Below are 57,192 nucleotides of genomic sequence, written 5' to 3' on the forward strand. Positions count from 1 at the left end.
GGCGAGCCGCCGGCCGAGCGCGGCCCGCGGAAGAAGAGCTGAGGTTTGAGCCATGCCCCGGGTCTACGTCTCCACCGTCGTCAATGCGCGCAACGACCGCGTCTGGGCGCGGGTGCGCGACTTCAACGGCCTGCCGAACTGGCATCCGGCGATCGCCGAGAGCCGCATCGAGGGCGGCGAGCCCTCCGACAAGATCGGCTGCGTCAGGGATTTTCGCCTGCGCAACGGCGACCGCATCCGCGAGAAGCTTTTGGGCCTCTCCGACTACGACATGTTCTGCACCTATTCGATCCTGGAATCGCCGATGGGCGTCGAGAACTACGTCGCGACCCTGCGGCTCACGCCCGTCACCGACGGCGACCAGACGTTTATGGAATGGACCGCCGAGTTCGACTGCGCACCCGAGCGGGAGACGGAGCTCGTCGGCAATATCGGCGGTGGCGTGTTCCAGGGCGGCTTCGATGCCCTGAAGCGCGTGTTCGGAGGCTGATGGCGGTGCCGCATATCGTCAAGAGCACCATCCTCGACGCGCCGACCGATGCGGCGTGGTCGGTGCTGCGCGATTTCAACGGGCACGACCGCTGGTACCCGGCGGTCGCGACCTCCTCGATCGAGCGCGCGCATTCCTCGGACAAGATCGGCTGCATCAGGCGGTTCAAGCTGAAGGACGGCGCCGAGCTGCGCGAGCAATTGCTGGCGCTGTCCGATCTTGAACAGAGTTTCAGCTACTGCCTGCTCGATACGCCGATCCCGATGTTCAACTACATCGCCCATGTCCGCCTGCTGCCGGTCACCGACGGCGACCGCACCTTCTGGCACTGGGAGTCGCGTTTCACGACCAGGCCTGAGGACAGGGACCGCATCACCCACATGGTCGCCGAAGACATTTACCAGGCCGGCTTCGAGGCGATCCGCCGGCATTTGAAGGAGGCCGCATAGATGGCCGTGACAGTGAAGACCTTTGCCAGCGCCAGCGAGGCGGCCGGGGCGCTGTCCTCGGACCGCAGCGCGCGCTATCTCGGCGGCGGCACGCTGGTGATGCGCGCGCTGAACGAGGGTGATGTTGCGATCTCGACCGTCGTCCGCGCCCAGGACCAGGCGCTGACCCGGATCGAAGCAGCCGGCCCGCGCGTGACGCTGGGCGCGGGCGTGACCTTCGCGCGCGTGCTCGCCGAGCGCGACCTTGGATTCCTCCATGCCCCGGCCCGCTCGATCGGCGGCCCCGCCGTGCGCAACATGGGAACTGTGGGCGGCAATCTCTTTGCAACAAACCCCTACGGCGACTTCACCGTCGCGCTGCTGGCGCTCGATGCCACCATCGCCGTGCAAGGCGGCTTCGGTTCGCGCGACATCCCGATTGAAGAGTTCTTGCAGGCGCGCGAGCGTCAGGCCGGGACGCTGGTGCTGTCGGTGTCCTGCACCCGGCCGGTGAGCACCGAGGCCTTCCGCTATCGCAAGATCGCGCGCATCAAGCCGAAGGGCGGCTCGGTGATCACGCTGGCTGCGCATCTGCCGATCAGCGGTGGCCGGATCGCGGGTGCCCGCATCGCACTGGGCTCGATGGCCCCGACGCAAATCCGCGCCCGCGCCGCGGAGCGCGCGCTGGAAGGCCGCTCACTCGATGCCGCGACCATCGCGGCCGCGGCATCCGCCGCGACCGAAGGAACATCGCCATCCGACAACGCGCTCGGCAGCGCCTGGTACCGCCGCGAGATCGTCGGCGTGCATCTGCGCCGTTTGCTGTCGGGACAGGAATAGAGCCCCATGTCCAAAATCCCCCTGCAATTTCGTCACAACGGCCGCGACGTCGCGATCTTCGTCGATGGCGGCACCAATCTGCTGGCCGCGCTGCGCGAGCTGATCGGCGACATGACGCCGAAATTCGGCTGTGGCCAGGGCGGCTGCGGCACCTGCAGCGTGCTGATCGATGGCGAGCTTCATCTGTCCTGCCTGACGCTGGCGGAAACCGTCGCGGGCCGTTCGATCGAGACGCTCGACGGCATGAAGCAGGGTCCGAACCTGCATCCGCTCCAGCGTGCCTTCGCCGACAATTTTGCCGCCCAGTGCGGCTATTGCACGCCGGGCATGCTGATGGCCGCAAAGGCGCTGCTCGACCGCAATCCTTCGCCGAGCCGCGACGAGGTGATCGAGGCCATTTCCGGCAACATCTGCCGCTGCACCGGCTACGAGCCGATCATCAACGCCATCCTCGCCGCCGCCGGCGGCCGGGTCAGCGCGTAAGGGAACGCGATCATGCTGGAACTGCGCAAGGACATTTTCGCCGACGAGCGCGACGATAACCTCAAGGAAATCGGCAAGGGCACCCAGCGGCAGGACATGCTCGGCCATGTCACGGGCACGTCCAGCTACTTCAATGACCACAAGCTGCAAGGCATGCTGCATCTGAAGGTGGTCCGCTCGACCCAAGCCCATGCCAGGCTACGCCGCATCGACACCACCGAGGCCGAGCGATCGGCCGGCGTGCGCCGGATCATTCGCGGCGCTGACGTGCCGGTCAATCTCAACACCCTTCTGAGCCTGATCAATTTCGGCAAGGACGACGAGCCGTCGCTGGCGGTCGACAAGGTGCGCTACAAGGGCGAGCCGATCGTCGCCATCGTCGCCGATAGCGAGCGCGAGGCCTTTGAGGCGATCGCAAAGGTCAAGGTCGACTACGAGCCGTTGCCGGCCGTGTTCGACGTCGAGGATGCGCTGAAGCCCGGCGCACCCGTCGTCAACGAGACCTATCCGAAAAACACGTTCACCTATCACGATGTCTACGACCACCAGAAGCTGCGCTTCGGCGATGCCGACGCGGCGCTCGCAACGGCAGACCACGTGCTGGAGCAGCGCTACCAGATGTCGCCGATCGAGCACGCGCCGACCGAGACCAACGGTGCGATTGCCGCTCCCGACACCAACGGCCGCTATGTCGTCTATACCTCCACGCAGGCGCTGTTCTTCTCGGTCGACACCTGCGCCAAGATTCTGGACGTTCCGTCCAACACCTTCCACTTCATCGGCGGCACGGTCGGCGGCGGCTTTGGCGGCAAGGTCGACACGCTGACCGAGCCGCTTGCCATTCTCGGCGCGATGCTGACCGGGCGGCCCGTGCGCTACGTGTTCGGACGCGAGGAGGAGATGCAATACGGCCCGCCGCGCGGCGCCGAGCGCATCTACATCAAGGACGGCGTGATGCGCGACGGCCGTGTCGTCGCGCGCAAGATCCGCGCCTATTTCGACAGCGGCGCCTATACGCGGCTCTCCAGCTACGCCGCCGTGAAATGCGCCGCGCATCTGCCCGGGCCCTACACCATCCCCAACGTCTATGGCGACGTCTATTGCGTCTTCACCAACCGCACGCCCGCCACCGCCATGCGCGGCTTCGGCGTCACCGCGATGGATTTCGCCATCGAGTGCCAGATGGACAAGCTGGCTCACCTCGTAAACATGGACCCGATGGAGTTCCGGATTCTGAACGCCTATCGCGACGGCGACATGAAGGCACACCGGCGCGAGGCCAAGAACACTGCACTGATTGAATGCGTTCAGGTCGCGGCCGAAAAAGCAAAATGGCCGCTCCGCGAGGAGTTCAAGCGGGCCGCCTCGCGCAAGGACGGCGGCGGCAGCCGCGCCGTGATTCCACCGACGCCTACGGACTCTTCGCGCGCCAGGTCAACAGCGCCGGTCCAGCAGCGCACCAGCTATGACCGGCTTCCGCCCACCGTCACCCGCGAGCCGCCGCGCGATCCGCCACCACCGGCACCGCCGCCGCCCCCACCACGGCCGGCCGCGCCCTCGCATGGCGCGACCCGCTTCTCCTCCGTCTTCGGCACCAGGAGGCGTTAGATGACCCGGCATCGTGGACGCGGCATCGCGTCGATCAACTATCCCATCGGCATGAACCTCGGCGGCGATCCCAGCCAGGCGCTGGTACATTCCAACCCGAGCGGCAAGTTCACCGTGGCGCTGTCGTCGATCGACCTCGGTCAGGGCATGAAATCGGTGACGCGCCAGATCTGCGCGGAGACGCTGGGTGTGCCGGTCGAGGACGTCTATGTCGACACGGCGGATTCCGACACCGGCCCGCATTGCATGGGCTCGTTCGCCTCGCGCGGCACCCACCGCGTCGGCAACGCCGTGATGGCCGCGGCCCGCGAGGCGCGCGGCGTCATGATGGAGGCGGCCGCCGAGGAACTGGAGGTCAATGCCGCCGATCTCGAAACTGACGGGCGCGGCAACATCCACGTCAAGGGCGCGCCGCACCGCTCGATCTCGACCAAGGATGTCGCGATCGCTGCGCAATTCAAGCAGGGCAAGACCATTTCCGGCCGCGGCATCTTCCTGGTGCCGCTCTCCGCCGTCGACCCCGAAACCGGCGAGATGTCGCCAGCGACCTGCTACGCTCATGCCTGCCTCGTCGCCGAGGTCGATGTCGATGACGAGACCGGCGAAGTCGCGATGGTGCGGATGGACTCCGCCTATGAGCTCGGCCGCGCGCTCAATCCGCGCCTCGTCGAGCAGCAGCTCGTCGGCGGCGCCTGGATGGGCGTCAGTCACGCGCTCTACGAAACGCCAGAGCCTTATTATCCCGAACCTGTTCACGGCCCGCGCGACTTCGTCGAATATCTGATGCCCGGCCCCGGCGACATCTGCCCGCACGATATCGCCGTGCTCGAGCGTCCTGCCCCCGACGGTCCGTTCGGCGCCAAGGGCCCCGGCGAGATGTGCGCCAATCCGGTCCTGCCTGCAGTCGCCAATGCGATCTTCAACGCCGTCGGCGTCCGCATCGACGATCTGCCGATTACGCCTGAAAAAGTGCTGCGCGCGATCAAGGCCCAGGGCGGCGCGCGGCCGCAGGCCCGGCACTAAGGGATTTCGTCCATGGCGGTCCGCAGCAACATCGTCGGCATCGATAGCCCGGAGGCGCTGGAGAAGGCGCTGCGCGCGGCCTATTACCTCGCCGACGAGGGCCTTGCGACCGCCGCCTATCTCGGCCTTGCGCTGGGCAAGCCGCTGCTGCTCGAGGGCGCCCCGGGTGTCGGCAAGACGGAGGCCGCAAAGGCCATCGCCGCCGTGCTCGGCCGCAGGCTGATCCGGCTGCAATGCTACGAGGGCATCGACGCCTCCGCCGCGCTCTACGAATGGAACTATCCGCGCCAGATGCTCGCGATCCGCCAGGCCGGCGACGAGAGCATCGACATCTATGGCGAGACGTTCCTGATCGAACGTCCCATGCTCGCCACGCTGCGCGCGCCCGACTCCACCGTGCTGCTGATCGACGAAATCGACCGTGCCGACCAGGAGTTCGAGGCCTTCCTGCTCGAATTCCTCTCCGACTTCCAGATCTCGATTCCCGAGCGCGGCACCGTGCGCGCCGCCGAGCGGCCTGTCGTCGTGCTGACCTCGAACCGGACGCGCGATTTGCACGAGGCGCTGCGCCGCCGCTGCGTCTATCACTGGATCGACTATCCGACCGAGGAGCGCGAAGCACGGATCGTGATGCTGCGGGCCTCCAGCGTCGCCGAGGCGACCGCGCGGGCCGTCGTCGCCGCCGTCGGCAAGCTCCGCCGCGAGCCGCTCAGCAAGGCGCCCGGCATCGCCGAAGCCGTCGATTGGGCCGAGGCCGCGACGCTGCTCAACAAGGGCGGCGCGCGCTGGCCCGACGCCTTCAAGCGCTCGATCGGCGTGGCGCTGAAGGACGAGGAAGACCTGCACTTCATCTCGCCCCGCCTCGACGCCATGCTCGCGGAGGCGACGGCATGAGCACTGAGCTGCAACTGCCGCGAGCAGCGCGCGTGTTCGTCTCCTTCGTCGCGCTGCTGCGCGCCAACAACTTCGCCGTCGCGCCCGAACAGACCACCGCGTTCCTCACCGCGATCGAGCTGCTCGGGCCGCGCGACCTCCGGGATATCAGGCAGGCGGCGCTGGCCACCCTCGCCCCGCCGCCCGAACGCCGCACAACCTTCGACCGGCTTTTCGATCTGCACTTCCGCGGCAGCGAGGCGATCGAGCACGCCGACGACGGCGAGGACGACGAGACCGTCAGGCTTCAGGAAGAAGGTCACGGCGACGAGGAGCCGCTGCTCTCCGACGAGGCCAACGAGTCCGGCCTGACCGCGACACGCACCGAGGCGCTGGTCGAACGTCGCTTCGCCCAGCTCTCCACGACCGAGGCCCTCCGCCGCATGGCGCGCGAGGCGCCGCGACGCCTGCCGCGGCGGCGCGGACACCGGCGCATGCGCGCCCGCCGCGGGCCCTTCGCCGATCTCCGCCGCACCTTGCGCGACTCTGTCCGCAGCGACGGCGAGATCCTGCGGCTCGGCCACATGAAACGGCGCCAGCGCCCGCGAAAGTTTCTGCTGCTGATCGACGTCTCCGGCTCGATGAAGAGCCGCACCGAGGAGAACATCAAGCTCGCCCATGCGCTCGTGCAGGCCGCGCCCAATGTCGAGGTCTTCACCTTCGGCACGCGGCTGACCCGCGTCACCCGCGCGCTGCGGCTGAAGCGCCGCGAGCAAGCGCTGAGTGCAGCCGCGCATCTCGTCAGCGACTGGGACGGCGGCACCCGCATCGGCGATGCGCTGCAGGCCTTCCTCGCGGTGCCCCGCTTCGGAGGCTATGCGCGCGGAGCGGCCGTCGTGGTCGTCTCGGACGGGCTGGAGCGCGGCGATGTCGATGCGCTGCGCGACGCGGTGGCAAAGCTGTCGCGCCGGGCCTGGCGCGTGAGCTGGCTGACGCCGCTCGCGACAGGACCGGGATTCCAGCCGCAGACCGAAGCCCTCATGGCGATCGCGCGTTATGTCGATGACCTCGTCGACGGCGGATCGAGCGCGTCGATCGTCGCGCATGTACTGGCACTGGGACGAAGGAGAGTTGCGTGACCGAGATTGTCGACGGGCATCACCACATCTGGCGGCAGGCCGACCTGCCCTGGCTGACCGGCCCCATGCAGCCCCGCATCTTCGGACCCTACGAGCCGATCCGGCGCGACTATCCGATTGAGGAATATCTCGACGACCTCAAGGGCACCGGCGTCACCCGCTCGGTCTACGTCCAGACCAACTGGGCCAACGACCGTTTCGAGGACGAGACGGCCTGGGTACAACAGACCGCCGAGGAACATGGCTGGCCGCATGCGATCGTCGCCTACGCCAATTTTGCCGTGGACGACGTGCGCCCGCAGCTCGACCGCCTCAAGCGCTATCCGCTGGTGCGCGGCGTACGGATGCAGCTGCATTGGCACGAGAATCCGCTCTATCGCTTCGCGGCCAAGCCCGATCTCTGCGTCGATCCCGTGATCCGTCGCAACGTCGCGTACCTCGCCGACTACGGCTGGAGCTTCGATCTGCAGGTGTTCACGCCGCAGATGACGGACGCGGCGCAGCTCGCGGAGTCCTGCCCGAAGGTCACCTTCATCCTCCAGCATGCCGGCATGCTCGAAGACCTTTCGCCGGCGGGGCGCGCGGCCTGGCGCGCCGGTATGGCGAGGCTCGCGGCCTGCCCGAACGTCGTCTCGAAGCTCTCGGGGCTCGGCACCTTCATTCACCGCAATGAGCCCACCCACATCGCTGCCGTGGTCATGGATACCGTCGCAATCTTCGGCGCCGAACGCTGCCTGTTCGGCTCCAATTTCCCGATCGAGAAATTGTGGACCAGCTACCGCGAGCTGGTCGCTGCGTTTCGCACGGCTGCTGCGCCACTGAGCAGCGAGCAGCAAGACGCGATCTTCAGGACGACGGCCACGCACGTCTATCGGCTTTGACAGATAAAAGCAAAACAGGGAGGGCAACGAATGGCGCTGGAGATCAAGATCCTGGACTACGGCGATATCGAGCTTGAATCGAGCTTTCTGGTCCTCGGCCGCGATTGCGGCCGCACCCGCCGCGTCCTCACGCTCGGCTTTTTGATCCTCGGCGGCAAATATCCGGTCGTGGTCGACACCGGTTATCGCTCCAACCAGATCATGGAGACGCTGGGTATGCGCGGGTTGCAGTACCACGAGCACATGATCGAGAACCAGCTTGCGCGCCACGGCGTGCGCATGGGGGACGTCCGCTTCGTCTGCCACACCCACCTGCACATCGACCACGCCGGCAAGGACGATCTGTTCCCGATGAACACCACTGTGGTCGTCAACCGCAAGGAGCTCGAATATTCCGTGTCCGGCCTGATGCATCCGCAATACCCGGCGTCCGACATCAAGCATCTGATCGACCGCCTGCACACCAAGAGCGCGCTGCGTTTCCTCGACCTCGAGATCACCGGCCCGATCGAGCTGATGCCCGGGGTCTATTGCGACGCCGCCAACGCCCATACCGAGGGCTCGATGAACGTCATCGTCGAGACCGCAGACGGCATCGCCACCATCTGCGGCGATGTCATCTACGACTTCAACGACCAGATCGTGACGCCATTCAACGAGATCCACGACTGGGAGCCGCGCACCACCGGCAACCACGGCACCAGCAAGCGCGCGGAGAAGGCCTCGATCAAGAAGCTGCTGAGCAATTCGCGCTATCTGCTGCCGGTGCACGACCGTCCCGCCAAGATCGAAGGCGGCACGGTCGTGGGGCGGCTGCATGACCAGGTCCCCGGCCCCATCGTGCAGTCGCTGCCCGCACGCAACTGGTTTCCGGCCTGACGTGACCTGAGGATATCGACCGATGACGCATGTCACCTTGCGCTCCGAATTCGAGACCCTGATCGACCCCTATGCGCCGGTCGCGCAGGTGGGCACAGGGTTTGATTTCACGGAAGGACCGATCTGGCATCCGGTCGATCATTATCTCCTGTTCTCGGACATGCCTGGCGACGTGCGGCGGCGCTGGGACGCGCGGCGCGGCGTCGTCGAGGTCAAGCGCCCGTCGAACAAGTGCAACGGCATGACCTACGATGCCGAGCTCAATTTGATCGTCTGCGAGCACGCGACCTCGTCGCTGGTCCGCGAGCGGCCGGACGGACGGCGCGAGGTGCTGGCCTCCCACTTTGGCGAACAGGAGCTCAACAGCCCCAACGACGTCTGCGTGCACTCTTCCGGCGCGATCTATTTCTCGGATCCATGGTATGGCCGCATGCCGGTCTATGGCGTCGAGCGGCCGCGCCAGCTCGGCTTTCAGGGCGTCTATCGAATCGTGCCCAGCGGCGAACCCAAGCTGGTGGTCGACCGCAACCTGTTCGAACAGCCGAACGGGTTGTGCTTCTCGCCCGACGAAAAGCTGTTCTATGTCAACGACACCGTGCAGGCACTGATCCGCGTGTTCGACGTCAATGCCGACGGCACGTTGTCGAATGCGCGGGTGTTCGCAAGCGGCATCCGCTCCGAGCTCGAGCCGGGCCTGCCCGACGGCATGAAGTGCGACCAGCACGGCAATGTCTGGGTCACCGCGCCGGGCGGCGTGTGGGTCTATTCGCCCCGCGCCGAGCTGCTCGGGAAACTTCGCGTGCCCGAGATGGTCGCCAACCTCGCCTGGGGCGGGCCGGTTTTCCGCACGCTGTACCTGACCTCGACGCATTCGGTCTACGCTATCCCGACCAAGGCCGGGCCGCGGCACGAGCCCTATATGAGCGGCAGGCGTAGCAGCGGCGGCGCCGCGAGCGCCGGCCCTGCGGCTGCGGCGCCGATCCTCGCGGACGGCGACATGCGGCTCGATCCAAACCGCTGCGCCATGATCATCCAGGACCTTCAGAACGACGTTATCATGGACGGCGGCGCGTTTGCCGAGTCCGGCGCCCCCGGTCACGCGAAACAGCAGCATGTGGTCGAGAATGTCCGGCGCCTGGCGGAGTCCGCTCGCGCGCGGGGCGTCGCGATCATCCATGTCTGGTTCGTGGTCGAGCCCGGCGCCCCCGGCGTGACGCTGAATGCACCACTGTTCGAGGGCCTCGTCGACAGCAAGGCCATGGTGCGCGGCAGCTGGGGCGCCGCACCGGTCTCGGGCCTCGAGCCGCGGCCCGGCGATTTCGTGGTCGAGAAGATGCGGATGAGCGCCTGGGAAGGCACGCGACTCGAGACGATCCTCAAGGCCACCGGCCGCGACATGATCATCAACACCGGCGCCTGGACAAACATGTCGGTCGAGCACACTGCGCGCACCGGTGCCGACAAGGGCTATTTCATGATCGTGCCGGAAGACTGCTGCTCGACCATGAATGCCGACTGGCACTCCGCCTCGATCAACTTTGCCATGCAGAACGTTGCCGTCGTCACGCGGGCGGATGCCGTCATCAGAGCGCTGGGATGAGCGGTGGCAAAGCTCCTGCACCTGTCCTGCTCGCCACGCGTCGACTCCGAGTCGAGTGCTGCCGCGCGCATCTTCCTCGACAAGTTTCATCAGGCGCGGCCGGATTGGGACGTCGACATCTCGGACATCTGGCGGGAGCGGATGCCGGAATTCGCAGGCCCCATCGTCGAGGCCAAATATGCACGCATGATGGCGCAGACTTTCAGCGAGCCGCAACGTCACAGCTTCGCCGAGGCCGAGCGGATGGCGCTGCGCTTGTCACTCGCCGATCGGGTGCTGATCTCGACGCCGATGTGGAACTTCGGTATCCCCTACAAGCTCAAGCAATGGTTCGACATCATCGTCCAGCCCGGGCTCACCTTTCGATTCGATCCGTCGCGGGGCTATCTCCCTCTGCTGAAGGACCGGCCGACGCTGGTCATCCTCGCCAGCGGCAGTGACTTCGCCACCGGAATGAACCGCGGCCGCGTCGACATGGCCACGCCTTACCTGCGAGAAATCCTGCGCTTTGTCGGAATCAGCAACGTCCGTTTCGTGCCGGTCGGGCCAACCGCCGGACCGCAGCAGCCGATCGAGGCTGCCCGCGAAAGGGCCTATCAACGCCTCGCTGCAATGGCCACGACTTTCTGATGCCCGGCAACGCCGCCAATGCGAGCCGCCGTCTCGACGAAGTCGGTGAGGTCGGCGCTGACGTCGATCAGGCCGGGCAGCTCTTGCATGACCGCATCGTCATGGCCCGAGGATCCGCTCGATAGCCACGACATCAGCGCGGCGGGATCAGCGCACGCAGGATGTCCGGCTTCCAGGATTGACGCGCGCTGTCGAAGGCCGCGAAATCATGATCGAACTGCCAATAGGCCCACGACCAGCCAAGCCTGTCGGCGCTTCGTGCCACGAACGACAGATATCTCGCACGACTATCGGATGGCGCGCGCTCGTAGACCCCGAACTCGCCGAGATAGATGGGGCGCTGCGCTTTCTCCGACCAGAGACTCATCTTCCTGAAGTCGGCGGCTGCCCTCGCCTCGTCATCCGGACTGCCCCAATCCAGCGGGCCGATCCGTGAAAACGTGCGGGACCACGGCGCGCCCTGATGCGTGAATCGTATCGGCGCGTAGTAATGGAACGTGACGATAATGCTCCTGTCGTCGGCCGGCAAAACCAAGGCGTCGACAGGGATGTCATCCGAGTTGAGTACCGCGGCAATGACCGGCCGTTCGGGGTTGGTGCGGCGGATGATGCCCAGGCACGCGTCGAGGAGCGCATTCCAGTCGGCGAGCGTCATTTGCCCACCGGGCTCATTCAAGACCTCGAACACCAGCGCGGGGTATCTGCCGGCATAGCGCTCGGCGATCTGCCGCCAGAAGGCCTTGAGCTTGTCGGCGCATCCGGACACGTCGCTCTGGCAAACGTGAGTATCATGCTCGTCCAGGACGGGGATGAGGTTGCGCGCGAGAACTTCCTCGATGACGGCATCAAGTTGCCTCAGGACGGTCTCGTCCAGCACGTTCCCGGCCCCCATGAACTTGAAGCCGAAGAAATTGATCCTGACGTGTGAAAAACCGGCTCTCTTGATCGTCGTCAGATTGTCCAGGCGAAAGGGTGCGTTCTGGCCGCCTTCCCAGATGCCGTCATAACCGAGAATGTTGATGCCGCGCCCCAATTTCGGCAGTTCACGGGAAGCGGCCTGCCCGGCGCCAAGGGCGCCAAGCAATACAAAGAAAAGTGCCCTTGCCGCAAGGTTGAGGCTTCTCGGCCAGCGGGCACAGATGGCGGTCATCTTGCTTCCATTCTCAGAACGAGCGATCGGCCTGCCGCACCGGCCGGCATGTCGCAAGGAAAAACGCCACCAGCAGCACCGACGTGAACATCGTCGAGCGGAGAAACGTCGTCTCCGTAAAATTGGTCTGAAAACTCAGCACGACAAACCCGATGATGAGGGCGCAATGCGATCGTTCGATCGCGCGGGCAGAAATCAGACGGAGAACCTTGTTCGAAAACAGAAAGACGCTTCCGGCAAACAGCACGTACCCCAAAAATCCCGTTTCCATAAGGATCGCGATATAGCCACTGTGATAATTGTCGAGCACCCAGCCGTGGTTCTGTTCGAAATAGTCATAGACCGACGGGATGGTCCAAAAGCCGTTGATCCCGAAGCCCAGCAACGGTGCATCATCGAAATGGCTGATTGCGTAGTGCCAGATGAAGGTCCGCTCCGTCAGATCGATGGTCGCGTCGCCGACATGGATGGCGTCATATCCCGTCGCATAGAAGTAAAAGATCAACCCGCCGGCCAGCAAGCACATGACGAACGGGAGGATCGCGTAGAGCCTCATGCAGATGACCGACCACATCGCGGTTACCAGCAGCGCGCAGGCGGCCAGAGCAACAGCACCCGCGCCGCGCGATTCCGACGCGAGGACACAGGTTGACGCGAGCAGAAATGTCACGAGGAAAACCGTCCACCCCTGTCCCCTCATCTTCAGATAGCAGGCGAAGAACATCAGGTAGGCGCCGACGAAACCCAGCGTCTGCTTCGATTCATAGACGCCTTGCCATTGACCATTGTGCATCCAGCTATGGTCGATCCCGATATCGGGCACGGCGAGCGCGCAGAAGGCCGATGCGGCGACCAGGATGAAAAGCCCGAAGGCCGTAGCCCCGACGACCTCGTCCAGGTCGATCCGTGTCATCAGGCAAAATGCGCCGAAGGTCGTCATCGCCAGCGCCGCGCTCTTCATGATCGCCGCGGCACTCAGGCTGGTCCAAAACACGGAGATGACGGCGAAAGCGTAGAATGCGACCAGCGTGATCAAATCGGGGTTGAACTGCAAACGCAGACGCGGGCGCACGAATGCGCTTGCGTAGATGAGGACACCCCACATCAGGATCGCCACGGCCTGTTGCAGATAGGTCAGCTCCGCCGGCAGCAATGCGGTGTTGAAGGTGCCCATCGACGCAACGACGTTGATGGTGATCGAGCAGCCGATGGCGACCCTGGCAATCTTCTCGACGCCGCCGCTCCGCGTCTTCCAGATCGCGCTCCCGGGTCCCCCGGAGTCCACCTCGGTCTCTAGGCTGGCCATGAATTGACCTTCCTTAAACGCGGTTAATTATTTGCTAGCGCGGGTGGGCTCCCCGCACGCGGCTGCGAGGTATTAAGGGTTCGTTAACGATACGAAGCCGGTTCCATATATTAATGCAAATCCGACGCAGTCGGTATCTCGTTCCTCACTCCCCTGCTATAAAACGCCGGCTCGATTGATATTCCCGAGTGATGTGATTTCCCTGGTTCTGCATGAACACGTCCAGCAATAATTTCGATGTTGCCGCCGAGCAGGCATTCGATTTCATGTCTCCGGAATATGCAGAGCTGTTCGACGGCTCGGCCGCCACCGCGTTCCAGCATCCGCTCTGGCTGCACAGCCTCTACACCAGGCTGGCCTCTCATGCCGGCGCAAGCCCTCTGATTGTCGTGGTCCGCCGCCGCGCGACGGGCGCCCTGGCGATGGTGCTGCCCTTGCTCCGGATCCGACGCGGTCCGATACGGACCGTCGAATTCGCCGACCTCCGTGTCTCCGACTATCTTGCGCCGGTCTGCAGCCCGGACGTGTTTGCCGAGCTGCTCGGAGACGCGGATGCATGTGCCGAAATTCGCGATCTCGTCCGTCCCTTCGATCTGCTCCGGATGACCAAGCTGCCGGACGGACGGCTTCCGATCGAAAATCTCCTGGCAGCGCCCCGCCGGGCGGCGATGGAGACCAATGCCTATGCGACAGTGCTCGTCGCGCCGTTCGAGCAATGGCGGGCCAGTGCGCTGGATCGCTCCTACCAGAAGGAGCTCGCAAAGAAATATCGCCAGCTCCAGAAGAAGGGCGCGCTGGGTTTCTCATGCTGCGATGATCGAGCCTCCGTCTTCGATGCGCTGGAGGTGATGAGGAAATTCCGCGGTCCGCGCTTTCAGTCGCAGGGCGACGGAGACCTGCTCCAGCGCCCCGAATATTTCGACTTCTATTCCGACGTCGCGGTGCGCGGCCTCGGCTCCTTTGTGCGGCTCTATGCCATGAAGATGGATGGCCAGGTGATCGCCGCCGTGCTCGGATTGCACCATCGCGACAGTTTCCTCGTCATCATGAGTGCCTTCGATATCGACGGCTACAAGAGCCAGTCCCTGGGCGCGCTGATGTTCGAACACGTGGCAAGGGATTGCATCGAGCGCGGCGATCAGATGCTCGATTTCACCATCGGCGACGAGCCGTACAAGAAATTGTTCGGCGGACAGCCTTCGCCGATGTGGGCAGTCACGCAGGCCGGCAGCACCGCCGGCGCCATATCGCTGTTCGCCCTGAAGCAGGCGCCCTGGCTCAAACTGGCGGCCAAGCGAGTGTCGGAGTTTCGGCTCTCGCCAACCCGCACCTCCACGCCCACGCGCTGAGCGGCACTACCTTCAGGCGCGCAGGGCGCTTCGGACCTGCGCAAGCCAACCCGGCCGCATCTGATCGACACGATGGGTGAGACTGCGCCGCAGGAAATGCAGCCGTCGCCGCACATCCCAGCCGATATCGTTGCGGGACGTCAACGCCTGACGGAACCGCGCCATCTTCAGCGACTGCTGGTCTGCCGCGATCTTGTCGGGGTCGGAGTAGAACTGCGATATCTTCTCCGTGCCCATGCCCGCGGTTGCGAGCCAGCGCGGCGCATGTTCGGCGCAGAGACGCTCGACGTCCACCAGCAGACGGGCAACACCGGTTCCTGCGGCAGGACAGTTGGTCTGGAACGCATCGCCGATGAGGACTACGCCAGGCCGGAGGTGCCCTTCGACAACGGACAGGTCCATCACCCAATTCTGCACCCGGTCCGTCACGCGGAAATCGCCGAGGAAGGGCCGCAATCCCGGCAACAATCGCAGCAGCGTCGCCTCCGTGTCGCGGCGCAGCTCCCGCATGACCGGATCGGTCGGATCACGAAACATGAAGAGATTTGCCCGCATGCCGGCGCGCACGGGGAACAGGCTGAGATAGTCGACACCATCCGCCGTCCGCTCGCCATAGCAGGTCAGTGCCTCGAAATCGAACGGCGCGCCATCCCGGCGGGCGATCGTGAATCCGAACGATACCGAATGGCGCTCGGCCAGCACGTGCCGCTTGATGCCGAGCTTGTAGCCGAGCGCTCCCGCCATGCCCGTCGCCAGCACGACGAGCCGCGCCTCCAGGCGTCGTCCCGACGCAAGCGCAAGATGCTGGATATCGTCGCTACAGTCGATGGCGGTGACTTCGTCGACGATCAGGCTGGACGGGTCGGGCAACTGGCGGCGTGCCATCGCCACGAGATCGGCATAGGGAAGCCCGTAAGCCTGGCCGACGCTGACATCGACCACCCTGCCTTCCCTGACATTAAGCACGCGGTCGTATCGACAGGCAGCGCTCGCAAGACCATCGATGAAGCCGAGCTTGCGGAACATCTCGAGCTGCCGGCCGCCGATCTTCTCGACCCGAAATTCCTCCGGATGAACCGCACGCTTGTCCACCAGTGCGACACGATGCCCTGCCCGCGCAAGGACCGAAGCCGCAAGCGAGCCCGCCAGGCCGCCGCCGACGATCGCGATATCAGCCACAATCGTCGTGGCGATCGGCTCGGTCACGGTGCTGTCCGCCGTCATGGTTCAGGCTCCCACGGTTAACGGTGGTTCCTTGTGCAATTTTCCCGCCTGATGTCGCATCCCGGTGCCGAATGCGATCATTTCCGGCGATCGAGGTTAATGAATCCGGGATCCAATCCGGCGAGGAGACGACCGGCATGTGTCTTGCCCGGAGTTGCCCGACAAAGACCGGATCTTGGCAGCGTTACGGTCGAATGCATGGTCGCCTCTCACCGGAGCGGCATCACCTCGCGGTTCGACAAAGTCGGCTCTTGCTCGATCCGGGACAATTCGGACGAAGGTGTTTCACCATGACGCAGCGAGCATATCGTCAAGCGGAGCCGCGACCGACAGGCGCACGGAGGCACTCCATTAACACTCGTGGTTTTCCGGCATGCTAGGTTGTCCCCGATATCGGAACGTATCCCTTCAGGGGAGAGTTGCCCCTTAGACTTCCATGATCGAAACCATCATCCAGTTCATGCGGCGCGACGTGACACGCGGTGTTGCCGGAACCATCCTGCTCAAGGTTGGTAGCGGCGCGCTTGCGTTTGCATTGTTCTCGCTCGCGGCACGGACGATGTCGCCCGACGGGTTCGGCATCTTCGCAACCTGGCTTTCGGTTGCCCAGATCGCGGCCGTGGTGGGACTGGTCGGCCAGGAATCGCTGCTGGTACGATTCCTGAACGAGTATCACGTCGGGGACAGGCCCGACCTCACCAAAGGCGTGCTGCTATCGAGCCTGAAGATGTCCTCCGTCGCGATGCTCGTCGCGATCGCCGCCGTCGCACTGGCCGCGAGCTTGAGAGGCGATTGGTGGCTGCTGATCCTCGCGGTGTCGGCCTACACTGCCGTGAATGCCGGGTTGATGCTTGGCAGCCAGATCGCGCGCTCGCTGGTCAGCATTCTCATGGGCGAAGGCAACCGCGAATTCTTCTGGCGGGCGATCGTTGTGCTGTTCCTGCTCGTCATGTTGTTCGGTCATCGACGGCTCGACCCAGCCGAATTGATCGCCGTGATGACGATCGCGATGTCGGTAGGCCTTGGCGCCCAGATCATTGCGATTGCGCGGGCGCTGCCGGATTTCCGCGGCACGCCGGCGCGTTCCGAGACCTCGCGCTGGAGGTCGAGCGCGCTGCATTTCTGGGTCGCATCCATCCTGGAAGCGGCAAACCAGTATTTCGACGTCATTCTGGTCTACTGGCTGCTGGACCCGGCAACCGCCGGAATCTATTTCGCTGCGTCGCGCCTGGCCAACATCTTCGCCATGCTGTCAGCCGCGCTCTACAGCTTCGGCGCACGCCGGCTTCCGTCGTTGTACTTCAGCAAGAACCATCAGGAGTTCGAGCGAACGTTGCAGCTGATGGCGGAAGTGACCGCACTTTGTGTGATAGGCGGCCTCCTCCTGATCTGGATCGGCAGTCCCTATCTTCTCAGCCTGTTCGGGCCGCACTTCGCCGCGCAGCACTGGGTCCTGATCGTGCTCGCGATCGGAACGGCGATCCAGGCGGCAGGTGGTCCATCCGCGGCGATATTGCAGCTCACCGGCCATGAACGCATCTATGTGCCCGTCGTCGCGGCGAACGTGGCGCTGCGGCTGGCCGGATTTCTCGTCCTGATCCCCTGGCTCGGCGTGCTTGGCGCGGCGATCTCGGCGACCGTGTCGCTGGCGCTGGCGACCATCGCGCTCAACATTCTCTGCCGCCGGCGAACCGGGGTCGACCCTTCCATTCTGGTGCTTCTGCGTTTCTCGGCATCGAAACGCGGCAGCCTTGCGGTCCGCAGTGCCGACTCCGGCGATTAGCCGCCGATCAGCCGGCGAGGCCCAACACTTCGCCCCGACGCTGCGCCGACGATGGATCGGCGGTCACGCGGTTGACGACGATTCCGGTCGGCACGCCGCCGAAGCGGGAGAGCGCGGCCGTCACCCTGCGCATCGCGGCTGAATCGATCGCGTCCTCGCGCGCGACCAGCACAACCAGATCGGCGTGCGCGGCGAGCGCTGTCGCCTCCGGCTGCAGGGCCAGCGAGGTCGCGTGGACGACGATGAGATCGAACTCCGAACGGATATCCTCGGCTGGTGACAATTCGGGCCTCCTGCCGGCGCTCAAGAGCGCGTCGACACCGGGAAAGCTTGCCGTGGTCGTACCGTCCGCGTGCCCCCTGGCCTCTCCGGCCCCGGCACCGCCAAGGTCCGGCTCGACCCGGATCAGGACGCTCAGCTTCCCCTTGTTCACCGCCCATCGGTTCAGCGACCGCGCGACGGTGTTGCCTCCCGCACGTTTGCCGACCGACATCACGAGGACAACCTTGCCCCGCGCTGCCGGCAATTTCTCAAGTCTGTCGAGGAGCGGACGCAGATGGGGGCCGAGATCGAGTTCAGTCGTCCCGGACGCCGGACCTTGCCAGATGTTTCTGGGCGCAGCGCCAGGCACCAGATCGGGAATGCGGGCCCACACGGGCGGACGCGGCCACGCCGCAGGCTGGCGCGGTGCCGGATCGGGAGCGCGAACCTCTTCAACGATGTCGTCCGATCCGCGTCCCATGGCGACAACGACCGCCGTCGATGTCAGCAGCGATCCGATTGCAAGCGCGGCGAGCAGCAAAGGCAGCGGCGGAAGGGTCGAGCGCAGCGGCGGAACGGCCGCGGACGCAATCTTGGTCTGCGAGCTCTGCAACAGGCGCTGCTCATTCGTCGTCTTGGAGCGCGCCAGGAACTGCTCGTAGATGTTCCTGTTGGCTTCGGCGTCGCGCTGCAATTCCTGGAGCTTCACCAGCGCCTGACCGTCGACGAGGAGCTGCGATTCAGCCGCCTTCATCTGGTTCTCCAGCGCCTTCTGCTGATCGCGCTGGGCCTCGTATTCCGACTTGGCGGTATCGATGCCCTTGGCCCGCTCGACCTCGATCTGCCTGTTGAGGTCGTTCAGCTGGCTGTACGACATCACGAGGTCGGGATGGCGATCGCCGAACACCGCGCGCTTCTGCGCGATCTGATCGTTGAGCGCCGACCGTTGCGCGCGCAGCGCGCTCAGCAGATCCTGCTTGGCAGGCGCCTCGACATTCGCCTTCACGTCGCGCTGCGCCTGCTCAAAGCGCGCTTTCGCCTCTTCGGTCCGGGCGCGCGCGGCGGCAACCTGCTGCGACAGCTCGGTCACGCGCAATTGCTGGGTCGTGGAGTCCTTGCCGGCGTTGACGATCCTGTGGTCGAGCTTGAACGTGGCGACCGCGTCCTCCGAGGCCCTCAGCCGGTCATTCAATGTCTTGAGCCGGCTGCTCAGCCAGTCGGCCGCATCGTCGGTCGCCTCGGTGCGGTTGCGACTCTGGCCGGCGACGAACGCCTCCGCGATCGCGTTCGCATAGTAAGCCGCCCGCTCTGGACGGTTCGAGGTGAAGCGGATGGCGATGACATACGTCAATCCCCGCCGGGAGATGTCGAGGCGATTGCGAAATCGCTCGAGCAGTCGCGCGGGATCGGTGTGTCCGCCGGAAATGTCTTCGTCATCCTGAATCTTGAGCTGCTCGATCAGCGGCTTGAGGAAGCCGTCGGACTTCGCCACCTCGACCAGGCTCTGCAACGCGGCGCTGTCCTGCCCGATACCAGGCAGGACGTCCTGCTCCGTGGTCACGCGCTGCTCGCGGGGATCGACGACGACCAGCGCGGTCGCGGCAAATCGAACGGGAATGACGAGGAGAACGACGACGCCGAGGGCGAAGATCGCAAGCGCAAGCGTCAGGATGCGACGGGCGTTGTCCCTGACGAAGGAGAGCGCCCCCTGGGCGGTGAGCGCGCCGCCAGCACGCGCTGAGGCTCCGCCAGCTTCACCTTTCGATGCATTCCGAGTCTGCCACGACGCGGCGACACCGGTCGATCCGGAACTTGTCGGCTCTGCGCCGCGACCGAACGTCATGGATTTTACTCGGATTCAACTGGCGAACACTGTTCAGTGGCCTGCTCCACCGTAAATATCTATGGTTAATCGGCAGTTACCCGCTCTTCGCGCGATGATGACCAATTGGTTAACACGACCGCGTCACACGATCCGGGAACCACTGGCATTTGCCTGTGGTGATGCCGTTCCGAAGGCCCGCGCATTAACTCCGTTTGTTGCTAGTCGGTGTTCGCGCGATGCCCGCATGATAGGTAGCGGGTTAAAGAAGGTGAACGTTTCATTAGCGGGTCGGAAGCCGTGCTCCATTACCAACCAGGCGCAGAGCTGGGCGATGCACCGAAGCTGCCTTCGACGGCAACCGCACTCGCAGGACCGGACCGCGGTACGCTGAAGCCGCATGTGCTTCTCGTGCAAACCCAGGCGGAGAACGCAGGCGCGCAGGAGATATCGCGGCTGCTCGGCGCCGGCCTCACCGCGCGCGGCTATCGGGTCACTAACCTGTTCTTCTTCCGCAAATCGGAGTCGTTCGACGAGCCGCCGGATACGCTCTATTGCGCATCGCGCCGGCCGGGAAACCCGGTTGCGCTGCTGCGCATGCTGTGGAGGCTCGGCCGTCATATCAGGGCCACCCGGCCTGACGCCGTTCTGACGTTCCAGCATTTCGGCAACGTCATCGGTGCCGGCACATCGCGCCTCGTCTGCCGCGCGCCTATCGTCGCCAATCAGGTGTCATCCGCTCTGTCGATGAGCTGGCCGGTCCGCACCGCCGACATCGCCATGGGCAGCCTCGGCTTCTTCGACTGCATCACGCTCAACTCGCAGGCCATGCAGCGCGAATATTCGCGCTACCCCGCGGCTTACCGCTCGCGCATGGTGCATGTCCCGCACGGTTTTGACGACAAGGCCCTCACCCTGTCGAAGGACGTCGCACGGCAGAAATTCAACCTGCCGCCGGACCGCGTCCTGCTCGGCTGCGCCGCGCGGTTGCATCCGCACAAGCGGCTCGATGCGGCGATACGCCTGTTGCCGGATCAGCCATCATGGCATCTCGCGCTCGCCGGCCAGGGCGCCGACGAGGCCCGGCTGCGGCGGCTGGCGGACGAGTTGCACGTGTCGGACAGGCTGCATCTGCTCGGCGACATTGCCCCGCGCCGGATGGCGGAATTTCTCGCCTGTCTCGACGTCTTCGTGTTTCCGACCCAGGCCGAGACCTTTGGTCTTGCCGCCGTCGAGGCCGCGAATGCCGGCGTGCCCTCCGTCGTCACCGATCTTCCCGTGCTGCGCGAGGTGTTGTCCTTCGAAGGCAAGCCGACGGCCCTGTTCGTCGATGCAGCCGATCACGCAAAACTGTCTGCGGCGGTCTCCAGATTACTGACCGACCAAGCCCTGAGCGGTGAGCTGCGACAAAACGCCAAAGGCCTCAAGCTGCGCTATTCGGTAGAGGCCATGGTGGAGGAATACGTTCGAATTCTCGGCCAAGTCATTTGACCTGATACGTTTGGGATAGATCGGCTCGACATGATCATCGAGTTTCGCTGTGAACGTGACCATGCGCGGCAGTGGATGCGCCGCGAGACGCTGCCGGTTGGCGGCCGGGACGTTCCGGTGCAAATAGCATGGGTGGAAACAGCAGAGGAGCGGCCCGCCGGCCTCGACGCGCTGTTCGAGCTTGAACGCATGGTGTTGCGCAAGGGCAAACCTGCCGGCGCCGACACGCTGAAGATCATTCCGGAACAGACGCAGGCGCGCTCCGGCACGGCCGATGTGATCGTCGATTTCACGGCCGCTGCGCGGGACCCGAACTGTTCGGCTTCGCTGTATCTCCGCCCGCTGTTCAATGGAACCGCAGGCGAGAACGCCGCGCTCGCCACCATTCTCGCCGGCGACCTGCCGGTGATCGAGATCGTCAACGAGATCGACGGCGCCGTCCTCGACCGCGGCCATCCATCCAGTGAGATTGCAGCGGGCCTCAGCGGCGCACTCGAAACGGTGGCGGCACGAACCCTGACCATGGTGGCCGCCATTCTGTCGGGACAGCCGCGCATTGTGCCGCAGCTTTCGCGTTCTGCCGGCAACGCCGGCGGCCGTGGGCCGGTCGGCTTTGTCGCGCGCGGGCTTGCATTGTCGATCGCCAAGGAGATCTATCGCCTCTGCTGCTACGCGCCGCACTGGCATATCGGCTGGCGCTTCAATGACAATGCCGGCGTCTGGCAGACCGGAAACCTCTCGGGGCCGGACTGGAACGTCCTCGGCGATCCCGGCAACCATTTCTACGCCGACCCCTTCCCCATCACATGGCGAGGACGGACATTCGTCTTCTTCGAGGATCTCGATCACCGCGTCGGCAAGGGCATCATCTCGGCAATCGAGTTCGGCGACGCCGGGCCGGTCGGAAAGGTCGTGCCGGTGCTGGAAGAGCCCTGGCACCTCTCCTATCCGTTCCTGATCGAGGACGACGGCGAGTTGTGGATGATCCCGGAGAGCTCGCTCCACGGCGACGTCGCCCTCTACAAATGCGTTCGGTTTCCGGACAAATGGGAGCGGCACGCGACGCTGCTGTCGGGCCTCGAGCTCGCCGATGCGACGATCACGCGGCACAACGGCCTGCACTATCTGTTTGGCGCCTGGCGCGACGGAACCGGCGGCTATTCGGATTCGCTTGCGATCTACTACGCCGAGCACCTGCTCGGCCCCTGGCTGCCTCATGCCAGCAACCCCGTGCTGATCGATCGCGCGAGCACGCGACCGGCGGGGAATTTCGTCACCATCAACGACAGGCTGTGGCGCCCGGTACAGGATTGCGCCGACGGATATGGCGCCGCGCTCGGCCTTGCGGAAGTGATCGAACTGTCGCCGACGACGTTCAAGCAGGTCGTCCGCCACTCCCTCAGACCCGGACCGGCATGGCCCGGCAGAAAGCTGCACACGCTGAACCGCTGCGGCCGGCTCGAGGTGATCGACGGATCGCGCGTTCAACCCAAGACCCGCGCCTTCATGAATAAATTTCCATCCGCCGTCATGCCTGCGCGAACCAGTCCATATACCGCCTGCTGACACGCGAACCGCGTGGCCAACAAAAATCGGCAAAACAACCCTATGCACAGTAGAACCGCCGCGGCCCCCTTGCCGGCGGCGGTTCGGCGCAAGTCGAGCGCGGAGCTGGCTTAATCGGCCCGCAGGCGCAAAATTCGCGGCGGTCCTCCCGGCCCCTGCCTCCGCGGATCAGCAGCCACGGCAGATGACCAGCTTGCGGTCGATCTCCTCGTCCAGGCGTCGCAGCTCGGAATCGGCCGACGATGGTCCGGCGGCCAGCGGGATATCGCTTGGGCGCGGCTGCCGGTGACCAATCGGAGCCTGGAATCGTGCGGCCGCGTCACCGGCGGAAGCGATGCTGCGGACGGCCGTGCCCGCCATGGCTCCGGCACTTGCGCCATCCGGCAGGACGCCGAACAGGACCAGGGCGACGAGGGCAGCGAGACCACATCGGTTGGACATCATCATTCTCCTATCGCGATCGGGTTGGGTCGCTCCGAGGCGGGCAACCTGATGCGATGAGTAGAATGTTCCGGCTACGTGGCGGCTTCCCGCGCGCGATATTGCGTTACCGGTGCAACCGGCATGACGAACCGCACGAAAATCCCTACCCCGCCGCCACGATCCGTTTCGCTCTGTCACCGATCGCCGATGTCGCGAGGCATCGCGACAGCGCCACGGCGAGTTCGGCCGACATCAGCGGATGATGGACAAGCTCGGTCACGCCCGCGGTCGCAAGCAAGCGTGCAGCGAAATGATGCACCGAGGGGCTCGCGAGAATGATAGGGAGACGCGGCGCCGCGTCATGCAGCAAATAAGCCAGATCGAGCGATGAGCCTCCCGGCACGTGGCACACCAGCGCCACGTCGAAACGCATCGGCGCGGCGCGGCAGGCGGCTTCGGCCTCGGCCAGCACCGAGAACCCGACCGGCTCGTAGCCGAGCGCGGCGAGAATTTCCTCGTAACGCAACAACCGCTTGCGATCCGCTTCGAGCACCAGAACGGCTTCACCTGCGCCGCGGAGCGCAAGCGACGGAGCGTGCGGCACCGATATCGGCTCGCTCGACGATCCGCACGGCAGCCATATGTCGAAGCGTGTCCCGGCACCAGGCGTGCTCCGCACGGTCACGGCGCCGCCGTGTTGCTCGACGATCTCCCGAACCGTCGCAAGCCCGAGACCGTTGCCCTCCGAGCGCGTCGTGAAGAACGGCTCGAACACCTGCTCCAGCGTCGCTTCATCCATTCCCGGTCCCGGATCGGAGACCGAGATGATGGCGAAGCGACCCGACCGGAGCTCGGTCCGCCCGATCTGCACTGGCCGGATGACATCCCGTTCGGCGATCTGCAGATCGATGAAGCCGGGCTCTGCCATCGCTTGCGCGGCATTGTTGCAGAGATTGATGATGACCTGCTGCAATTGCGCCGGCTCACCCGATACGGTGACGCTTTCGGCGAGCTGGCTGACCATGAGCTGCACATGCGGGGGCAGCGATGCGGCGAGCAGCGCCTTGGTTTCCGCCACCAGAGTCCTGATGCAGATCCGCTCCTGTGGTCCCTGGTTGCGACGGCCGAAGGTCAGGATCTGGCCGACGAGTTCACGCGCCCGCTCGCCGGCGCGACGGATCTCCGCCAGGCTCGCCGCTGAGCGGCTTCCCGATCTGATGCCGGTGTCGGCGATCTCGACATAGCCGAGGATTGCACCAACGATATTGTTGAAGTTGTGGGCAATGCCGCTGGCGAAGGTGCCGATCGTCTCCATTCTCCGCGCCTGTTGCAGGCTCGCCTGCAACCTCTCCTTCTCCTGCTCGAGAACCACACGCCCCACGGCGTTTCCGATCGCATCAAACGCCGTACGGAAGAGCGCAAATTCGGCCCATTGGCTCAGCGCGGCAGCCTCCACCACGTCAAAGCCGAGAATGGCCGCCTGTCCCTCTCCCGATAGAGTCTTGATGCACAACCAGCCGCGAATACCGGCCTCGTCGAGGAGGTGCGCGAGATCTTCGGGATGCGATGGCCGGACCCTGGGAATGTAGATGATCGCATCCTCGCCGCCGTCAAACCGCTGAGCCAGATCGAGCGCCCGGCCCGGCCAGCTCTCGTCGAAGCGAACGCCCTCGCGAGCCCACCGGTAGGAATTATCGTTCTTTGCCGCCGACGGAGCGAAGTATGCCCTGTCCGCGCCGATGAAGCCGGCAAGTTCCTCGAGTGCGCTCTCGACATGGCCGCGGAGCCCATCACGATGCGTTTCGATGAAACGCATCGAGATGCTTGCAATCACGTGCTCGAAGGCGGCGCGACGGCGCAGGGCCTTGGCCCGTGCGCGCAACAGCAGACCGAAATACACGAGAGCGCCGAGCAACAGCAGCGACGTTAGATATTGCAACAAGCGGTTCTTGCGCGCCGCCACCCGGGCGGCGAGCTGGCGCTTGACGATCAGCGCATGGACGACATCCTGTTCGCGGTTACTGGCCTCGGCGACCAGCATTTTCAGAATGGCATCGACATCAGGGAGCAGGTCGTGGAGCAATTGGCCATGCGCAACGGCAGCATGGAGCAACTCGTTATCCTCGGACGCAATCTGCAGACGTGCAAGACTGTCCAACCGGGCCTGCAATTCACGCGCAGTGGCTTCGGACGTATCGAGCGTCAACTGCAACATGGCAGCCGCGAGCGCGGAGACGTCCGCCACCAGAGGCCTGTCGTTCGACGATGACAGTCTGGCGCTGAACAGACTGAAATAGGTGAAGGAATTCCGAAGCAGCGCGTTCTTGCTCTTGAACTGCTCGATCAATTCCTCCTGCCGGGCGGCGCGTGCGGCCAATACGTCGATCGCCGCAATTTGCTCCCTGTCCGTACCGGCGGCCTCGCGAAGCCGTACCAGCGCGGCGTCGTATGCGTCCATCATCTCGACGAGGCCATCATAGTTCCGTGACAGACCCGCGCGCGACGTCAGTACCTCCCGACTCATGCCCCGCTCGAACCGGGTGAAGTCGGCGAGCGCCTGCGTTTGACGGTCGTAGCGGTCCGAGTTCAAGTTCAGGCCGTTGAGCAGAAGCCAGGTCAGCAGCGCGAGCAGAAACGTCACGCCGACCGTGGCGGGAGCGACCTTCATGGCTCACCTCCGACTTGAGCACCACGGTATTGTCCGGTCAGACTGTGAAGAAAGGCGACGATCGCCTTCACCTGCGAATCGGTCAGCGTCGCGTTCAATTGCGACTTCCCCATCTTGCGAACCGCGTCGTCGAGCGTCGGCGCGCTGCCGTCATGGAAGTAAGGCGCGGTCGTCGCGACATTGCGCAGGCTGGGCACGCGCAGAATGACGGGATCTGGAGAGGCCAGAGGATAAAATATGCCGTGACGCTGAAACAGGTTTCCACCGATATTGACACCCTGATGGCACGAGGCACAGCCGAGGGATTTGAACTCGCGGTAACCGTTCAATTCCTCCGGGCTCAGCGCGGTCTTGTCGCCCGCGAGCCAGCGGTCGAACCTGCTGCCGGGCGTCACCAGCGTCTTTTCAAAGCTCGCAAGGGCGTCGACGATATCGCCGGCGTCCGGACCGCGACCATAGGCGGCCAGAAAGCCGACGCGCATCGCCGGATCCAGGTCGAGCTTCTCCGCGATCGCGGCCAGATTACTGCCCATGATCCGTGGGCTGACAAGCGACGCCGTGACGTCGGCCTCTACGCTGCGATATCTTCCGTCCCAGCCGAAACGAAAATTGTGGGTCGCGTTGAACACAGTTAGCGTGTTGAGCGGCAGCTCCTTGCCGTCCAGACCGATGTCGCGCCGCTTCGTGCTGGCACCGTTGGTGCCGATATCGTGGCACGACGAGCAGCTTCTCGAATTGTCGCGCGACAGGCGGGCATCGCTGAACAGACGCTCACCCAGCTTGACCTTGCGTGGATCAAGCGCAGGAGCGGACGGCATGGGTGTAATCGGCTCGTCTCCACCGTGCCAGTGAAGCCGCACCGGGGGAGCTGGTTGTGGCGGCGCCTGAGAGGGCTGCAGCCCGCTGAGGACCAGCACACAGATCGCGACGACGTGGCGCCGACGCAGGAAGTCAAGCACGATGCTGGTCGGGGCAAATCCGGACACTGATCGTCACATAGGCGTCGTCATATATTTCAGCAACGTGTGGCCGCGGCCGATTGCACCCGTAACCTTCAAGTCTTCTTGATCGATGCAGCGGCGCATCTCCGCCGCATCGATCAGCTGCCTCATCCGGCCGTACATTATCGAGCCGGCGCTGAGGCCGCGCGAGATGAGGACACGAGCAAGCGCGTGGTAAAAATCAAATCCGGCGATTGTGCAATAGATCGCGTCAGCAATCACGGCAGTACCTCACCATCCGCTCGATATCCGCCCGCCCGCGGATGCCGATATCCAGCAAGGTCCTATCGTCGTATTCCGCGAGGGCCTTGACCGCCCGTCTGACCTCGCGCTCGTTGCGCCAGCGCGTCCAAAACGCCACGACAGTCTCCCCGAGCCCGGCGATCCAGTCCGCGTTGCGACGCGGAGGCTGCTCCGCCCAGGCGGCAAGCCCCGGCACGATCACGTTAGAATCGCTCAAGGCTTGTGAAGCGCGCCGCTCGTAGATCATCGCCGGCTGACGGCTTGCAGCGACGTGCGCCCGGTGCGCATCTGCGCGGGCCGATGCCTCATCGATGGAAAACGTCGCGCTCGGATGCAGCGACGCGCCGTAGAGCGCAAAGCCCTCCATGAGAAACGCCATTGCCGTCCACCACCATCCGCTGGTCGCGCTATCCATCTCCACGAACGGCACCGCAGGCGGCGGCGCCGCGTATTCCGGTCTGTCCGATGCGGCACCGGCGCCCCTGCCGCGGCCACGACCGCCCGGTACATCGAAGCCGCGCGGGGCTCGGCCGGCCCGTATATCGGGGGGCTGAACCATCCGATTCGTGACTGATGGGAGCTGCTGTTTCAGCATGGGGAAATTCTCCTGCGCGATGTTTGCAGAAGTGATCCTGGGGCTGCCCCGTTACGCGACCATCACCGTCAAGCCGAAAACGGTTACAGCTGCAGTCTGGCGCCACCACGTTTCCACGCCGCGATTAGAACGGTTCTACCGCGAGCGTGAAGACGTAACCGACGCCCCGCTCGGTCTGGATGATGCGCGGCGCGCTCGGGTCGGTCTCCAGTTTGCGCCGCAGCCGCAGCACCTGAACATCGATGCTCCGGTCGAAGATATCTTCATGGATGCGGGTCGCCTGAAGCAGGTACTCGCGGCTCAGCGGGCGCTGCGGCGCTTCGAGAAAGGCCAGCAGCAGCGCATATTCGCCCTTGCTGAGGGGGACCTGCGCATTTCCCGAGTCCAGCAGCCGGCGGCCGCGGCGCTCGAGTCTCCAACCGTTGAAGCGATAGCCGCCGCGCTCGGGTTCACGCGCCCGCGCCGCCCGCCCCATCTCCTGACGCCGCAGCACGGCGCGGACGCGTGCCAGCAGCTCCCTCAGGCTGAATGGCTTGATGATGTAGTCGTCGGCGCCAAGCTCGAGACCGACGATGCGGTCGATCTCGTCGGGCCGGTGCCCGGTCGTGATGATGACGGGTACATCGGATTGGGCGCGAATTTCCCTGAGCATATCGAGACCATCGTCCTGGCCCAGGCGCAGATCGAGAATGATCAGACTGGGCTGCGCTCCCTCCAGATGTCGATGCAGTTCGGCCCGGTTGGAGGCGGCCCTGCTTGGTACGTTGTGTTCTTCCAGATATTTGATCACCATCTGCCGTAGGGTGGAGTCGTCATCGACGACGATGATATGGCCGACGTCTGCCAACATATTTGATCTCTCAAACTTGCCCCAGGAATTTGCCTCAAGCCAATCACGCTTGCTGCGCAATGTCGGGGTCTGAACACGCAATGGACCGCTTGCTCCAAAAGAAGCATGAAAATAGGCACCGTATCCGCCGACGGCGGCTTCGACCGCTCGAAATGAACAATCGCTTGCCGACAGCGTCTCTTGATATGTACGAGCGACGAACAAACACGTTCGCGATCATGAACGCAAAGTAGGTCATTTTTCCATCGCATTCCGCGGAATCTCCTAGACGTGAAGAATTGTGATCCACACCCTTTGCTACTTTAGAGAAGGGCCCGACTGTCGGGACTTGAACGAAATTTTCCCCATCGCGCGCCGTATTCGCCGATGACCGGACAACCGGCGGCCGGAATTACCGGACTGTTTCGGCGGTTGGGGGCAAGGGTTACAATTGTAACGTAGTGCGAATTCCGACGTGCCTGCGCATCTCGCCATCGCCACGGTGCGTTGCCGCCGTAACCATTTCGCAGTGGACCGGAAGTCTTCCCGTAACGGCCATCCCGGCATTTCTCCTCTGCTCATCGACCGGCACCAGACCGCCAGTCGACAACAGAGGATCCATCCCATGAAAATTCTCTTCGCTTCGACGCCGGCGACAGGCCATCTCAACCCGATGCTGGCGATCGCCGACATCCTCGTTGCCGATGGCCACGAGATCGCCTTCCTGACTGGGACGGTGTTTCGCGCTCGCGTCGAGGCCAGCGGCGCGAGATTCTTCCCCCTTCCCGCCGGCGCCGATTTTGATCTGCGCGACATTCTCTCGGTGGTTCCCGAGTTGAAGACCATCGCACCGGGACCCGAATGGCTGCGCGTCGCCTGCGAACGCATCTTCGTCGACGCCATCCCGGCACAGAACCAGGGCCTGCACGAATCGCTCGAACACTTTCAGGCCGACATCATCGTCGGCGACGACATGCTCTTCGGCGTGCTGCCGATGCTGCTCGGCCCGAGAGAGGAACGGCCGCCGGTCGTCCTGTGCGGGACATCCTTCCTGCACTGGGCCCGCGACGACGGCGCACCGAACTTTCTCGGCCTGCCGCCCGCGACGACGGAAGAGCAACGCCGGCAATACGCCATCATCGCAGACGAGCACGACGCGAATGTCGATCAGCCCGTGCTGCGCAGCCTGAACAGGGTACTGAAGTCGTTCGGCGTCCGGCCCGTCACGATTCCGCTGTTCCACTCCGTCATCGAGCTTGCCGACGCCTATATGCAGCTGTCGGTGCCGAGCTTCGAATTTCCGCGGAGGTTTCCGTCCACGGTGCATTTCGTCGGCACGCCGCCGATCATTCGGGACCAGGTCCCGTTGCCGCCGTGGGCGGACGAGCTCGACGGTTCGCGCAAGGTGGTGCTGGTGACCCAGGGCACCGTCGCCAACCACAATTTCGGCCTGCTCGTCGCCCCGACGCTCAAAGCGCTCGCGGACGAGCCGGACGTGCTGGTGATCGCCACGGCCGGCGGCCGTCCGGTTGACGCGGTGCCCGGCCCCGTCCCATCCAACGCGCGGATCGCCAGCTTTCTGCCGTTCGAATGGCTGCTGCCGCGCGCCGACGTGCTCGTCACCAATGGCGGCTACGGCAGCGTCAACCAGGCCATGAGCTTCGGCATTCCGCTGGTGACTGCGGGCATGACGGAGGACAAGGCCGACGTCAATGCGCGGGTGGCGTGGTCCGGCGTCGGCATCAATCTCGCCACCAACGAGCCGACGCCTGAAGCGTTGCGCGAGGCGGTGCGCACCGTGCTGGATCGGCCGGCCCACCGCATGCGCGCTTCGCGGTTGGCCGACGAGTTTGCCAGCATCGGCACCCGATCGGCGGTGCTGCGGATCATCAAGCGGCTCGTCGCTGATACGGACGAGCCGCAGCGAACCGGCACGACGGAGGCAGGCCGGAGGTCGGCGCGTCGCCAGGCGATCTGACATCAGCTGACGCGATCCGACCCCGCCTCGGGAAGGAGGGGACCGTCCCTTCCCCTCCTTCCCACACTCTGTCGCATGCGAACGCCCCATCGTGAATATCCTGCCATGAAGATCCAGCCTGCTTCCGTCGCCTTTACGATTCTGCTCGGCTTCCTCGCGGCGGTGCCGTATTCCGGCATCGACATCAACCTGCCGGCGCTGGCCGCGACCGGTGCCGCGCTGGGGGCAAGCCCATCGCATGTCGGCCTCACCATGAGCGCCTTCATGCTGAGCCTTGCGATCGCGCCGCTCATCTACGGGCCGATCTCCGACCGTGCTGGCCGCAAGCCCGTGATCCTGTTCGGCCTGGCGCTGTTCGTGGTCGCAAGCCTCGCCTGCGCGGCGGCGCAGTCGCTGACGATGCTGCTGATCTGCCGTGCGATCCAGGGCATTGGCGCGGCCAGCACGGCGACGACCTTTGCAATCATCCGCGACCTGTTCGACGAGGCATCCGGGCGCGCCAAGATCGGCAGTGTCATGATCGCCATCAATGTCGTGACCGTGATTGCACCGAGCGCCGGTGCCGCGCTGCTCGCGATCGGCGGATGGCGAATGATCTATTCAAGCCAGGCCGTGGCCGGACTCATGCTCATCCCGGCGGTGCTGTGGGGACTGGCCGAGAGTGCGAAGCTCGATACCGGCGGCCGCATTGCCGCGTCTGCAGTCGTCAAAGACTATCTGCGCATCGTCACACATCCGGTTTCAATGGCCTTCATCCTGGTCGGCGCCGCCGCCGGCTCCGCCGTGTTTGCCTATGTCACGGGCTCTTCGCTGTATTTCATCAGCGTCGCCGGCCTGCAGCCGAAGCAATATGGCATGATCTTCAGCGCCTGCTCGGCGGCAGTGATGTTCGGCGCCTTCCTCGACGGCCAGCTGGGCCGGCGCGGCGTCGCGCCCGCGGACGTGCTGACGGTCGGACTGGTGCTCCTGTTTGCGGCCTCGAGCACGATGCTCGTGACGACCCTGGCCGGCTGGAGCCCGCCCGCTTTCGTTGCGGCGCTGCTGATCGCGGTGGCACTCGCCTTCGGGCTCAGCATGCCGAACCTCATGAATGCGACGATGCAGCCGCTGCCTGATATCGCCGGCGCCGTCAGCGCCGCGGCCGGCACCGTCCAGATGACCGCCGGCGCGATCGCCAGCGGCGCGGTCGCATTGCTTTTTGACGGACGCACGGCGCTTTCGATGGCCGCCATCATGACCGCCGCCTCGCTGCTGGCGCTGGCGCTCTATCTGCGCTTTGGCAGGTCGGCCGGGCGTCGCACGAGGCAGGACGCCGCAATGGCGACCGAAAGCACGACGCTGTCGTAATCCGTTTCGACCGGCGTGCCGGTCACTTCGCCGCGTCGATCCAGATCCCCGGCTCCGAATGCTCGCGGATGTAGGTGACGAGAAAATCGGAAAAGGCCCTGATCTTGGCCGGCAGGCCGGCACGGTTCTGGTAGGCGATGTTCATGGTGAGCAGAGGCAGCTCCCAGTCCGGCAGCACCGGGACGAGACGGCCGGCTGCGATGTCGCTCTGCACGATGTAGAGCGGCTGGATCAGGATGCCGAGCCCCGCCAGCGCCGCGCCGCGGATGACCTGACCGTCATTGCTGTCGAGCGTCGGCGTGATGCGGACCGTCTGCGCGCCATGACCTTTGCGCAGACGCAGCGAATAGGGATCGTTGGCGAGATTGTAGACCAGCATGTTGTGGCGCGCGAGATCGGCGGGCTGCTCCAGCTCGCCTGCGCCTGCGAGATAGGACGGTGCGGCCGCGAGCACGCGCCGCATCTGGCCGATGCGTCGGACGATGATGTTGGAATCCGGCTCCTGCTCGCGCGTGCGGATCGCGACGTCGATGCCCGCCTCGATGAAGTCGGGATAGCGGTTGGCGGTGGTGATCTGCATGTTGAGCTTCGGATAGCGCACGCGGAAGGACGGCAGCATCGGCGCCAGATAGATCACCGCAAAGGACAGCGAGCTCGTGACCCGCAGCATGCCCTGCGGTGACAGCGCGCGATCGCTGACGATGTCCTCGGCTTCCGCCAGCTCGCTCAGAACCCGGCTGGAACGCTCCAGCAATTCCTGGCCCGCCTCGGTCAGCCACAGCCGGCGCGTGTTGCGCTCGATCAGCCGGACGGCGAGGCGCTCCTCAAGCGCACTGAGATAGCGGCTCGCCGCCGCATTCGACATGCGCAAGGCCTCGGCGGCCTTGGACAGGCTGCCGAGTTCGGCCGTCTTGGCGAACACCTCCAACTGCAGCAGGCGATCCATTTTTCCACTTTTAGGAAAAGAGACTTACAATTATTGGCCTTTATTTCCGTATCCCGCAAGTCAAAATGGCCCCAACACAAGCAAGATGACAGGCGAGGAAATCAGGAAATGTCGGGCCCGATCAGGCACATCGTGATGTGGCGGCTGCGCGGGGAGACCCAGGAAGAGCGCTCCGCCGCCCGGCTGAAGGTCAAAACCCTGTTCGAGGGCCTGCGCGGCCGGATCGACGGCCTCACCCATATCGAGGTCGGCGTCGATGTCAGCGCGGTCGACTACGCCTGCGACGTTGTCCTATTTTCCGAATTCACCGACCACGCGGCGCTCGCGGCCTACGCCACCCACCCCGAACATTTGCGCGTCCGCGAGGCGCTGGGCGACTTGCGGATCGGACGCTTCCAGGTCGATTATCCCATCAAAGAGACCGGCGCATGATCGGTTCGTTCACCTTTGAAAACCTGCCCTGCCGCGTCGTGTTCGGCAGCGGAACGCTGGCCTCCGCCAAAGCCGAGATCGAGCAGCTCGGCGGCAAGCGCGCGCTGGTGCTGACGACGCCGCAGCAGGAGACGCAGGGCAAGAGCCTGGGGGCGGCGCTCGGCCCGCTCTATGCCGGCATCTTCCCGGGCGCGACCATGCATACGCCGGTCGAGGTGACGGAGCGCGCGCTCGCCGCGATGAAGGCGTGCGAGGCCGATTGCGTCGTCTCCCTCGGCGGCGGCTCGACCACCGGTCTCGGCAAGGCGCTGGCCTTGCGCACCGGAATCAACCAGCTCTGCATTCCCACCACCTATGCCGGCTCGGAGATGACGCCGATTGTCGGCCAGACCGAGAACGGCCTGAAGACAACGGTGCGCGATGCGGCCGTGCTGCCGGAGACCGTGATCTACGACGTCGATCTCACCATGACGCTGCCGGCGAGTCTCGCTGCGACATCCGGCATCAACGCGATCGCTCATGCGGTCGAGGCGCTTTACGCGCGCGACACGAATCCTGTGACGTCGCTGATGGCGGAAGAAGGCATCCGCGCATTGGCGCGCTCCCTGCCCGCCATTGCCGCCAACAGCAATGATCGCGACGCCCGCACCGAAGCGCTCTACGGCGCCTGGCTGTGCGGGGTCTGCCTCGGCACCGTCGGCATGGCGCTGCATCACAAGCTCTGCCACACGCTCGGCGGCACGTTCGACCTGCCGCACGCGGAGACTCATACGATCGTGCTGCCACATGCGCTGGCCTACAACGCGCCAGCCGTGCCCGAGGCCATGGCGCGGATTTCGCGCGCAATCAGCGTCGCCGATGCCTCGCAGGGACTTTTCGACCTCGCCAAGCGGCTGGGTGCGAAAGTCGCGCTGCGCGACATCGGCATGCCCGAGAGCGGCATCGACAGGGCCGCCGATCTTGCCGTCACCAATGCCTACTGGAATCCGCGCCCGCTCGAGCGGGGCGCCATCCGCGACCTGATCGCGCGCGCCTGGGCCGGCGAGCGGCCTGTTGCCATCAAAGCGGCGGCTTAAGGCGATGCGGCGCACGCTGATCAAATCCGCCACGGTCATCAGCATGGATGACGCGATCGGCGATCTTTCGACCGGCGACGTGCTGGTCGAGGGCGGCCGCATCGCCGGCGTGCGCCCGTCGATCGACGTCGCTGACGACACCGAGATCCTTGACGGCAAAGGCCGCATCGTCATTCCCGGCCTGATCAACGCCCACATGCACACCTGGCAGACGGGCTTGCGCGGCTATGCCGCCAACTGGACGCTGCTGGAATATTTCCGCCGCATGCATGCCGGGCTGGCGACCGTGTTCCGGCCCGAGGACATCTACATCGCCACGCTGGTCGGCGCACTGAACCAGATCAATTGCGGCACCACGACGCTGGTCGACTGGTGCCACAACAATCCGACGCCCGATCATACCGACGCCGCCGTGCGCGGCCTGATCGAGAGTGGCATCCGCGCCGCGTTCTTTCACGGCTCGCCAAAACCGGAGCCGAAGCCGGGCGAGCCGCATTTCTCGGAGATCCCGCATCCGCGCGGCGAGGTCGAACGGCTGCTTGCCGGCCCCCTCGCCGACCGCGACGGCCTCGTCACGCTCGGGCTTGCCATCCTCGGTCCGCATTATTCGACGCTTGATGTCGCCATGCGCGATTTCCGGCTGGCACGAGAACTCAAGCTGATCGCTTCGATGCATCAGGGCGGCGGCCCGGCCAAGACGCCCGGCGGCTGGGAGAAGCTGATCGAGGCCGGGCTCGTCGGCCGCGGCATCAACATCGTCCACGGCAACGATCTGCCCGATGATCTGCTCGATCGTCTCGTCGATCTCGGCGTCTCCTTCTCGGTGACGCCGGAGAACGAGATGATCCAGGGCCACGGCTTTCCGATCACCGGCCGGTTGCTCAAGCGCGGCGTCCGGCCGACGATCGGCATCGATCTGGAATCCGTACTGGCCGGAGATCTCCTCTCCGTCGCCCGCGTCGCGCTGTCGATGCAGCGCGCGCTCGACAATGCGGAGTCCCGCAAGACCGGCGGCACTATTCCGGCAACCACCACGATCCCGGTGCGCGAGGCGCTGCGCTGGATCACGATTGAAGGCGCGCGCATGCTTGGCCGCGAGGATCAGATCGGCTCGCTGACGCCCGGCAAACTCGCCGACCTCGTCGTCATCAACGTCTCCGACCTCAACCTCGTCCCGGTGCACGATCCCGTCGCGACCGTCGTGATGCAGACGAGTCTGGCCAATATCGAGGCCGTCATGATCGGCGGCGCCTGGAAGAAGCGGAACGGCCGGCTGCTGGCCGAGGGGCTGGAGACGAAGAAGGAGTTGCTGGCCCAATCCGGCCGGCGACTGGTGCAGGACATCGAACGACAGGGACGCGCCGCCTGAAACGGCTACGGACAACAAACATGACAGACACTTTGAAGAATGTCGCTTTCATCGGGATCGGCAAGATGGGCTTGCCGATGTCGGCACTCGTCGCCAAGGCCGGCTACTCCGTGACCGCGTTCGACCAGAGCGCCGCGCGAATCAATGAGGCGCGTGCACAAGGCATGTCGATTGCCGCCTCGCCAGCGGAAGCGGTGAGCGGCAAGGCGGTCGTCGTGACGTCCTTGCCCGATGACGCAGCCTTGCGCGGGGCGTTGCTCGGCGCCACCGGCCTCATTGCTGCAATGACGCCCGGAGCTGTCCTGATCGAGACCAGCACCGTCAGCGTCGATGCCTCCAGCGAAGTTGCCGCCGCCGCGCAGGCCCGCGGCATCGCCTATCTGCGCTCGCCGGTCTCCGGCAATGCCAGCATCGTTCACACCGGCGCGCTGACCTGCTTCGTCTCCGGACCGAAGGACGCTTTCGAGAACGTAAAGCCGCTGTTCGCCGCCTTCACCCGCGCCCAGACCTATCTCGGGCCTGCCGAGGAAGCGCGCTACGCAAAACTCTCGGTCAATCTGATGATCGCGGTGTCGGCGGCGATGATGGCTGAGAGCCTGGCGCTGGCGCGCAAGGGCGGCATCGCCTGGCAGGATATTTTGAAGGTGCTCGACGACAGCGCGGTTGCTTCCCCGATGGTGAAGTACAAGACGGCACCGCTGCGCACGCGGGATTTCGAGTCCACCTTCTCCTGCAAGCAGATGGCCAAGGACCTCGATCTCATTCTCGGTGCCGGCCACGCCGTCGGCGTGCCGCTTCAGCTCGCAGCCCAGGTGCGGGAGACCTATGGCTCGCTGGTTGCACAGGGCGACGGCGAGGCCGACTTCATCGCAACCGTCAAGCACCTGGAACGTCTGTCCGGGCTCGGCGAACCGAAACTCTGAGGCACAAGATGCGCAACTTCAACGAAAACACGATCACGGACGCGGTGCTGGAGCGGATCAAGGACGCCAGCGATCCGCGCATCAAGCAGGTCAGCGAAGCGCTGGTGCGTCACCTGCACGCCTTCGTCCGCGAGATACGGCCGACCCAGAAGGAATGGGAATACGGCATCGACTTCCTGACCCGCACCGGCCACATGTGCGACGACAAGCGCCAGGAGTTCATCCTGCTGTCGGATACGCTCGGCGTCTCCATGCTGGTCGACGCGATCAACCATCCGGTGCCGGAAGGCGCGACCGAGACCACCGTGCTCGGCCCGTTCTTCGTCCAGGCCGCGCCGGAGAAGGACAGCGGCGCGGATATCTCCGGCCCGATGGAAGGCGATCCCATGCTGGTCACCGGCTCGGTCTCGACCGTCGACGGAAAGCCGCTCGCCGGCGCCATCGTCGATGTCTGGCATTCCGACGACGACGGTTATTACGACGTGCAGCAGCTCGACGATATCGGCGATCTCGCGATGCGCGCACGCTTCCACACCGATGCCCATGGCCGCTTCCATTTCTGGTCGATCAAGCCCGCCGCCTATCCGATCCCGCATGACGGCCCCGTCGGCGAGATGCTGGAGGTCCAGGGCCGCCATCCCTGGCGCCCCGCGCATGTGCACTTCATGATCTCGGCGCCCGGCTTCGAGCAGCTCGTGACTCACGTGTTCGTCGCCGGCGACAAATATCTCGACAGCGACGTGGTGTTCGGCGTCAAGGACAGCCTGATCCGCGAATTCGCTCGTCATCCCGCCGGGCGTGCGCCGGATGGTCGCATGGTGGAGCGCGAGTATTTTCACCTCAACTACGATTTCGGCCTGAAGCAGGTCGCGAGCAACGCAAGAGCGGCCTAGACTGGACGGCGGCGGACCACACAAGAGTCCGGCCACGGGGAGCAGACGGAGCTGAGGATGGGACCGCGGGTCAGCACGAGCATATTGGCCGATCGCCTCACCGGCATGATCGGCCCACGCGCGAGCGTCGCGCGCGGCGTGCTCGATCAGCACGGGCAGAGCGAGTCGCACTACCAGAGCCTGCCGCCCGACATCGTCGTGTTCCCCGAGACGACGCAGGAGGTCGCGGAGATCGTCAAGCTCTGCGCTGCCGCGGGCATGCCGATCGTCCCGTTCGGCGCCGGCACCTCGCTCGAAGGCAATGCCGCCGCGGTTGCCGGCGGCGTCTGTTTCGACTTCGCGCGCATGAACAAGGTGCTCAACGTGCACGACAGCGACATGGACGTCGTGGTACAGCCCGGCATCACGCGAAAGCAGCTCAATGCCGAGCTGCGCGGCACCGGACTCTTCTTTCCGATCGATCCCGGTGCCGACGCCTCGATTGGCGGCATGACCTCCACGCGTGCATCCGGCACGATGGCGGTGCGTTACGGTACCATGAAGGACAACGTCATGGCGCTGGAGGTGGTGCTGGCCGATGGACGCATCATCCGCACCGCCCAGCGCGCGCGGAAATCGGCCGCCGGCTATGACCTGACGCGCATGTTCGTCGGCGCCGAGGGAACGCTCGGACTCATCACCGAGATCACGCTCAAGGTACACCCGGTGCCGCAGGCGATCTCGGCCGCGGTCTGCAGCTTCGACACCCTGCACAATGCCGTCGATACCGCGATCTCCGTGATCCAGTCCGCGATCCCCGTGGCGCGTATCGAGCTCGTCGACGACGTCATGATGCGCGGCATCAACGCCTACGCAAGGCTCGGCTATCGCGAGGCCCCCACTTTGTTCTTCGAATTCCACGGCTCCGGGGCCTCTGTCGCCGAGCAGGCCGAGGCCGCGGAGGCGATCGCCGCCGACCATGGCGGTCACGGCTTCGCCTGGGCCAAGGCGCAGGAGGATCGCAGCCGGCTGTGGCATGCCCGCGACAACACGCTCTATGCGGGCCTGGGCTTGCGGCCCGGCGCGCGCGCCGTGATCACCGATGTCTGCGTGCCTATCTCGCGGCTGGCGGAATGCCTGACCGAGACCCGCCGCGACGCGGACGAGCAAGGGCTCACGGCCCCGATCGTCGGCCATGTCGGCGACGGTAATTTCCACATGCTGATCCTGATCGATCCCGCCAGGCCGGAAGAAGCCGAGGGCGCCAAGGCGCTCCAGGCCCGCATGGTCGCCCGCGCGATCGCCATGGACGGCACCTGCACCGGTGAGCACGGCATCGGGCTCGGCAAGATCGATTATCTTACCAACGAGCTCGGCGAGGCCGTGGATGTGATGCGGTCGATCAAGACTGCTCTCGATCCAAACGGATTGATGAACCCTGGCAAGATCTTTGCGAGCGGAGCCAAGTCATGAGTGAAACGGCATGAGCGACGCGCTCCCGATCGAAGCCACCTCGTCCACCCCGCTGCTGGAGCTGCGCGGCATCAGCAAGGAATTTCCCGGCGTCAAGGCGCTGGACGACGTGTCCTTTGCCGTCTTCCCCGGCGAAGTCCACATGCTGCTGGGTGAGAACGGCGCCGGCAAGTCGAGCCTGATGAAGGTGCTGTGCGGCGCCTACCGCGCCGATGCCGGCGAGTTCTATTACAAGGGCGACAAGGTCGCGATCAACTCGACGGCGGACGCGCAGAAGCTCGGCATTGCCGTGATCTTCCAGGAGTTCTCGCTGGTCCCCCATCTCGACATCGCCCAGAACATCTTTCTCGGCCGCGAGCCGAAGGGTCGCATCCCCGGAACCATCGACCGGCGCAGGATATTGGCCGATGCCAAGCGCGTGTTGGACATGATCGGTTTCGACATTGATCCCTCCACCACCGTCGACAAGCTCGGCGTCGCACAGCAGCAGATGGTCGAGATCGCCAAGGCGATCAGCCAGAACGCCCGCATTCTCGTCATGGACGAGCCGACCGCGGCACTGTCCGATCGCGAGACCGAGTTGCTGTTCGCGCTGATCGCGCGGCTGAAGGCCGATGGCGTCTCCATCGTCTACATCTCCCATCGCATGGCCGAAGTGTTCGCACTCGGCGACCGCATCACCGTGCTGCGTGACGGCCGCCGCATCGACGGCGTCAAACCTGCCGACGTCACGCCGGACCAGCTGGTGCGCATGATGGTCGGCCGCAACGTCGACATGACCTATCCGCGCAATTTCGCCGGCAAGCCCGGCGAGCTGCTGCTCGAGGTCAAGGGCCTGAGCTCATCGACCGGCATCTCGGACATCAACATCGAGGTGCGCCGCGGCGAGATCGTCGGCCTGTGCGGCCTGGTCGGCTCCGGCCGCAGCGAGGTCGCACGCGCGATCTTCGGCGCCGATCCCGTGACGTCAGGCGAGATCGTCTTCGACGGCAAGGCCATGTCCGGCGAGCCTGACCTCGCCGCGCGCCGCGGCATCGCGCTGATCCCGGAGAGCCGCAAGAGCGAGGGCCTCGCGCTGCTCCGCTCGGTGAGCGACAACCTTGTGGTGTCGGCGCTGCGAAAGCTGTTCCCTAGCGGCCTGTTCGATCAGCGCAGCGCGCGGCGGACCGCCGACGGCCTGATCCGGCAGCTGCGCATCGCAACGCCGAGCGCACGACAGACCGTCGGCCTGCTCTCCGGCGGCAACCAGCAGAAGGTGGTGATCGGCAAATGGTTGGCGGCCGGGTCAAAGCTCTTCATCTTCGACGAACCGACGCGGGGCATCGATATCGGCGCCAAGTCCGAGATTTTTGCCTTGATCGACCGCCTGGTCGCCGAGGGCGCCGCTGCTCTGATGATCTCGTCCGAGCAGGTCGAGATCTGCCATGTCTGCGACCGCGCCTATGTGATGCGCGAGGGGCGCATTGCCGGACACCTGATCCGCAACGAACTGACCGAGGAGAACATCGTGCGACTGGGGATGCATCATGCGTGAGGCCGCGGTCGTCTCGGAGCCCAATCCGCTGCAACGCATTCCCGGCGTTGCCATCGTGCTGGTGCTGTTGATCGCGCTATTCAGCGCGGTCGCGCCCGGCTTCCTGTCGGTCGCCAACCTCTCCAACGTGCTGGTGCAGTCGACCATTCTCACCATGCTGGCGCTGCCGATGACGCTGATCATCATGACCGAGGGACTGGACCTGTCGATGGGCGCGGTGCTGACGCTAACCTCGCTGTGCGTCGCGATCGTGTCGCTCGCGACCAAATCGATGCTGCTGGGCCTGGGTGCGGGCCTGCTGGTCGGCACGGCCTTCGGCATCGCCAATGGCTGGCTGGTTGCGATCCTGGGCATTCCGCCCTTCGTCGCGACGCTGGGCACGCTCGGCATGGCGCAGGGCCTGTCGCTGATCGTCAGCGACGGCCAGAGCGTGGTCGGCATCCCCCACAGCGTGCGTGACATTTATTCGGCGACACTTGTCGGCGTGCCCGTGCCGATCGTGATGGCACTCTTGACCTACGCAGCCTTTCACGCTCTGCTCTATCACACGCGCTTCGGCACCTACATCTTCGCGCTCGGCGGCAACCGCGAGGCGCTGCGCTATGCCGGCCTCTCGCCGAACAAGCTCTTGATCGCGGTCTACGCGATCGGCGGCGCCATGGCCGGCATCGCGGGCCTCTTGATGACCGCGCGGATGAATTCCGGTCATCCGACCGCCGGCCTCGGCCTCGAATTCGATGCCATCGCGGCCGTCGCAGTCGGCGGCACCTCGTTCGAGCGCGGCAATGGCTGGCTGCTCGGCACGTTGCTCGGCGTCATCGCGGTAGGCGTGCTGCGCAACGGATTGAACCTGATCTCGATGCCCTCTTCGGTCCAGGTCGCGAGCGTCGGCGTCCTCGTCATCGTTGCCCTGTTCCTCGACGGTATCAGGAGCCGCGCATGACCGACATCGCCAAAGAGACCGTGATGCCGCCTCGCTCGTTCATCTCGCAGGACGCGATCCAGGTGTTCTATCGCCTGCTCGCGGCGCTCTTGATCTGCGCGGTGCTCGCCGTGCTCAGCGAGTCCTTCCTGAGCCTCGGCAACATCCTCAATGTGCTGAGACAGGCGAGCCTGACCTTCTTCATCGCCTCCGGCCTGACGCTGGTGGTGCTGACCGCGGGGCTCGACCTGTCCGTTGGCGCCAATGTCGCGCTGTCCGCCTGCATCGCCGGCACCGTGATCCACAAGACCGGCTCGCCGGCGCTCGGCATCCTCACCGGGCTCGCCTGCGGCGGCATCGTTGGTCTCCTCAACGGCATCATGGTCACCGCGCTGCGCATCCCCTCGTTCATCGCTACCTACGGCATGCTCTGGGTGCTGAACGGCCTGACCTATTGGTACATGGCGGGCGAAACGCTGCACGGCTTCCCGGCAGGTTTTCGCCAGATCGGCAGCGGCTATCTGTTCGGCCTGCCGATCCCGGTCTATCTGCTGCTGGTGTTCCTCGGGATCGGAACGCTGTTTGCGCAGCGGACGGTCTGGGGCCAGGAGATCTATGCGATCGGCGCCAATCCGGTCGCCGCCCGCCTTTCCGGCATTCCGGTCGCGCGGCGCCTGCTGCTGGTCTACGCGGTATCAGGCACCATGGCGGGGCTCGCCTCGATCATCTTCCTGTCGCGGCTCAATTCGGCCGAAGCCGACATCGGCGAAAGCTTGACGCTGCCGGCGATCGCTGCGGTGCTGATCGGCGGCACCTCGCTGTTCGGTGGCGTCGGCACCGTGTTCGGCACCTTCATCGGTGCGCTGATCCTGACGCTTGTGCTGAACGGCATGAATTTGCTGTCGGTCAGCGCCAATTGGCAGCCGCTCGTGACCGGCATCATCGTCATTCTCGCGGTCTGGCTCGACATGAAGACGCGCCGCCGCGCGCAATGAGTTCCTGGACGACCAACAATCAAAATGAGGGATGGAGGCAACATGAAACGGACCCTGAGACATCTGGCACTACCGCTGCTGCTGGCGGCCGCATTCACCACGAAGGCGCATGCCGACGGCGAGACCATCGCGGTCTTCACCAAGAACCAGACCAACCCGTTCTTCCAGACCGTGCGGGTCGGCGCCGACAACATGGCGAAGGTGCTGAACGCCAAGACGCTGCAATACATCCCGACCAGGCCCGACTCCATCCCCGAGCAGCTCAGCCAGATCGAGGACGTCGTGGTGAAGAAGCCGAGTGCGATCGTGTTCACGCCTGTTGACTACAAGGCGATGGTGCCCGGCGTCGAGAAGATCAACGACGCCAAGATCCCGGTCGTCAACATCACCGATCGCTCCGCCGGCGGCAAGTTCCTCTCCTTCATCGGCGCCGACGATTACAGCCTTGGCCTCGAGACCGCGCGCTTCCTGCTCAAGACGCTGGGCGGCAAGGGCAACATCGTCATCATCGAGGGCGTCAAAGGCTCGCTGACCAATGTCGACCGCGTTCGCGGCTTCAACGACGCGCTGAAGGAGAACGCGGGCGCCAAGCTGCTGGCCTCGCAGCCCGGCAACTACCAGCGGCTGCAGGCGCTTCAGGTCATGGAGAATTTGATGCAGTCGAACCCGCAGATCGACGGCGTGCTCGCCGCCAACGACGCCATGGCGGTCGGCGCCATCGAGGCGCTCGACGGTGCCAACCGCAAGGCCCAGGTGATCGGCATCAACGGCACCAAGGAGGCGATCGATGCGATCAAGTCCGGCAAGCTGCTCGCAAGCGGCGACTACAACGGATTTGCACAGGGCTGCCTCGGCACCATGATGGCGATCCGCTCCCTGCGCAACCAGCCCGTCATCAACGAGATCGTGCTGAAGCCGACCGTCATCACCAAGGACAATTACCAGCCGTTCGACGTGCCGCTGGAACAGCGGACCTGCCCGACCTTCGAGGAGGCCGGCAAGCTCAGCGCCAAGTAGGCGGATCCATCACCGCAAACCCGGACGGCCGCTCCCGCGGCCGTCCCAAGAGTCCAAGGAAGAAAACGGAGATACCATGCTGTTCGCCATTCATGCCCTCGACCGCGCCGCCGCGTTGCCGACCCGGCTCGCCAATTACGATGCCCACAAGGCCTTCCTCGGCGACACCTCACGCTTCGGCGTCAAGATCGTGATGTCAGGACCGCTCGTCTCCGACGATGGCGCGACCATGATCGGCAGCCTGTTCCTGATCGAGGCGCCGGGCCGTAGCGAGGTCGAGGCCTTCAACCGCGCCGATCCCTTTGCCGCGGCCGGGATCTGGGAAAAAGTCACGATCACGGGCTTTCTGCGCCGCCAGGGTTGAGCGGTCGCGATCGATGTTCAATTCGAACGGGATTCGTGGCAGACAGGAGAAAGCGACGCCGATCCCAGCCATGCCAGGGCGTCCTACGCTCCGGAGACTCCATGGTAGACAGTTCGACACATCGGCCGCTCGATCCCCGTACCAATTGGGCTACGCTGTCCCAAGAAGAACGCAACGCCGCCTATGACAACAACGGGGCCGTCAAGAACAGCGCGGCCCTGATCGCGGAGCGGAACGAGACGTCGGGCCGGCTGCGAGGCACGCTGAAATCCCATCTCGACCTGCCTTACGGCGAGCGGGCCAACAACAAGATCGACCTCTATCCGGCCGCTCGGCCCGATGCGCCCTGCCTGGTGTTCCTGCATGGCGGCTATTGGCAGCGCAACTCACGCGAGTTGTTCGCCATGCTGGTTGAAGGCGTTGCCGCGCATGGCTGGTCGGTCGCCATTCCCGGCTATTCGCTGGCGCCGGAGGTGTCGCTCACCGACATCGTCGCCGAGATCCCCCGCGCGCTCGACTGGCTCGCCGCGCACGGTGCCTCCCATGGCATCGCCGGACCGGTCGTGCTGTCGGGCTGGTCCGCCGGCGCCCATCTCGCCGCAATGGCGCTGGACCATCCGCGCGTCCATGCGGGGCTTGCGCTATCGGGCGTCTACGATCTCGCGCCGATCCGCGATACCGGGCTCAACAACGCGCTGAAGCTGACGGAGGAGGAAATCGCCCGCCTCTCGCCGCTTCGCTTGCCCGTGACGAACAAGCGGCTCGACATCGCCTATGGCAGCAACGAGCTGCCGGCGCTCGTCTGCGATTCAATCGATCTCCACGAGAAGCGCATGGCCGCGAAGGCACCGGGCCGACTCATCCCGGTCGAAGGCGCGGATCATTTCACCATTCTCGAGGCGCTGCGGCGGCCGGATGGCGTTCTGGTGGAGGCTGCTCGCCAACTGTTGGGCTAAAAATTTGAAAACAACCCCATGCACAGTAGAGATGCCCTTGTTTTTGAACGGGAAATCCACGGTGCTCGTGACTTTGACACGTCGGGCAAAACAGGAGCATGATGTCATCATCGCCCCGACCGTCGCTGGGACGTTTCAATCCAGATTTTCTCGCCCGTGATCCTGACCGGATAGAGCCGCAACGGCGGGCTCGGCCATCCCGCAGTGATCGCCCCGTCACGCAGATCGAATGATGCGGCATGGCGCGGGCAGAGCAGCCGCCCCGCCGTCACCTGCCCGCGACCGAGATCGGCCTGTTCATGCGGGCATGCGCGGTCGCAGGCGACGACATTGCCGTCGTTCCAGATCACGAGCATGTCGCGGCCTGCGACACGAACAATCGTCTCTGCTTTCAGCCGGGCGAGATCGCAGACCGGAATCCATCCGGTCTCGCTTGCCCCGTCATCCACCGAGGTAGGCTTTCCGCACATGCTCGTTCTCGATCAGCTCGGCGCCTGGGCCCGACAGCACGATGCGGCCGTTCTCGAGCAGATAGGCATGGTCGCACATCTCCAGCGCCGCGAACGCGTTCTGCTCGACCAGCAGCACCGTGGTGCCGGCATCGCGAATGCCGCGGATGATGGCAAAGGTGCGCTCGACGATGTTGGGCGCGAGCCCGAGCGAGGGCTCGTCGAACATGATCAGCCGCGGCCGCGACATCAGCGCGCGCCCGATCGCGAGCATCTGCTGCTCGCCGCCGGACAGCGTGCCCGCAGCCTGCCGGCGCCGCTCGGCGAGCCGCGGAAATTCCGTGTAGATGCGGTCGCGATCAGCCGCGATTTCGCCAAAACCACGACGGAGGTAGGCCCCCATGTCGAGATTTTCCTCGACGCTCATGTGCGGAAACACCCGCCGTCCCTCCGGACAATGCGCAATGCCGCTCGCCAGCACGCGCGGCGGCTTCGCGCCGGTGATGTCGATGCCTTCGAATCGCATTTGGCCTGCGCGCGGCGGCACGAGGCCGGAAATCGCGCGCAAAGTCGTGCTCTTGCCGGCGCCGTTGGCGCCGATCAGGGCAACCAGTTGGCCTGCCTTCACATCGAGCGAGATGCCGCGCAGCGCGGTGACGCCGCCATAGCCGCACACCATGTCGCGGATCTCAAGCACGGGCCGCTCCGTGTCCGAGATAGGCCTCGATCACGGCGGGATCGTTGCGGATCACGTCGGGCGTTCCTTCCGCGATGATGCGGCCATAGTTGAGCACCACGATGCGGTCCGAGACGGTCATCACCATCGGCATGTCGTGCTCGACCAGCAGGATCGTGATGCCGCGATCGCGGATGCTGCGGATCAGCTCGACAAACCGGTGGGTTTCGGACGCATTCATGCCCGAGACCGGCTCGTCGAGCAGCAGCATCGAGGGCTCGGCCGCAAGCGCCAGCGCGACGCCGACGAGGCGCTGCTCGCCGTAGGAGAGCGAGCCGGCAAGGTCGTGAGCCCGGCGTTCGAGCCCGACCCATTCGATCAGCTCGCTCGCGCGCTGCCGCAGCTTGCGCTCCGAGGCACGAGCGCCGGGCAGGCCAAGGATGGCATCGAGCAGCCGGACCCGGCCCTGTCGGTGCAGCCCGATCAGCAAATTGTCGTAGACGGTGTCGTTGGGAAACACGGAAGTGCGCTGGAAGGTGCGGATCAGGCCGAGATCGGCGATCTCGTGCGGCTTCAACCCGGTGAGCGTTGTGCCCTGATAGGTGACGTGGCCTGCGCTCGGCGTCAGGAAGCCGGTCATGACGTTGAAGGCGGTGGTCTTGCCGGCGCCGTTCGGCCCGATCAGGCTGACGATCTCGCCCTCGCCGACCGTAAAGCTCATATCGGAGATCGCAACCAGCCCGCCGAACCGGACGGCGACCTGATCGATCGTCATGGCAACGCTGCGCGCCGTCATCACGCCGGCTCCTTGGCGCCGGTTTCAGTGAGCGCGACCGGCGCCAGCGCGGTCGTCCCGCGCCGCCTGGCAAACCGCTGCGCGAGCGACGGCACGATGCCGCGCGGCAGCACGAACAGGATGGCGATCAGCACGCCGCCATAGGCGATCCACTGCGCCTCCGGCGCCATGACCGGACGCAGCGCGACCGGCAGCAGCCCGAAGATCAGGCCGCCGACGACGGGCCCGGCGAGCGAGCCCTTGCCGCCGGAGATCACCATGATCACCATCGTGACGGTGTTGATGAAGGCGAAGACCTCGGGGTCGATGATCCGGATGTAATGCGCGTAAAGGCTGCCGGCGGCACCTGCGATCGCGGCCGAGATCACGGCTGCGATCGTCAGCGTCCTGGTGACGTCGATGCCGACGGAGACGGCGAGCGTCTCGTTCTCCATCAGCCCGCGCATGGCGCGGCCGAAATGGGAGCGAACGAGGCGCGCGATCAGGAGATAGGCGATGAGCGCCACGACCAGCACGAGATAGTAGTTATGCATCTTGGTGCGCAGCGTCAGCTCACCGAATCCGGGCAAAGGCAGCGCGATAGAGGGAATATTGGTCAGCGCCAGCGGTCCCTGCGTCAGCTCAACCCAGTTCAACGCGACCAGCCGAACGACTTCGGCAAAGGAGATCGTGACAATGACGAAATAGGCTCCGCGAACCCGGAACGAGAGCAACCCGACGAAATAGCCGCACAATCCGGCGGCCAGGATCGCGAGCACGAAGCCGACGACGGGCGGCCAGGGCGTGTGGACCAGACGGAAGCCTCCGGGCAGACCGGCGTCGAAGCCAAGCGATGTCAACGCGCTGACATAGGCGCCGATGCCAAAGAAGGCGATGTGACCGAGGCTGAGCTGGCCGGTGAAGCCGAGCAGAAGGTTGAGGCTCATCGCACCGATGACGAAGATGCCGGTCGTGATCAGCGCGTTGAGCAGATAGGGATCGCGCAGCCAGAGCGGCACCGAGGCAAGCGCTGCGACGGCAAGAATGGTGACGACGATCCTCATCCGACGCGCTCCGCGCGCGCGAACAGGCCGGTCGGCTTGAAGATGAGGACCGCGATGATGATCACGAAGCCCATGGCGTCGCGATAGCCTGAAGAGACGTAGCCGGCGCCGAGCTCCTCGGCGAGCGCCAGGATGAAGCCGCCGATCACCGCGCCGGTGATGTTGCCGAGACCGCCGAGGATGACGATGGCGAAGGCCTTGACGGCGGCGAGGTCCCCCATCTGCGGGAAGATCACGTAAACCGGCCCGAGCAGAGCGCCTGCGGCGGCGGCGAGGCTGGAGCCAATCGCGAAGGTCGAGGTGTAGATCATGTCGACATTGACGCCCATCAGCGAGGCCGTGTCGTGGTCCTGGAACGTCGCACGCATCGCGCGTCCCAGGCTGGTCTTGTTGATGAGCAGATACGTCACCAGGATCAGCATCGCCGCGGCGGCAAGGACGAACAGGCGCAGCCAGGATACCGACACCGGCCCGAGCACCAGCGGCGCTTCGGGAAACGGCGTCGTCACCGATTTGGCGACACCGCCCCAGATCCACAACGTGCCGGACTGCATCGCAATCCAGGCGCCGATCATCACCAGCATCGTGGTGTCGATGTCGGAGCCGCGCAGCGGCCGCAGCAACGTCAGCTCGATGGCGGCGCCCAGCAGCCATCCGGCCAGCACCGCCACGGGCAATGCCAGGAAGAAGTTCAGCCCGAACTGCTGCACCACGATGAACATGATGTAGGCGCCGAACGTGTACAGGATGCCGTGCGTGAAATTCACGACATTCATGATGCCGAAGATCAAGGTCAGCCCGATGCCCAGCAGCGCATAGGTGCCGCCGAGCACGAGCATGTTGACCAGATGCTGGAGAAACTCGCTCAAGGCTGTTCCCGAATGAGTCGTTCGCAAATGACAGCGCGAAGCTGCCGGATGAGCTCTGAGATCTCGCCGCAAAACGCGACCTCATCCTGAGGGCCCGCCGCAGGCGGGCGTCTCGAAGGATGGGCCGCAGGCAAGCTGCCCGCCACGCTTTTCTTCATATGCGATACCCTTACGTAGTCAGGCGAGAGTGGCAGTGTGCCGCCCTCGCCCCGACGAAGTACGTTAGAGCGTCTTCATCTCGACCTTGCCGTCGTTGATCTCGATCAGATAGACGTTCGGCTGGCTCTGCCCGCTCTCCTTGCCTTCGGGGCCGGACTTGCGGAACACGATGTCGCCGTTCAGGCCCTTGATGTTGATGTCCCAGAACGCCGCCTTGATCGCAGCGGGCTCGGCCTTGCCGGCCTTCTCGATCGCGGCCGCGGCGGTGCGGATGCCGTCATAGCCGCGGAAGCTTTCGGTGCAGCCGGCGAACTCGAAGCCGCGCTTCTTCCATTCGGTGATGAAGTAGTTGGTGGCTTCCGGGTTCGGCGTCTTGTCCGGGAACCACGGCAGGAACGTGGTCAGATGCATGGTACCGTTGGCGGCAGCACCGGCCTGCGCGATGATCTGGTCCGGGTTCTGCGAGCCGCCGGTGGTGATGATGCGCTTCTTCAGGCCGAGCGCAGCGGCCTGCTTGAAGATCAGCGTGAGCTGGTCGACAGCGGTCGTGACGATCACAGTCTCGGAATCCGAGCTCTTGATCTTGGAGAGCTGGGCGCTCATGTCCTGCGCGCCCTGGTCCATGGTTTCGACCAGGCCGATGGTGATGCCCTTGTCCTTCATCATCTTGCTGAAGTCCTCGGCGGTGCCGCGGCCCCAGTCGTTGTTGATGACGAGGAAGTCCACCTTCTTCAGCGCGAGCTTGTCGACGATGCCCTTGAACGCGGCGGCCTCGACCGCCGAGGGCGGCGAGATGCGGAAGATGAAGGGATTGCCGGTCGTCGTAATCTTGCCCGAGGACGAGGTCTCCACCACCATCGGGGTCTCGTACTCCATCAGCTTCGGCATCACCGCGAGCGTCAGGCTCGAGCCCCAGGCGCCCATCAGCACCGGCACCTTGTCACTGGTGATAAGCTTTTCGGCGACGGCGGCGGCTTCCGTCGGGTTGCTCTTGTTGTCCTCGATGACGAGCTCGATCTTCTTGCCGAGAATGCCGCCCTTGGCGTTGATCTCGTCGGCGGCGATCTTGGCGCCATTGACGACGTAGGTGCCGGACGCCGCGAACGCGCCGGTGAGCGGCTCGTTGACGCCGATCTTGATGGTCTGCGCCCCTGCCGTGCCGCCGACCAGGGCCGTCGCCAGAGCGATTGTCCCAACCAGTCCGAGTGCTCGTGTCATGTTGTCTCTCCAAATCCCACGCTGTTGATGTCTAGCAGTTCAGACTTCGTCACTCTCCGGCGCCGGCACGCCGATCATTCCGCGCCACCTTTTCCGACGCGGCCAAACATGCGCGCCACCCGGGCGCGCAGAACGCCTGAAACAATCGACCAGCCACTGAGCTCCGCCGCAGCCGTCGGTTCAGACGGTGCACCGGACATGCGGCGATCGAGATTGCCCGCGAACTCCGCAACCAGGCGCTTGGCGAGATCGCGCACCAGGCCGGGCCGGCCGACCTGGGCCAGCATTCCCGTCAGCGTGTAGCCGATCGCGAGTTCAACGGCGGTCGCCGCGCCGCCTTCGAGCGGCAACAGGCGATAACGGATCTCACCTTGCGTCGCCGAATGGCTGCGCTGGTCGGTGCCGATGCCGACGATGCGCCCCGAGAGCGTTGCAGGATCGCGTTCGACCCGCGCTGCGCCCTCGAAGGACGCGGCGATCGGACCGAGCCTGACGCTGATCATCCCTTCCACGCGCTCCGGCCTTGGCGGCGCCGTCAGCGAGACGCCGGGAAGGCAGGCCGCGATGCCCGCGATATCGTCGAACATCGCAAACACCTTTGCCGGCGCGTGCGGCAGCGTGAAGCGTTGGTCGAGGACGGTTGCCGGCGTGAAGTCGGGAATTCTGACCGGTGCGGCACTCTCTGTTTCAGGCGCCAACGCCTGCCGCGCAGGCCCCGACTCGCTTGAGCTGGACGTCGCCCGCCCCGATCCGGCGGGCCCGAGGCTGGTCCGGCCGCCACCTGTCTGCGGCGCGATGTTGCGCGCGCGCCTCGCCTCGATCACGGACTGCACCGCCCTGACGATGCCGACATAGCCGGTGCAGCGGCAGAGATTGCCGCTGAGGCCGACGCGAATGCGCCGCTCGTCAGAATCCGGCAGACGCAGCACCAGGTCGCGCGCGGAAACCAGCATCCCCGGGGTGCAATAGCCGCATTGCAGGGCGTGTTCGCGGGTGAAGGCGGCGCGCAGCTCGGTCGTGACCTCGTCCTCGTCGAGGCCTTCGATGGTGGTGATATCGGCGCCCTCGCAGGCCACCGCATAGGTGATGCAGGAGCGCGCCGGCACGCCGTCGAGCAGCACGGTGCAGGCGCCGCAGACGCCGTGCTCGCAGCCGAGATGAGTGCCGGTCAGATCGAGCTTGTCGCGGACGAAATCGGCAAGGCTGGTGCGCGGCTCGGCCGGTAGCTCCACCGCACGGCGATTGACCTGAAGTGCGATCGTATTCATGCCGCGGCCTCCAGGACGGCGCGCTTCAGCACGCTGACATGGATATGGCGCTGGGTGGCGTCGTCGATGCCGGCCTTTGTGAGCAGCGCGTCGGCGACGCGGGCATCGAAGCGCTGCTTGTAGTCGGCCGCGATCCTGCCGCCGAACAACTCCGCGGCATCGGTGACGACGATCGGCGTCGTGTCGATCGCGCCGATCACGATTCGCGCCGAAGCGGCGGAAGGATCGACCAGCACCGCGCCGATGGCGTGGGCGAACTCGCCGGTCTTGCGGCAGCTCTTGGCATAGCCCCAATGGGCTGACGCCGCGCGCACCGGCACGTGGATCGCCTCGACAATCTCGCCCGCTTGCAGCGCGGATTCAAGGGCGCCGACAACAAAGGCCTCGATCGCCATCGTGCGTGCGCCGGCGAGACTGCGCAGCGTCACCCGCGCGCCCAGGGCCGCGAGCGAAGAAATCCAGTCCGCCGCGGGATCGGCGTGGCTGAGCGAGCCGCCGATGGTGCCGCGGTTGCGCACCGCGCGATAAGCGATGTTGGCTGCGACGGCGCGCATCGCGCCCCGGGTCACATCGGCCGTACGCCCATCCTCGATATCGGCATGGGTGACCAGGGCGCCGAGCACCAGTTCGCCACCGGATATTTCGGCACGCTTGAGCTCGGCAAGGCCGGAGATGTCCACGATCAGCTCCGGCTGCACCAGCCGCAGATTGAGCATCGGCCCGAGCGACTGGCCGCCGGCGATGATCTTTGCAAAACCGCTGCTTGCGGCCAGCATCGACAGAGCCGCATTGAGATCGCGCGGGCGCTCGTAGCGGAAAGGAGCCGGCTTCATGCCGCGCTCCTTTCGGCTGTGCGCGCCGCCAGCACGGCTTCGACGACACGGTGCGGCGTGATCGGCGACTGCATCAGCTCGACGCCGAGCGGGCGCAGCGCGTCGTTGACGGCGTTGGCAATCGCGGCCGGCGGCGCGATCGCACCGCCCTCGCCGATTCCCTTGACGCCGAACTGCGTATAGGGCGACGGCGTCTCCATGTGATCAAGACGCGCGGCGGGCACCTCGGTCGCGCCCGGCAGCAGATAATCGGCGAGCGTCGTCGCCAGCGGCTGGCCGGAGGCATCGAACGGCATCTCCTCGTAAAGGGCAGTGCCGATGCCTTGCGCGAGGCCGCCATAGATCTGGCCGTCAACGACGAGCGGATTGACCAGAACGCCGCCGTCCTCGACGATCACGTAGTCGAGGATCTCGACCTCGCCGACATCGGGGTCGACCGCGACCACGGCCGCATGCGCGGCGTAGCTGAAGGTGCCGCTGTCGCGCACCGGCTTGTAGCCCTGCGTCACTTCCAGCCCGCCGGGATCGACATCGGCCGGGAGATCCTGCGGGCGGCGATACCAGGTGTGCGCGATCGTTTGAATGCTGACGCTGCCATTGACGCCGCGCACCTCGCCGTTCTGCAACACCACCGAGGCCGGATCGTGTTGCAACAACTTGGCGCCGATGCGCAGCGCACGCTCGCCGAGTTCGCGGCAGGCGGTGGCGACCGCACCGCCCGCCATCACCATCGAGCGCGAACCCCAGGTGCCGGTCGAATAGGGCGTCATCGCGGTGTCGCCGAGGATGATGCGGATCTTTGCGACGTCGATGCCCAGCATCTCATGCGCGACCTGGGCCAGCGTCGTCTCCATGCCCTGCCCGTGCGAATGCACGCCGACGCGCAATTCGAGGCCACCGTCCGGCGTCAACCGCGCCGAGGCCTGCTCGTGGCCCGGGACCATCGGAATGCCCCAGCCGGAATAGACGGAGGTGCCGTGCGCGGCTTGCTCGCAATAGATGGAGACGCCGACGCCGATGCGGCGGCCATCGGTCTCGCCCTGGCTCTGTTTGGCGCGAATGGAAGCGATATCGATGGCAGCCAGCGCGCGACGCATCGCTTCCGGATAATCGCCGCTGTCAAAGTGCTTCCTGGTGATGTTGTCAAACGGCATTTCGTCCGGCAGCACCAGATTGCGCAGCCGCACCTCGCCGGGTTCAAGCCCGGCTTCGGCCGCCACGAGATCGAGCATCAGCTCCAGCGCAAAGCAGACGCCGGTGCGCGCGACGCCGCGATACGGCAGGATCGGACATTTGTTGGTGGCGACCGAGAAGGTGCGGCAGCGATAGGCCGGCATCTTGTACGGACCGGGCAGAATGCTCGCGACCTGCGCGGCTTCCAGACACGCCGAGAACGGATAGGACGAGTAGGCGCCGGAATCCACCGTCGCTTCGCAATCGATGCCACGCAGCGTACCGTCGCGGTCGGCATAGACCGTGATCTTGTAATGATGCTCGCGGCAATTGGAGCTGGCGACGAGATGCTCGCGGCGGTCCTCGGTCCAGCGCACGGGATGGCCGCGCTGCATCGTCAGCCAGGACAGGCAGACCTCTTCGGGCAGCAGAATTCCCTTGTGGCCAAAGCCGCCGCCGACATCCGGCGAGATGATGCGGATCTGGCCCTCTTCCATGCCGAGGCATTCGGCAAGCCCGCTGCGCGTGATGTGGGGCATCTGCGCCGCCGAATGCAGCGTGAGCTGATCGAGCCGACGCTCGAAGGTCGCAACCACGCCGCGCCCCTCCAGCGGCGACATGCATTGCCGCGCCGTCGAAATCTCGCGCGTCAGCTTGATCGGCGCGTCGAGCGCGGCGGAGATATCGACCTCGTAATTGGTCTCGAGGAAGACGTTGTCGCCCCAATGCTCGTGCACCAGCGCCGAGCCGGGCTCGCGCGCCTTCAGCATGTCGGTGATGGCGGGCAGCTCTTCCAGATCGAGCGTCACGGAGGCCGCGATGTCCTCGGCCTCGGCCCGCGTCGGCGCGAGGCACATGGCGACGAGCTCACCGACCTGGCGCACCTTGCCGGTGGCGAGCACCGGCTGCTCGGAGATCTTGAAGCCGGGAAGCCCCGAGACCGCGCGGATCGGCTTGATGCCGACGAGATCGGCTGCCGTGAACACGCTGCCGCGATAGCGTTCGGGCACGTGGATGCCGCGAATCCGCGCATGCGCCATCGGGCTGCGCACGAAGGCGACGTCCTGGAGGCCCGCGAGCCTGATGTCGGCGACATACTGGCCGCGGCCGCGCATCAGGCGGTCGTCCTCCTTCCGCGGCAGCCGCGCGCCCACGCCCTGCCCGGACTTGCCGTGAGGAAACTCTCGCTCGTTGCGCACCTCGGCGCCCTCCTTCACCGCGCGGCCTTACGCCGCGACGGCCTGCGGCAGGATCGGTGCGACCGCGTCGAAGCGCGTGCCGGCGCGCAGACAGAAGGCCGGCTGCAGCAGGCGCTCGGCGATCACCTCGTTCTTCTCGTTGTCGGTCAGAACGAAGCGGCCGTTCTTCTCGGAGAGCACGGAGACGTCGGCGTCCATGCCGACCCTGAGCGCGCCGATCTCGGCGCTGCGGCCGAGCATCTTGGCCGGATTGGAGGTGACCATGGGGACCACCTGCTCCAGCGACAGGCCGAGCGCCATCATCGAGCTCATCGCCTGGACCAGGCTGAATTTTGCCTGGCCGGCGAACGGATGGTTCTCCTCGTCCTCGTGCTGGTCCGGCGTCCCGGCCGGCGCGGGCACATGGGTGTTGTAGCCGTGAATGTCGGCGCCGAGCGTGGTCGGAATGATGCCGGCGGCGATCGCCTTCTTCGCGAGCCGGTAGGAGAAATGGCTGCCGTGGCCGACATCGACCTTCAGGCCACGGTCGAGCGCGGCCTGGATCACCGGATGCACCTCGCCCTCGCGGTTGACGAAGCCGCCGGGATGGCGCGTGAAGGGATGAGCGAGCACGTCGCCTTCGCGCAGCAGCGGGATCACGCGCGTGAGGATGGTGTCGGCATCCTCGCCATTGGCGCCGCTCTCGGGCAGGCCCCACAGCTGGCCGAAATGCACATAGACCGGCAGATCGGCACGCTTGCCGATCTCCGCCGCCATCTCGATGACGCGGATGCCCCAGCGCGCGAAGCCGCCGATCTCGGCGTGGGCCTTGATGCCGCGCACGATGTCGAGATTGGCCGTCGCCGCCTTGACGGTCGCGTCGATGTCGACGCCGTCGGGGCTGTAGAGCTGCGGATAGAAGTGTCCCTCAAGCCCGCCAACGAGATAGGCCGACAGGAAGGCGTAGACGCGCGTATGGGACGGCTCGGCGATGAAATGACGAAAGCCCGGCAGCGTCATGCAGGACGGGCCACCCTGGTCGATCACCGTCGTCACACCCGACTCCACGCCGACCATGTCGGGGTTCATGCCGAAACGTCCCGAGACATATTGATAGACATGCGCATGGGTGTCGATCAGCCCGGGCAGCACCAGCTTGCCGCCGACATCGACGACCTCCTTCGCGCTGGTCGGCAGGATATCCGCCGCGACGGCCGCGATCTTGCCATTGCGGATGGCGACGTCCCTGAGACCGTCCACGCCCGAGGCCGGGCAGATCACCCGGCCGCCTTGCAGCAAGAGATCGAAGCTGGCAGTGACGGACATGGCGCTCTCCTCTATCTCTCGCCCAGGCGGCTCGCCGCCCGAATTACGAAGCATGCTTCGTATTTTACAAAAGCAAGCTTCGTGCCATGATCTGGCGGTGGCGAGCGCGTTCGAATCGAGCTAAGCGCGTCGGAGTTTTGGGTTGGGAGAGCGTGCATTGCGGCAAGCACAGAAGCGTCGCAGCGGGGCCAAGGGGGCTAGGCATCGCCCCTGGCCATTGTCGCAACGTCCCGGCTATCTGATCCGGCGGCTGCATCAGATTCACGTCGCGCTGTTTCAGGATGCCTGCGGCGCGTTCGAGGTCACGCCGCTGCAATACAGCCTGCTCTCGGCGCTGGCGGTGCGCGAAACCGCCGATCAGACCACTTTGGCGGCCGATATCGCCCTCGACCGGACCACGACAACAGGCGCATTGAAGCGGCTCGCCGCGCGACATCTGGTCGAGCGCGCCGTCAACAAGGACGATCGCCGCGCGCGTCTGTGCCGGTTGACGCCTGAGGGCGCCGCCCTATTGGTCAAGATCGAGGGCGCGGCGCGGCAGGCGCATCGCGCGACGCTTGGCGATTTGAGCGAGCGGGAACAGGCGCTCTTCATCGAAATGATGCAGCGCATCGTCGCCGGCAACCCAACTCGCGACAGCGCCGCTGCCCTATTCGATTAGCGGCTGCTGCTGCAGTTTTAAGTGGGGCTGCTCAATTTATCATCGCACCGCTGCCCGGCTGAGCGACCTCCTCCGCCTTTTGCCGGCAAGCTCAAACGGACCAACACTGCCGCAAACTTGCAGAGGCGAGCCGGCGCGTGAGGTCGGAGCGCGCTTGAAATTTCAAGTGCAATCCGGCGCGAGGCGCGTTCCCTCCGGTATCGGCGCACGCCCTTGTTCCAGCGGCTTCACGACCAATGGCACGATTTATGCTGCGATGATGCGAAGCGTGCTTCGTATTGGGGGATGTCATGACGGATTCCGAACTTCGCGCTGATATTCACAGCATTGAACCAATTCCGGATGCGGACCGGGACTCGACCGGCCCGCAGCAGATGTGGATCTGGGCCGGCGCCAACATCGCGCCGGTCAACTGGGCGCTCGGTGCGCTCGGCATCATTCTGAAACTCGGCCTGATGGAGACGATCGCGGTCATCGTGCTCGGCAACATCGTGGGCTGCGCGATCTTCGCGACCTTCACGGTGATGGGGCACAAGACCGGCGTCAACCAGATGGTCTTGAGCCGCTCCGCCTTCGGCGTCCGCGGCGCCTATTTGCCCAGCATCCTGATGTTCGTGATGACGCTGGGCTGGATCGGCGTGAACACCTACTTCCCGGTGAAGGTCTCGATGGGCATCCTCGGCCAGTTCGGCATGCCCGACACCTGGTTCATCGAGATCGTCGTCATCACGCTGGTGATGGCCGTCCAGGTGCT

General features: G+C 65.1%; 55 protein-coding genes (1 of these 55 only partly in view). 33 read left to right on the forward strand and 22 right to left on the reverse strand.

Going from position 1 to position 57,192, the window contains the following annotated elements; translation table 11 throughout:
• The first annotated feature begins 52 nt into the window (after positions 1-52).
• Genes PMI42_RS27915 through PMI42_RS27970 form a run of 12 tightly spaced genes read left to right on the forward strand, consistent with a single transcriptional unit; the run spans position 53 to position 10,874 of the window.
• A complete protein-coding gene (locus PMI42_RS27915; protein WP_008140518.1) occupies positions 53-490 on the forward strand; it encodes an SRPBCC family protein in 438 nt (145 codons plus the stop codon).
• Positions 491-495: 5 nt separating this feature from the next.
• Complete coding sequence (locus PMI42_RS27920; RefSeq protein ID WP_035966867.1) at positions 496-939, forward strand: SRPBCC family protein; 444 nt, start codon at positions 496-498, stop codon at positions 937-939.
• Complete coding sequence (locus tag PMI42_RS27925) at positions 940-1,758, forward strand: FAD binding domain-containing protein (RefSeq protein ID WP_008140522.1); 819 nt, start codon at positions 940-942, stop codon at positions 1,756-1,758.
• A gap of 6 nt (positions 1,759-1,764) precedes the next feature.
• Positions 1,765-2,241, forward strand: a complete 477-nt coding sequence (locus tag PMI42_RS27930; RefSeq protein ID WP_008140523.1) for a (2Fe-2S)-binding protein — start codon at positions 1,765-1,767, stop codon at positions 2,239-2,241.
• Between the two features lie 12 nt (positions 2,242-2,253).
• The gene (locus tag PMI42_RS27935; protein ID WP_008140526.1) at positions 2,254-3,849 is read left to right on the forward strand and encodes a xanthine dehydrogenase family protein molybdopterin-binding subunit; all 1,596 of its coding nucleotides are present in this window, start codon (positions 2,254-2,256) and stop codon (positions 3,847-3,849) included.
• Positions 3,850-4,872, forward strand: coding sequence for a xanthine dehydrogenase family protein molybdopterin-binding subunit (locus tag PMI42_RS27940; RefSeq protein WP_008140528.1), 1,023 nt, complete (start codon positions 3,850-3,852; stop codon positions 4,870-4,872). It abuts the gene before it with no gap.
• 12 nt (positions 4,873-4,884) lie between these two features.
• Positions 4,885-5,766, forward strand: coding sequence for an AAA family ATPase (locus PMI42_RS27945; protein WP_008140531.1), 882 nt, complete (start codon positions 4,885-4,887; stop codon positions 5,764-5,766).
• Complete coding sequence (locus PMI42_RS27950) at positions 5,763-6,884, forward strand: vWA domain-containing protein (RefSeq protein ID WP_008140532.1); 1,122 nt, start codon at positions 5,763-5,765, stop codon at positions 6,882-6,884. Before PMI42_RS27945 ends, PMI42_RS27950 begins: the two co-directional genes overlap by 4 nt.
• Positions 6,881-7,765 carry an amidohydrolase family protein gene (locus PMI42_RS27955; RefSeq protein WP_008140534.1) on the forward strand — a complete coding sequence of 295 codons (885 nt, stop codon included), beginning with the start codon at positions 6,881-6,883 and terminating at the stop codon, positions 7,763-7,765. The genes PMI42_RS27950 and PMI42_RS27955 overlap by 4 nt, the downstream gene beginning before the upstream one ends.
• Before the next feature lie 30 nt (positions 7,766-7,795).
• Positions 7,796-8,644 (forward strand): N-acyl homoserine lactonase family protein, encoded by an 849-nt coding sequence (locus PMI42_RS27960; RefSeq protein WP_008140536.1) that lies wholly within the window; start codon positions 7,796-7,798, stop codon positions 8,642-8,644.
• A gap of 22 nt (positions 8,645-8,666) precedes the next feature.
• A complete protein-coding gene (locus tag PMI42_RS27965; protein WP_008140539.1) occupies positions 8,667-10,244 on the forward strand; it encodes an isochorismatase family protein in 1,578 nt (525 codons plus the stop codon).
• A 3-nt stretch (positions 10,245-10,247) separates the two neighbouring features.
• Positions 10,248-10,874, forward strand: a complete 627-nt coding sequence (locus PMI42_RS27970; RefSeq protein ID WP_008140540.1) for an FMN-dependent NADH-azoreductase — start codon at positions 10,248-10,250, stop codon at positions 10,872-10,874.
• On the opposite strand, the gene PMI42_RS40675 is transcribed toward PMI42_RS27970, so the two are convergent.
• Genes PMI42_RS40675 through PMI42_RS27980 form a run of 3 tightly spaced genes read right to left on the reverse strand, consistent with a single transcriptional unit; the run spans position 10,841 to position 13,177 of the window.
• The gene (locus PMI42_RS40675) at positions 10,841-10,963 is read right to left on the reverse strand and encodes a hypothetical protein (RefSeq protein ID WP_283805807.1); all 123 of its coding nucleotides are present in this window, start codon (positions 10,961-10,963) and stop codon (positions 10,841-10,843) included. The two genes, PMI42_RS27970 and PMI42_RS40675, sit on opposite strands and share 34 nt — an antisense overlap.
• Before the next feature lie 44 nt (positions 10,964-11,007).
• Positions 11,008-12,024: a glycoside hydrolase family 5 protein gene (locus PMI42_RS27975; RefSeq protein ID WP_008140545.1), complete on the reverse strand. Its 1,017-nt coding sequence runs from the start codon at positions 12,022-12,024 to the stop codon at positions 11,008-11,010.
• A gap of 13 nt (positions 12,025-12,037) precedes the next feature.
• Complete coding sequence (locus PMI42_RS27980) at positions 12,038-13,177, reverse strand: O-antigen ligase family protein (protein WP_240535292.1); 1,140 nt, start codon at positions 13,175-13,177, stop codon at positions 12,038-12,040.
• 13 nt (positions 13,178-13,190) lie between these two features.
• Here PMI42_RS27980 and PMI42_RS40555 point away from each other — a divergent pair, with 13 nt between their 5' ends.
• Positions 13,191-13,337, forward strand: a complete 147-nt coding sequence (locus PMI42_RS40555) for a hypothetical protein (protein ID WP_240535293.1) — start codon at positions 13,191-13,193, stop codon at positions 13,335-13,337.
• Between the two features lie 205 nt (positions 13,338-13,542).
• On the forward strand, positions 13,543-14,679 hold the full coding sequence (locus tag PMI42_RS27985) for a GNAT family N-acetyltransferase (RefSeq protein WP_008140550.1): 1,137 nt from the start codon (positions 13,543-13,545) through the stop codon (positions 14,677-14,679).
• A gap of 12 nt (positions 14,680-14,691) precedes the next feature.
• Here the strand turns inward: PMI42_RS27985 and PMI42_RS27990 are convergent, their stop codons facing one another.
• Positions 14,692-15,903: an FAD-dependent oxidoreductase gene (locus tag PMI42_RS27990; RefSeq protein WP_008140552.1), complete on the reverse strand. Its 1,212-nt coding sequence runs from the start codon at positions 15,901-15,903 to the stop codon at positions 14,692-14,694.
• A gap of 436 nt (positions 15,904-16,339) precedes the next feature.
• Between PMI42_RS27990 and PMI42_RS27995 the strand changes: the two genes are divergently transcribed.
• Positions 16,340-17,686, forward strand: coding sequence for a lipopolysaccharide biosynthesis protein (locus tag PMI42_RS27995; RefSeq protein WP_008140554.1), 1,347 nt, complete (start codon positions 16,340-16,342; stop codon positions 17,684-17,686).
• Between the two features lie 7 nt (positions 17,687-17,693).
• On the opposite strand, the gene PMI42_RS28000 is transcribed toward PMI42_RS27995, so the two are convergent.
• Complete coding sequence (locus PMI42_RS28000) at positions 17,694-19,790, reverse strand: GumC family protein (protein WP_008140557.1); 2,097 nt, start codon at positions 19,788-19,790, stop codon at positions 17,694-17,696.
• 279 nt (positions 19,791-20,069) lie between these two features.
• On the opposite strand from PMI42_RS28000, the gene PMI42_RS28005 reads away from it, so the two are divergent.
• Together PMI42_RS28005 and PMI42_RS28010 are read left to right on the forward strand one after the other, a co-directional pair.
• Positions 20,070-21,260 (forward strand): glycosyltransferase family 4 protein, encoded by a 1,191-nt coding sequence (locus PMI42_RS28005; RefSeq protein WP_008140561.1) that lies wholly within the window; start codon positions 20,070-20,072, stop codon positions 21,258-21,260.
• Positions 21,261-21,290: 30 nt separating this feature from the next.
• Entirely contained in the window at positions 21,291-22,826 is a 1,536-nt protein-coding gene (locus tag PMI42_RS28010; protein ID WP_008140564.1) for a glucosamine inositolphosphorylceramide transferase family protein, read from the forward strand.
• 168 nt (positions 22,827-22,994) lie between these two features.
• On the opposite strand, the gene PMI42_RS28015 is transcribed toward PMI42_RS28010, so the two are convergent.
• From PMI42_RS28015 to PMI42_RS28040, 6 genes are all read right to left on the reverse strand, one after another.
• Positions 22,995-23,273, reverse strand: a complete 279-nt coding sequence (locus PMI42_RS28015; RefSeq protein WP_050994422.1) for a hypothetical protein — start codon at positions 23,271-23,273, stop codon at positions 22,995-22,997.
• A gap of 139 nt (positions 23,274-23,412) precedes the next feature.
• Positions 23,413-25,917, reverse strand: coding sequence for a two-component system VirA-like sensor kinase (locus PMI42_RS28020; protein WP_008140568.1), 2,505 nt, complete (start codon positions 25,915-25,917; stop codon positions 23,413-23,415).
• Positions 25,914-26,903 carry a cytochrome-c peroxidase gene (locus PMI42_RS28025; RefSeq protein WP_157195835.1) on the reverse strand — a complete coding sequence of 330 codons (990 nt, stop codon included), beginning with the start codon at positions 26,901-26,903 and terminating at the stop codon, positions 25,914-25,916. The genes PMI42_RS28020 and PMI42_RS28025 overlap by 4 nt, the downstream gene beginning before the upstream one ends.
• A gap of 6 nt (positions 26,904-26,909) precedes the next feature.
• Positions 26,910-27,140: a hypothetical protein gene (locus tag PMI42_RS28030; RefSeq protein WP_008140572.1), complete on the reverse strand. Its 231-nt coding sequence runs from the start codon at positions 27,138-27,140 to the stop codon at positions 26,910-26,912.
• A complete protein-coding gene (locus PMI42_RS28035) occupies positions 27,130-27,756 on the reverse strand; it encodes a DUF1127 domain-containing protein (protein WP_008140574.1) in 627 nt (208 codons plus the stop codon). The genes PMI42_RS28030 and PMI42_RS28035 overlap by 11 nt, the downstream gene beginning before the upstream one ends.
• Before the next feature lie 124 nt (positions 27,757-27,880).
• Positions 27,881-28,606 carry a response regulator gene (locus PMI42_RS28040; protein WP_008140576.1) on the reverse strand — a complete coding sequence of 242 codons (726 nt, stop codon included), beginning with the start codon at positions 28,604-28,606 and terminating at the stop codon, positions 27,881-27,883.
• Between the two features lie 604 nt (positions 28,607-29,210).
• Here PMI42_RS28040 and PMI42_RS28045 point away from each other — a divergent pair.
• Both PMI42_RS28045 and PMI42_RS28050 read left to right on the forward strand, forming a co-directional pair.
• Positions 29,211-30,563, forward strand: coding sequence for a glycosyltransferase (locus tag PMI42_RS28045; RefSeq protein WP_008140578.1), 1,353 nt, complete (start codon positions 29,211-29,213; stop codon positions 30,561-30,563).
• A 105-nt stretch (positions 30,564-30,668) separates the two neighbouring features.
• Positions 30,669-31,910 (forward strand): multidrug effflux MFS transporter, encoded by a 1,242-nt coding sequence (locus tag PMI42_RS28050; protein ID WP_008140580.1) that lies wholly within the window; start codon positions 30,669-30,671, stop codon positions 31,908-31,910.
• 22 nt (positions 31,911-31,932) lie between these two features.
• Here PMI42_RS28050 and PMI42_RS28055 read toward each other — a convergent pair whose 3' ends face one another.
• Complete coding sequence (locus PMI42_RS28055; protein ID WP_008140582.1) at positions 31,933-32,856, reverse strand: LysR family transcriptional regulator; 924 nt, start codon at positions 32,854-32,856, stop codon at positions 31,933-31,935.
• A gap of 108 nt (positions 32,857-32,964) precedes the next feature.
• On the opposite strand from PMI42_RS28055, the gene PMI42_RS28060 reads away from it, so the two are divergent.
• From PMI42_RS28060 to PMI42_RS28115, 12 genes are all read left to right on the forward strand, one after another.
• The gene (locus PMI42_RS28060) at positions 32,965-33,288 is read left to right on the forward strand and encodes a Dabb family protein (protein ID WP_008140584.1); all 324 of its coding nucleotides are present in this window, start codon (positions 32,965-32,967) and stop codon (positions 33,286-33,288) included.
• Positions 33,285-34,364: a maleylacetate reductase gene (locus PMI42_RS28065; RefSeq protein WP_008140585.1), complete on the forward strand. Its 1,080-nt coding sequence runs from the start codon at positions 33,285-33,287 to the stop codon at positions 34,362-34,364. Before PMI42_RS28060 ends, PMI42_RS28065 begins: the two co-directional genes overlap by 4 nt.
• 4 nt (positions 34,365-34,368) lie before the next feature.
• Complete coding sequence (locus PMI42_RS28070; protein WP_008140587.1) at positions 34,369-35,733, forward strand: amidohydrolase family protein; 1,365 nt, start codon at positions 34,369-34,371, stop codon at positions 35,731-35,733.
• A 20-nt stretch (positions 35,734-35,753) separates the two neighbouring features.
• Positions 35,754-36,656, forward strand: a complete 903-nt coding sequence (locus tag PMI42_RS28075; RefSeq protein WP_008140589.1) for an NAD(P)-dependent oxidoreductase — start codon at positions 35,754-35,756, stop codon at positions 36,654-36,656.
• 8 nt (positions 36,657-36,664) lie between these two features.
• Positions 36,665-37,549 carry an intradiol ring-cleavage dioxygenase gene (locus tag PMI42_RS28080; protein WP_008140591.1) on the forward strand — a complete coding sequence of 295 codons (885 nt, stop codon included), beginning with the start codon at positions 36,665-36,667 and terminating at the stop codon, positions 37,547-37,549.
• A gap of 57 nt (positions 37,550-37,606) precedes the next feature.
• Entirely contained in the window at positions 37,607-39,001 is a 1,395-nt protein-coding gene (locus PMI42_RS28085; RefSeq protein WP_008140593.1) for an FAD-linked oxidase C-terminal domain-containing protein, read from the forward strand.
• 10 nt (positions 39,002-39,011) lie between these two features.
• A complete protein-coding gene (locus PMI42_RS28090) occupies positions 39,012-40,535 on the forward strand; it encodes a sugar ABC transporter ATP-binding protein (protein ID WP_008140595.1) in 1,524 nt (507 codons plus the stop codon).
• Positions 40,528-41,478 (forward strand): ABC transporter permease, encoded by a 951-nt coding sequence (locus tag PMI42_RS28095; protein WP_008140597.1) that lies wholly within the window; start codon positions 40,528-40,530, stop codon positions 41,476-41,478. The genes PMI42_RS28090 and PMI42_RS28095 overlap by 8 nt, the downstream gene beginning before the upstream one ends.
• The gene (locus PMI42_RS28100) at positions 41,475-42,452 is read left to right on the forward strand and encodes an ABC transporter permease (RefSeq protein ID WP_008140599.1); all 978 of its coding nucleotides are present in this window, start codon (positions 41,475-41,477) and stop codon (positions 42,450-42,452) included. The genes PMI42_RS28095 and PMI42_RS28100 overlap by 4 nt, the downstream gene beginning before the upstream one ends.
• A gap of 42 nt (positions 42,453-42,494) precedes the next feature.
• Positions 42,495-43,469, forward strand: a complete 975-nt coding sequence (locus PMI42_RS28105; RefSeq protein ID WP_008140601.1) for a sugar ABC transporter substrate-binding protein — start codon at positions 42,495-42,497, stop codon at positions 43,467-43,469.
• A gap of 76 nt (positions 43,470-43,545) precedes the next feature.
• Positions 43,546-43,833 (forward strand): YciI family protein, encoded by a 288-nt coding sequence (locus PMI42_RS28110; RefSeq protein WP_008140604.1) that lies wholly within the window; start codon positions 43,546-43,548, stop codon positions 43,831-43,833.
• Positions 43,834-43,934: 101 nt separating this feature from the next.
• A complete protein-coding gene (locus PMI42_RS28115; RefSeq protein ID WP_008140605.1) occupies positions 43,935-44,789 on the forward strand; it encodes an alpha/beta hydrolase in 855 nt (284 codons plus the stop codon).
• A 107-nt stretch (positions 44,790-44,896) separates the two neighbouring features.
• Here the strand turns inward: PMI42_RS28115 and PMI42_RS28120 are convergent, their stop codons facing one another.
• The 10 genes from PMI42_RS28120 to PMI42_RS28165 form a co-directional block, all read right to left on the reverse strand.
• Complete coding sequence (locus tag PMI42_RS28120; RefSeq protein ID WP_008140609.1) at positions 44,897-45,259, reverse strand: Rieske (2Fe-2S) protein; 363 nt, start codon at positions 45,257-45,259, stop codon at positions 44,897-44,899.
• Positions 45,231-45,935 (reverse strand): ABC transporter ATP-binding protein, encoded by a 705-nt coding sequence (locus PMI42_RS28125; RefSeq protein WP_008140611.1) that lies wholly within the window; start codon positions 45,933-45,935, stop codon positions 45,231-45,233. Before PMI42_RS28125 ends, PMI42_RS28120 begins: the two co-directional genes overlap by 29 nt.
• Entirely contained in the window at positions 45,928-46,710 is a 783-nt protein-coding gene (locus PMI42_RS28130; protein WP_008140613.1) for an ABC transporter ATP-binding protein, read from the reverse strand. The genes PMI42_RS28125 and PMI42_RS28130 overlap by 8 nt, the downstream gene beginning before the upstream one ends.
• Positions 46,710-47,753 (reverse strand): branched-chain amino acid ABC transporter permease, encoded by a 1,044-nt coding sequence (locus PMI42_RS28135; RefSeq protein ID WP_008140615.1) that lies wholly within the window; start codon positions 47,751-47,753, stop codon positions 46,710-46,712. The genes PMI42_RS28130 and PMI42_RS28135 overlap by 1 nt, the downstream gene beginning before the upstream one ends.
• Entirely contained in the window at positions 47,750-48,622 is an 873-nt protein-coding gene (locus PMI42_RS28140; protein ID WP_008140616.1) for a branched-chain amino acid ABC transporter permease, read from the reverse strand. The genes PMI42_RS28135 and PMI42_RS28140 overlap by 4 nt, the downstream gene beginning before the upstream one ends.
• A gap of 222 nt (positions 48,623-48,844) precedes the next feature.
• Complete coding sequence (locus PMI42_RS28145; protein ID WP_008140618.1) at positions 48,845-49,999, reverse strand: ABC transporter substrate-binding protein; 1,155 nt, start codon at positions 49,997-49,999, stop codon at positions 48,845-48,847.
• 74 nt (positions 50,000-50,073) lie between these two features.
• Complete coding sequence (locus tag PMI42_RS28150; RefSeq protein WP_008140621.1) at positions 50,074-51,267, reverse strand: xanthine dehydrogenase family Fe-S subunit; 1,194 nt, start codon at positions 51,265-51,267, stop codon at positions 50,074-50,076.
• Entirely contained in the window at positions 51,264-52,100 is an 837-nt protein-coding gene (locus PMI42_RS28155) for an FAD binding domain-containing protein (protein WP_008140623.1), read from the reverse strand. The genes PMI42_RS28150 and PMI42_RS28155 overlap by 4 nt, the downstream gene beginning before the upstream one ends.
• Positions 52,097-54,490 carry a xanthine dehydrogenase family protein molybdopterin-binding subunit gene (locus PMI42_RS28160; RefSeq protein WP_008140626.1) on the reverse strand — a complete coding sequence of 798 codons (2,394 nt, stop codon included), beginning with the start codon at positions 54,488-54,490 and terminating at the stop codon, positions 52,097-52,099. The genes PMI42_RS28155 and PMI42_RS28160 overlap by 4 nt, the downstream gene beginning before the upstream one ends.
• Positions 54,491-54,499: 9 nt before the next feature.
• On the reverse strand, positions 54,500-55,777 hold the full coding sequence (locus tag PMI42_RS28165) for an amidohydrolase/deacetylase family metallohydrolase (RefSeq protein ID WP_008140628.1): 1,278 nt from the start codon (positions 55,775-55,777) through the stop codon (positions 54,500-54,502).
• 217 nt (positions 55,778-55,994) lie between these two features.
• Here PMI42_RS28165 and PMI42_RS28170 point away from each other — a divergent pair, with 217 nt between their 5' ends.
• A complete protein-coding gene (locus PMI42_RS28170) occupies positions 55,995-56,438 on the forward strand; it encodes a MarR family winged helix-turn-helix transcriptional regulator (RefSeq protein ID WP_081502960.1) in 444 nt (147 codons plus the stop codon).
• Positions 56,439-56,728: 290 nt separating this feature from the next.
• Positions 56,729-57,192: the 5' end (the start) of a cytosine permease gene (locus PMI42_RS28175; RefSeq protein ID WP_008140631.1), read on the forward strand. It continues 955 nt past the right edge of the window; only the first 464 of its 1,419 coding nucleotides appear in the window; its start codon is at positions 56,729-56,731; the stop codon falls past the right edge of the window.

This window comes from Bradyrhizobium sp. YR681 (assembly GCF_000282615.1).
In the GTDB taxonomy this organism is placed as follows: Bacteria; Pseudomonadota; Alphaproteobacteria; order Rhizobiales; family Xanthobacteraceae; genus Bradyrhizobium.

Bases quoted from the DNA above. Each gene is read 5' to 3' on its own strand.
- PMI42_RS27915 (WP_008140518.1), top strand. From the start codon at position 53: ATGCCCCGGGTCTACGTCTCCACCGTCGTCAATGCGCGCAACGACCGC.
- PMI42_RS27925 (WP_008140522.1), top strand. From the start codon at position 940: ATGGCCGTGACAGTGAAGACCTTTGCCAGCGCCAGCGAGGCGGCCGGG.
- PMI42_RS27930 (WP_008140523.1), top strand. From the start codon at position 1,765: ATGTCCAAAATCCCCCTGCAATTTCGTCACAACGGCCGCGACGTCGCG.
- PMI42_RS27935 (WP_008140526.1), top strand. From the start codon at position 2,254: ATGCTGGAACTGCGCAAGGACATTTTCGCCGACGAGCGCGACGATAAC.
- PMI42_RS27940 (WP_008140528.1), top strand. From the start codon at position 3,850: ATGACCCGGCATCGTGGACGCGGCATCGCGTCGATCAACTATCCCATC.
- PMI42_RS27945 (WP_008140531.1), top strand. From the start codon at position 4,885: ATGGCGGTCCGCAGCAACATCGTCGGCATCGATAGCCCGGAGGCGCTG.
- PMI42_RS27950 (WP_008140532.1), top strand. From the start codon at position 5,763: ATGAGCACTGAGCTGCAACTGCCGCGAGCAGCGCGCGTGTTCGTCTCC.
- PMI42_RS27960 (WP_008140536.1), top strand. From the start codon at position 7,796: ATGGCGCTGGAGATCAAGATCCTGGACTACGGCGATATCGAGCTTGAA.
- PMI42_RS27965 (WP_008140539.1), top strand. From the start codon at position 8,667: ATGACGCATGTCACCTTGCGCTCCGAATTCGAGACCCTGATCGACCCC.
- PMI42_RS40675 (WP_283805807.1), bottom strand. From the start codon at position 10,963: ATGCAAGAGCTGCCCGGCCTGATCGACGTCAGCGCCGACCTCACCGAC.
- PMI42_RS27975 (WP_008140545.1), bottom strand. From the start codon at position 12,024: ATGACCGCCATCTGTGCCCGCTGGCCGAGAAGCCTCAACCTTGCGGCA.
- PMI42_RS27985 (WP_008140550.1), top strand. From the start codon at position 13,543: ATGAACACGTCCAGCAATAATTTCGATGTTGCCGCCGAGCAGGCATTC.
- PMI42_RS27990 (WP_008140552.1), bottom strand. From the start codon at position 15,903: ATGACGGCGGACAGCACCGTGACCGAGCCGATCGCCACGACGATTGTG.
- PMI42_RS27995 (WP_008140554.1), top strand. From the start codon at position 16,340: ATGATCGAAACCATCATCCAGTTCATGCGGCGCGACGTGACACGCGGT.
- PMI42_RS28000 (WP_008140557.1), bottom strand. From the start codon at position 19,790: ATGACGTTCGGTCGCGGCGCAGAGCCGACAAGTTCCGGATCGACCGGT.
- PMI42_RS28010 (WP_008140564.1), top strand. From the start codon at position 21,291: ATGATCATCGAGTTTCGCTGTGAACGTGACCATGCGCGGCAGTGGATG.
- PMI42_RS28015 (WP_050994422.1), bottom strand. From the start codon at position 23,273: ATGATGATGTCCAACCGATGTGGTCTCGCTGCCCTCGTCGCCCTGGTC.
- PMI42_RS28020 (WP_008140568.1), bottom strand. From the start codon at position 25,917: ATGAAGGTCGCTCCCGCCACGGTCGGCGTGACGTTTCTGCTCGCGCTG.
- PMI42_RS28035 (WP_008140574.1), bottom strand. From the start codon at position 27,756: ATGCTGAAACAGCAGCTCCCATCAGTCACGAATCGGATGGTTCAGCCC.
- PMI42_RS28040 (WP_008140576.1), bottom strand. From the start codon at position 28,606: ATGTTGGCAGACGTCGGCCATATCATCGTCGTCGATGACGACTCCACC.
- PMI42_RS28045 (WP_008140578.1), top strand. From the start codon at position 29,211: ATGAAAATTCTCTTCGCTTCGACGCCGGCGACAGGCCATCTCAACCCG.
- PMI42_RS28050 (WP_008140580.1), top strand. From the start codon at position 30,669: ATGAAGATCCAGCCTGCTTCCGTCGCCTTTACGATTCTGCTCGGCTTC.
- PMI42_RS28055 (WP_008140582.1), bottom strand. From the start codon at position 32,856: ATGGATCGCCTGCTGCAGTTGGAGGTGTTCGCCAAGACGGCCGAACTC.
- PMI42_RS28060 (WP_008140584.1), top strand. From the start codon at position 32,965: ATGTCGGGCCCGATCAGGCACATCGTGATGTGGCGGCTGCGCGGGGAG.
- PMI42_RS28065 (WP_008140585.1), top strand. From the start codon at position 33,285: ATGATCGGTTCGTTCACCTTTGAAAACCTGCCCTGCCGCGTCGTGTTC.
- PMI42_RS28070 (WP_008140587.1), top strand. From the start codon at position 34,369: ATGCGGCGCACGCTGATCAAATCCGCCACGGTCATCAGCATGGATGAC.
- PMI42_RS28075 (WP_008140589.1), top strand. From the start codon at position 35,754: ATGACAGACACTTTGAAGAATGTCGCTTTCATCGGGATCGGCAAGATG.
- PMI42_RS28080 (WP_008140591.1), top strand. From the start codon at position 36,665: ATGCGCAACTTCAACGAAAACACGATCACGGACGCGGTGCTGGAGCGG.
- PMI42_RS28085 (WP_008140593.1), top strand. From the start codon at position 37,607: ATGGGACCGCGGGTCAGCACGAGCATATTGGCCGATCGCCTCACCGGC.
- PMI42_RS28090 (WP_008140595.1), top strand. From the start codon at position 39,012: ATGAGCGACGCGCTCCCGATCGAAGCCACCTCGTCCACCCCGCTGCTG.
- PMI42_RS28095 (WP_008140597.1), top strand. From the start codon at position 40,528: ATGCGTGAGGCCGCGGTCGTCTCGGAGCCCAATCCGCTGCAACGCATT.
- PMI42_RS28100 (WP_008140599.1), top strand. From the start codon at position 41,475: ATGACCGACATCGCCAAAGAGACCGTGATGCCGCCTCGCTCGTTCATC.
- PMI42_RS28105 (WP_008140601.1), top strand. From the start codon at position 42,495: ATGAAACGGACCCTGAGACATCTGGCACTACCGCTGCTGCTGGCGGCC.
- PMI42_RS28110 (WP_008140604.1), top strand. From the start codon at position 43,546: ATGCTGTTCGCCATTCATGCCCTCGACCGCGCCGCCGCGTTGCCGACC.
- PMI42_RS28115 (WP_008140605.1), top strand. From the start codon at position 43,935: ATGGTAGACAGTTCGACACATCGGCCGCTCGATCCCCGTACCAATTGG.
- PMI42_RS28120 (WP_008140609.1), bottom strand. From the start codon at position 45,259: ATGTGCGGAAAGCCTACCTCGGTGGATGACGGGGCAAGCGAGACCGGA.
- PMI42_RS28130 (WP_008140613.1), bottom strand. From the start codon at position 46,710: ATGACGGCGCGCAGCGTTGCCATGACGATCGATCAGGTCGCCGTCCGG.
- PMI42_RS28135 (WP_008140615.1), bottom strand. From the start codon at position 47,753: ATGAGGATCGTCGTCACCATTCTTGCCGTCGCAGCGCTTGCCTCGGTG.
- PMI42_RS28145 (WP_008140618.1), bottom strand. From the start codon at position 49,999: ATGACACGAGCACTCGGACTGGTTGGGACAATCGCTCTGGCGACGGCC.
- PMI42_RS28150 (WP_008140621.1), bottom strand. From the start codon at position 51,267: ATGAATACGATCGCACTTCAGGTCAATCGCCGTGCGGTGGAGCTACCG.
- PMI42_RS28155 (WP_008140623.1), bottom strand. From the start codon at position 52,100: ATGAAGCCGGCTCCTTTCCGCTACGAGCGCCCGCGCGATCTCAATGCG.
- PMI42_RS28165 (WP_008140628.1), bottom strand. From the start codon at position 55,777: ATGTCCGTCACTGCCAGCTTCGATCTCTTGCTGCAAGGCGGCCGGGTG.